Source organism: Streptomyces sp. NPDC018029, assembly GCF_044327655.1.
Taxonomy (GTDB): Bacteria; Actinomycetota; Actinomycetes; order Streptomycetales; family Streptomycetaceae; genus Streptomyces.
Map to the genome: position 1 here is coordinate 115,344 of NZ_JBIRFV010000002.1, position 57,671 is coordinate 173,014.

Below are 57,671 nucleotides of genomic sequence, written 5' to 3' on the forward strand. Positions count from 1 at the left end.
CCTGGAACGACGGCACCGCGGGCCGCGCCCGGTCCACCGGCAGCACCAACTCCTGCGGAACGCCACGTAATGCGTCGCGCCAATACGCCAGTTGGCCGCTCAGCACACTCGCCGGATCCTCCAGCTCCCCCAGCACCTCGCGCTGCCACAGCGCGTAATCCGCGTACTGCACCGGCAACGCCTCCCAGCCCGGCGCCCGCCCCTCACACCGCGCCGCATACGCCACCTCCAAGTCACGTGCCAGCACACCCATCGACCAGCCATCCACCGCCACGTGATGCGCCACCACCGACAACACGTACTCATACGTGTCGACCGTTATCAGACACACCCGCCACGGCAGATCGGTGCGCAGGTCGAAGCCGGTGGCCAGCTGTCCGGCGAGCGTCCGGTCGAGGTCGGCCTCGTCGGCGCGCACCACGACCAGCGGCGGCCGCCCCGCATCGCCGTGCCGCACCTGCTGGTGCGGAACACCGTCGACGTCGGGCAGGACCGTGCGCAGGCTCTCGTGCCGGTCGGCCACATCACCCAGCGCGGCCTCCAGCGCGGCCACGTCCAGCACGCCCGAAATCCGTAGCGCCAACGGCAAGTTGTACGCGGAAGACGCTCCCGGAACCGTCTCGTCAAGCCGGTTCAGGAACCACATCCGCTGCTGCGCGAACGACAACGGCACCACATCCGGCCGCACCCACGGCCGCAACTCCAGCCGCCCCTCCCCCACGCCCGCACGCCCACCTATCAGCCCCGCGAGCCCCGCCACCGTCGGCGCCCCGAACAGCTCCCCGATCCCCACCTCCACATCCAGCACCGCACGCACCCGCGCCACCAGCCGCATCCCCGACAGCGAATCCCCGCCCAGGTCGAAGAAGCCGTCCTCGATCCCGATCCACTCCAGGCCGAGCACCTCGGCGAACAGGCCGCACAGGATCTCCTCGGTCTGCGTGCGCGGCTCGCGCCGGGAGACCCGGGCGGTGAAGTCAGGTGCCGGGAGGGCGGCGCGGTCGAGCTTGCCGTTGGCCGTGATCGGCAGTGCGTCGAGGAGCAGAACGGCTGCCGGGACCATGTACTCGGGCAGCGTCCTCGCCGCGTAGTCCCGTATCTCCCGGGGGTCGAGGCTCCGCCGGGTGGCGGGCACGACGTAGGCGACCAGCCGTTTGTCACCGGGGCGGTCCTCGCGGGCCACCACCGCCACCTGTCCGACCGACGCGTGTCCGGCGAGCGCCGACTCGACCTCGCCCGGCTCCACCCTGAAGCCGCGCACCTTCACCTGCTCGTCCGCGCGCCCCACGAACAGCAGCTCGCCGTCCGCCGTCCACCGGACCAGGTCGCCGGTCCGGTACATCCGCCGTCCGCCGCCGTCGCCGAACGGGCAGGCCACGAAGCGTTCCGCCGTCAGGGCAGGCCGTCGCAGATACCCGCGTGCCAGGCCGGACCCGGCGATGTAGAGCTCGCCCGTGACACCGGGCGGGACCGGCTGCAGCGCCGCGTCCACGACGTACACCTGCCGGTTGGCGAGCGGGCGGCCGATGGGGAGTGTCCGACCCGCCTCTTCCTCGGGCCGCAGCAAGTGTGTCGTCGCGCAGAGGGTGATTTCGGTGGGGCCGTAGAGGTGCCGTACTGCGATGCCGGGACATGCCTGCCGCACCCGTGCCACCGCACCGGCCGGCACCACATCGCCGCCCGTCAGCACCTCCTTCAACCCGGCGAAACACTCCGGGGACTCCTCCGCAAGCACCCGGAACATCCCCGCCGTCACATGCAACACCGACACACCACCGGCAATGGCGCTACGAATACGGCCCGCATCGACCACACCCGGCCCGGCCACCACTACCTGGCCGCCTGCTACGAGCGGCACCCACACCTCGAACAGCGACACATCAAAGGCATGCGGCGCATGCATCAACACCGCATCGCCCGCGCCCACCGACCAGCCCGGATCTGCCACCAGCCCCGCCACACTCCCGTGCGGAACCGCCACACCCTTCGGCACCCCCGACGACCCCGACGTGTACATCACATACGCCACGTCCTCCGCCCCGATGCCGACAGCCGAGCGGCCAACCGGACACCCTGCAATCGCTGCACGCACCCCCGGATCGTCCAGCACCACGAGTTGCGTGCCCGCAGGGATCGCGTCCCGGTGTGCCCCGGTGCACACCACCGCCACCAGTTCCGAGTCCTCCAGCAGAAACGCCACCCGCTCCGCCGGATACTCCACATCCACCGGCACATACGCCGCCCCCGCACGCCACACCGCCAACAGAGCGATCACCAGATCGGTCGAGCGCTCCATCACGACCGCGACACGATCACCACGCCCCACCCCCACACCCGCCAGATACGACGCCAGACGACCCGCCGCCACATCCAACTCCCCGTAGGACAGGGCGTCCGAGCCGCACCGCACCGCCACGGCGTCGGGCGTGCGCTTCGCGTGTGCGGCGAACAGTTCCGGCACCGACGCGTCCGGGGCAGCGGCCGCCGTATCGTTCCAGCGCTCCACGGTCTGCGAGCGCTCGGCGGGCGTCAGGATGTCGATCTCGCTGAGGCGGAGGTCCGGGTCGGAGGCCACCTGCGTGAGAACTCGGCCCAGCCGGTCCGCCAGGGCCCGCGCGGTGCGGTCGTCGAAGAGGTCGGTCGCGTAGAGGAGCTCGCCGCCGAGGCCGGCGGGCGCGCCGCGTTCGTCGCGCCGTTCCGTCAGGGTCACCGCGAGGTCGAAGCGGGCGACCGGGGAGACCATCGACGCGGAGCGCACCTCCGCGCCGCGGAACCGCCACTGCGGCTCGGGCACGTTGTCCAGGGAGAGCATCACCTGGAACAGCGGGTTGCGGGACACCGAACGGGCCGGGTTGACCTCCTCGACCAGGCGCTCGAAGGGGACGTCCTGGTGGGCGTACGCCGCCAGATCCGCGGCCCGGACCCGCTCAAGGAGTTCGGCGAAGGTCGGATCACCGCTCACGTCGGCACGGAGGACGAGGGTGTTGACGAAGAACCCGGCCAGCTCCTCCAGCGCCGCGTCCCCGCGGCCCGCGACCGGCGTGCCCAGCGGGATGTCGTCGCCCGCACCCAAGCGGGACAGGAGGAGCGCCACCGCCGCATGCACCACCATGAACATCGTCGCCCGGCCCTGCCCGGCCACCTCCACCAGCCGACCATGCGTCTCCGCATCGGCCGCCACTGGCACCAGCCGCCCCTGGAACGACGGCACCGCAGGCCGCGCCCGGTCCACCGGCAGCACCAACTCCTGCGGGACGCCCTCCAACGCATCACGCCAATACGCCAGTTGGCCGCTCAGCACGCTCGCCGGGTCGTCCAACTCCCCCAACACCTCGCGCTGCCACAGCGCGTAATCCGCGTACTGCACCGGCAGCGCGTCCCAGCCCGGCGCCCGGCCCTCACACCGCGCCGCATACGCCACCTCCAAGTCACGTGCCAGCACACCCATCGACCAGCCGTCCACCGCCACGTGATGCGCCACCATCGACAACACGTACTCATATGTGTCAACGGTTATCAGGCACACCCGCCACGGCAGATCCGTACGCAGGTCGAAGCCGCGTGCCGCCTGCTGCGCCAGTACCTCGTCGACCTGCTGCTCGGTGCACTCACCGGTCAGCAGGGGCGGCCGGCCCGCGGCGCCGTCCAGGACGCGCTGACGGGGTACGCCGTTCACCTCGGGCAGGACAGTGCGCAGGCTCTCGTGCCGGTCGGCCACATCACCCAACGCGGCCTCCAGCGCGGCCACGTCCAGCACGCCCGAAATCCGCAGCGCCCACGGCAAGTTGTACGCCGATGCCGCGCCCGGAACCGTTTCCTCAAGCCGGTTCAGGAACCACATCCGCTGCTGCGCGAACGACAGCGGCACCACATCCGGCCGCACCCACGGCCGCAACTCGACCCGCTCCCCGACGACGCCCGCACGCCCACCGATCAGCCCCGCGAGCCCCGCCACCGTCGGCGCCCCGAACAGCTCCCCGATCCCCACCTCCACATCCAGCACCGCACGCACCCGCGCCACCAGCCGCATGCCCAGCAGGGAATCCCCGCCCAGGTCGAAGAACGACACGTCGGTGCCGACCCGTCCCAGGCCGAGGACCTCGCCGTACAGGCCGCACAGCACCTCCTCCACGGGCGTCGCCGGTCCACGGACAGCGCCCGCGCCCGCGAAGTCGGGGGACGGGAGGGCGGCGCGGTCGAGCTTGCCGTTGGCCGTGATCGGCAGGGCGCCCAGGACCAGCACGGCGGCCGGGACCATGTACTCCGGCAGGTGGTCCGCCACGTATGCGCGCACCGCTCGGGGGTCAAGGGCACCCCGCTCCCGCTGCCGTTCGTCCGGCACGACGTAGCCGATCAGCCGCTTGTCGCCGGCCGCAGCGCCGTCCGGCCGGGCCACCACGACGGCCTGCCCGACCCCCGCGTACCCGGCGAGCACCGACTCGACCTCACCCGGCTCCACCCGGAAGCCGCGCACCTTCACCTGCTCGTCCGCACGCCCCACGAACAGCAGCTCGCCCTCGCCCGACCACCGGGCCAAGTCACCCGTGCGGTACATGCGCCCCGCGCCGAACGGACACGCCACGAAGCGTTCCGCCGTCAGGCCGGGGCGCCGCAGGTAACCGCGTGCCAGGCCGGACCCCGCCACGTACAACTCCCCCACCACGCCGGGCGGGACCGGCTGCAGCGCCGCGTCCAGGACGTACACCTGCCGGTTGGCGAGCGGGCGGCCGATTGGCAGCGTCGGACGACCGGTGACCCCCGCCGGCAGCACATGCCATGTCGCACACAAGGTGATCTCGGTGGGGCCGTACAGATGCCGTACCGCCACGTCCGGGCACACCTCTCGCACCCGTGCCACCGCACCGGCCGGCACCACATCGCCACCCGTCAGCACTTCCTTCAACCCGGCGAAACACTCCGGGGACTCCTCGGCAAGCACCCGGAACATCCCCGCCGTCACATGCAACACCGACACACCGCTATCGACCGCCGCACGAATCCGACCGGCATCCACGACACCCGGCCCGGCCACCACCACACGGCCACCCGCCACCAGCGGAACCCACACCTCGAACAACGACACATCAAAGGCATGCGGCGCATGCATCAACACCGCATCCCCCGGACCCACCGACCAGCCCGAATCCCCCACCAGCCCCGCCACAGCCCCGTGCGGAACCGCCACACCCTTCGGCACCCCCGACGACCCCGACGTGTACATCACATACGCCACGTCCTCGGCACCCACCGACACCGCCGGACCATCGGCGTGGCACGCCGCGACGTCCGCACGGACCCCCGGGTCGTCCAGCACCACGACCTGCGCCCCCATACCCGCGGGAACCACACCCCGATAGGCCTCCGTGCAGACGACCGCTACCGGCGCCGAGTCCTCCAGCAGGAACGCCACCCGCTCCCCCGGATACTCCACATCCACCGGCACATACGCCGCCCCTGCACGCCACACCCCCAACAGAGCGATCACCAGATCGACCGACCGCTCCATCACCACCGCGACACGATCACCACGCCCCACCCCCACACCCGCCAGATACGACGCCAGACGCCCCGCCGCCACATCCAACTGGCCGTGGCTGATGGTCCGTTCGTCGTCCGTGACCGCCACCGCGTCCGCCGACCAGCCGAGCTGGCGGGCCAGCAGCTTCGGCACCGTGTCCGCCGCTGTCGGGCGCGCGGTGGCGTTCCACGCGGCGAGCGTCACGCCTCGCTCGGGCTCGGCCATCAGCGGCACATGTCCCACTCGCTGTGCCGGGTCGGCCGTGAGCTGTTCCAGGAAGTGCAGGAAGGAGCGGTGGCTGCCGCGGAGCCAGTCGCGGTCGTAGGTGTGGGCGTCGGCCTCGAAGGTGATCTCCATGCCGCGGTCGGCGGACGCGCCGCTCACCAGCACGCCGAACTCCTCGACGCGGCGGCTGGACAGGTCGCGCACGACGGCCCGTCGGCCGCCGAAGGACAGGGTTTCGCCGGCCATCGGCATGACGTTCACGTACGGGCCGAAGTACCAGCGGTCTCCGGTGGGCCAGTTGAGCTCGCGGCGCAGTCGCTCGCCCCGGAAGTCCTGGTGGTCGATGAGGTCGCCGATCTCCCCGGCCGCCGTCCGCGCGAGGTCGAGGAGGTTCGTGTCGGCGGTCACCGGGAGGCGGAGCGGCAGGATGTTCGCCATCGTGCACGGGGTGCGCCGGGCCTGGTCGCTCGTGCGGCCGGCCACCGGGAGGCTCAGGATCGCCTCGCCGGAACCGCTCAGCCTGCCCACGAAGGCGGCGACCGCCGCGACGACGAGGCGGGGCCAGCTCACGTCGGCGCGGGTGGCCGCCGCGCGCAGTGCCGCGACGGCGCGTGGCGGCAGGTGCCCCGTCTCGCGCAGAACTGCTCCGGGCGCGTCGGATGCGGCGCGGGCTTCGGAGTCTTCGGATGCTTCGGGATCGGCCGGGCCCGGCGTTGTCCTGTGGCCGGGGACCACGGTCACATCGGGGCGGTCCCCGAAGCGCTCGTGCCAGTACCGCCGGTCGGCCTCGTGGCGCCCGGAGGCGCGGTGGGCGGACTCCTGCTCCATCAGTTCGCGCAGCGGGGCGTGGTCCGCCGGGGCGAAGGGCTTTCCGTCGAGCAGCGCCGTGTAGACGTCCGCGGCTCGGCGGGCGAGCAGGGAGCAGCCGTAGGCGTCCATCAGGAGGTGGTCGTAGCGCTGGTACCAGATGTGGTGGTCGGGTGCCAGGCGGAAGAGGGCGTGCGAGAAGGGGCGGTCGGCGTGGGCGGTGATCTCCTGGTTCAGTTCCGCCCGCATCCACGCTTCTGCGGCCGCCCTCGGATCCTGCTCGGCGGTGAGGTCGAGGAATTCGGTGGACGCACGGTCCGCCTCTTCGGCGTCTTTCCAGGTGTTGCTCTCGGGATCAGGAAAGATCATCCGTGATCCGCCGGCGCCGTCGTCCTCGAAGCGCGCGTGCAGGATTTCGGTCTCGTGCGTCAACTGCCGGAGCACGCGCTCGAATAAGTTCTCGTCGACGGGCCCGAATATCTCGACGTACTGCCCGACGCTGTACAACCGGCGCGAGCCCGCCACGCGTTGTGCCAGCCATATCCCCTCCTGGGCGTCAAGGAGGGGCAGAGCATGAGCAGCGTTGCCGTTCATCATTCCCCCTGGCCGAGTAATCCCCCTCGGCTTACCAGCTATGTCTGTCAAGGCCGTACGAGCCGTCCAACCGCGCACTTTTCGCACTTGGACAGAGATACGGGTACGCGCTCAGGCATGCCGGACGGGCATGCAAAGGAAAAGGCGCGTGGCCTCGCACGGAGAATTAAATGCTATGACCCAGGGGGGAATGGGCGCGACCGTCCGCGGTGGTCATTCCTGTACGTTCCGCCGGTGCCTGGTGCGGGAGCGGCGGTGCCTGGTGCGGGGGCGGTGGTGCCGGTGTCCGCAGGGGGAAGTCCACTTCGACGACGAGGCCGCCCTGGGGCCGCGCGTGCGCGTTCAGGGTCGCGTCGTGGGCCACCGCGATGGAGCGGACGATGGAGAGGCCGAGACCGTGGTGTCCGTTGTCGGCCGTCCGGCCGAGGCGCTGGAACGGCTCGAAGAGGCGGCTCACTCCGGCGGGCGGGATCTGCGGGCCGGTGTTGGAGACGCGGACGAAGGCGCGCCCGTTCCTGACGCCGGTCACGACCGCCACCCAGCCGTCGGGCGCGTTGTAACCCATGGCGTTGTCCAGGAGGTTGGCGACGAGACGCTCGACGAGCGCGTCGTCGCCCCAGGTGAACGCCGGTTCGATGTGCGTCTCCACGCGCAGCCCCCGCCGGTCGGCCTCCGGCCGGGACGCGAGGACCACATCGTCGGCCAGCTCCGCCAGGTCCAGCGGTTCCCTGCGGTCGAGGCCGCGCTCGCTGCCGGACAGGGTCAGCAGTGACTCCAGGAGGCGGGCCTGCTGTTCGCTGAGGGTCAGCAGCCGCTCGAAGTTGGCGCGGAAGGAGTCGACGGTCGCCTCACGGTCGATCAGGGACTCCTCAAGGAGGGCGTGTTCGACGGTCAGGGGGGTGCGCAGTTCGTGTGCGGCGTTGGCGACGAAACGCTTGTGGGAGTCGAGCGCGGCCTCCAGCCGGCCGAGGAGGCCGTCGACGGTGTCGGCCAGGTCCTTCAGCTCGTCGCCCGGCCCTTCGACGGCGAGGCGCTCGTGCACGTTGTGCGCGGAGATGCGCTGGACGGTGGTGGTGATGGTGCGCAGCGGTCGCAGTACGCGCCCCGCGACCAGCCAGCCGAGGCCTATGGCGATCACCGCCATGATCGCCAGAGCGATGCCGGACTGGGTCAGCAGGTGCTGCATCTCGGCGGCATGCTGACGCATCGCCTGCTGCTGTTGTGCGTGGGCGAAGCTGTCGACGGCTCCCGGGACCTGGTCGCGCCGGTACATGTGGACGCCGGCGTCGCCGGGTGGGCCCGAGCCGCCGCGGCGACTGACGAGCACGGTGCTGTTGGGGCGGTTGACCAGCAGGTAGGTGATCGTGAGCAGGACGGCGCCGGACACGACGAACAGCAGGCCGTACAGCAGGGTGAGCCGCATGCGGACCCGTCGGGGCAGGAGGCGCGAGACGAGTCCGGCTCGGGACAGGGCCGCGCGGGCCGCACTTCGCAGACGCATCGGCATCTCGCTTCGCATCCTCAGGTCATCGTCGGATCCGGTACCCGCCGCGGGGCACGGTCTCGATCACCGGTGGTGAACCGAGCTTCGGCCGCAGCCTGTTGATGGTCGCCTTGACCGTCGTGGTGAACGGGTCGGTCGCCTCGTCCCACACTCGTTCGAGGAGCTCCTCGGCGGACACGACGCGGCCGCGGGCCGCCATCAGGTATTCGAGGACCGCGAACTCCTTGGGGGTGAGCGAGAGCCGCTGCCCGGCGCGGGTCGCGATCCGCTGGGCCGGGTCGAGCCGCAGGTCGCCGTGGACGAGGATCGGCGGCACGGCAGGCTGGGCGCGGCGGGCCACCGCCCGGATGCGGGCGACCAGTTCGGCGTACGCGAAGGGTTTGGGGAGGTAGTCGTCGGCGCCGAGGCTGAGTCCTTCCACCCGGTCCGCGATCGTCCCGGACGCCGTGAGCATCAGGACTCTCGTGCGGGCGGGTTCCGACATCAGGGCGCCGCACACCTCGTCGCCGTGCACGGTGGGCAGGTCGCGGTCGAGTACGACCACGTCGTAGTCGACGACGGATGCGCGCTCCAGGGCGCCCTCGCCGTCGTAGACGACGTCGACCGCCATTCCTTCGCGGCGCAGCACTCTGGCCACGGAATCCGCGAGTTCGGCCTGGTCCTCTACCACCAGCACCCTCACAGCCCCACCCCCCGATGGATCATGGCTGACAGGATCTCCGAGCGGGGGTCACACACTGGTCACAGCCCGCCGCCACGATTCAGCGTACCGGCGGGGCGCCGAGTGCGGGCCGGTGTGACGGAACGGCATCCGCGATGCGGGGTGCCGCATCGCGGATGCCGTGGGAGGGGCAGGGCTCATCTCATCCGTGGCCCGGGGTCATCCGTGGCCCTGGGGCGGTGGGCCGCCGGGACCGCCCGGTCCACCCGGTCCGCCGGGGCCTCCGGGTCCGCCGGGGCCGCCAGGGCCGGCCAGGAAGACTCCCGGGCCGCCGGGGAAGGCTCCGTGTGGGCCGCCCGGCATCGGTCCGCCGGGGCCGCCGGGGCCGCCGGTCAGGACGGGGCCTGGGCCGTGCGGACCGCCGACCGGCTCGGGCACGGGCCCGTCGCCGTTCTTCGAGGGCTGGCGGGAGAACTGTGTGCGGTACAACTCCGCGTACATGCCCTCCAGTTGCATCAGCTCCTCGTGCGTGCCGCGTTCCTGGACGCGGCCCTTGTCGATGACGAGGATCTGGTCGGCGTCCCTGATGGTGGACAGGCGGTGCGCGATCACCAGCGAGGTGCGGCCCTTCAGCGCGGTCTTCAGGGCCCGTTGCAGTGCCGCCTCGGACTCCGAGTCGAGGTGGGCGGTGGCCTCGTCGAGTACGACGATGGGCGGGGCCTTGAGCAGCAGCCGCGCCATGGCCACGCGCTGTTTCTCGCCGCCGGAGAAGCGGTAGCCGCGGTCGCCGACGACGGTGTCGAAGCCGTCGGGCAGCGACTCGATCAGGTCCCAGATCTGCGCGGCCTTGCACGCGTCGATCAGTTCCTGCTCGGTGGCGTCGGGCCGCGCGTAGGTGAGGTTGTCGCGGATGGTCGCGTGGAAGAGGTGCGCGTCCTGCGTGACCATGCCGACGGTGTCGTTCAGCGACTTCAGCGTCACGTCGCGGATGTCGTGGCCGCCGATCCGGATGACGCCCTCGACGGGGTCGTAGAGCCGCGGCACCAGGTGGGTGATGGTCGTCTTGCCCGCGCCCGACGGCCCGACCAGGGCGGTGAGTTTGCCCGCGGGCACGGTGAAGGTGAGGTCGCGCAGGGTCCAGGTGTTCTGCGCGCGCTCCTGCGACGGCAGCGCGATGGACTCCAGCGAGGCGAGGGAGACGTCCGAGGCCTTCGGGTAGCGGAACGACACGTTCTCGAACGTGACCTCCGGTGCCCTGGAGCTCCCGTCGGCGGCGGCCGTGGCCGCGGCGGCCGGCAGGGGCACCGCGTCGGGCTTCTCGGAGATCAGCGGCTTCAGGTCGAGGATCTCGAAGAGCCGGTCGAAGCTGACGAGGGCGGTCAGCACGCTCGTCTGTGCGCTCGACAGCTGGTTGATGGGGCCCATCAGCCGGGTGAGCAGCGTCGCGAGGGCCACCAGCGTGCCGATCTGGAACGTGCCCTCGATGACGAGGGCGCCGCCGATGCCGTAGACGAGGGCGGTGGCGATGGCGCCGACGAGCGTCATCGTCAGGAAGAGCATCTTGCCGTAGACGGAGGTCAGGACCCCCAGGTCGCGGCCCTTGCGCGCCAGCCGGGAGAACATGCCCGTCTCGGTCGCGGGGCGGCCGTACAGCTTGCTCAGCAGGGCGCCGGTCACGTTGAAGCGCTCGTTCATGAACGAGCCGACCTCGGCGTTGACCTGCATGTGCTCCCGCATGATCCGCTGCAGCCTGCGGCCGACGACCCGGCCCGGCAGGATGAAGAGCGGGATCACCACGAGGGAGACCAGGGTGACCACCCAGGAGAGGTAGAACATCGCGCCGAGGACGAGGAGCAGGGTCAGTCCCGCGGACACCACCGTGGACAGCAGTGCCGTGACCGCCTGTTGGGCGCCGACGACGTCGGTGTTGAGGCGGCTGACGAGGGACCCGGTCTGGGCGCGGGTGAAGAACGCCAGCGGCTGTCGCTGCACGTGGTCGAAGATCTTGGTGCGCAGGTCGTAGATGAGCCCTTCACTGACCCGGCCCGAGTAGTAGGCCTCCGCGAAGCCGAAGCCGGTGCTCAGCAGGGCGAGGACGGCGACGATCACCGAGATCCACACGACCACCGACGTGTTGCCTTCAACGATGCCGTCGTCGATGAGGTACTTGAAGAGAAGGGGCGTGGCCACCACATTGCCCGCGTTGAGCACGGTGACGACCAGGAGAACGCCTATGTTGAAGCGATACGGTTTCGTATAGGGGAGGATTCGCTTGGCCGTGCCAGGCTTTATCTTCTGCTTGGTCACCGACTCGTCAGGACCCATCCCCCGCATCAGTACCGGCCCCGGGCCGCCGATCATGGCCACGAAAACCTCCTGTTTTCGTTGTCGTTTCGGTCGGGGAGCGCCTAGCCGGCGGCTTCGGACTTCTCCATCTCGTCGATGAGACTCTTGGGACGCATGTCCGTCCAGTTCTCCTCGATGTAGTCCAGGCAGGCCTTGCGCGTGTCTTCTCCGAACACGGCCTTCCAGCCGGCCGGCACCTCGGCGAAGGCGGGCCAGAGCGAATGCTGGTTCTCGTCGTTCACGAGAACCAGGAAGGTGCCGTTTTCGTCGTCGAACGGGTTCGGCATAACCACTCCGATCAATTTCCGTCGGCTCATTTTCCGTCGGCAGGACGTGTTTCACGCTAGCGGGGTGATTCGGGGCCGACAAGGTTGTCCAGGCGGCCTGCGAAGAATTCGGTGATCGCCGAATTCACCGCCGCGGGCCTCTCCAGATATCCGTAGTGGCCGCAGCCCGGGATCTCCGTGTAGGAGCAGCCGGGAATGCTCCGCGCGACCTCGCGGGACAGGTGCGGGCGGATGACCAGGTCGTCCTGGAACCCGATGACCAGGCACGGCCTGTCGATGCGGCGGTACGCGGCCAGCCGGTCCGGGATGAGCTGGAGCCCGAGCTGGCCGCGCACGCCCGTCGCCGTGGTGTCCACGGCCGACATCTCCAGGACCGCGAGCCAGTCCCGCAGGCGCTCCTCGTCGTTGAGCGTGCGCGGGGAGAGGTTCTGCAGGGCCTGTACGTAGGCCGCGAAGCGGGGCGGGAGTTTGCCTCCGGCGTCGCTGAGTTCCACGTCGGCTGCGGTCATCGCGGCGGTGAGGGCGTCGGTGCGTCCGCTGGTCGCCATCAGGGCGGCCTGGCGTACGAGGTCGGGCCGGGTCAGCAGCAGTTCCTGGACCACGATCGCGCCCAGGGAGTAGCCGACGACCCGGCACGCGCCGTCACCCGCGCCCAGGTGCTCGATGAGTCCGGCGACGTCCGCGACCATGTCGACGAGGGTGAACCCGTCGGGGCACGGGTCGCTCGGCGGGATCCCCCGGTTGTCGAGCGTGATCACCCGGTAGCCCGCGCCGGTGAGGGCGGGCACCTGGTGGGTCCGCCACATCCGGCCGGGGGCACCGGTGCCGGTGACCATGAGGACCGGCTCTCCGGTGCCGTACTCGTCGTAACCGAGGTTGATCCCGTTGATCCGGGCGATCGGCATGGCGGTGTCCCCTCAGCCGTGCGGTGTCGCACCGAAGCGGCCGACCTTGTCGATGACGTCCTGGCCGTAGATGCGGAGGGCCTGTTGGAGGGCGAACTCCGCCAGGTACGCGCGGAACGCGTCCGGCGGCTCCTCCGCGAGGTTGAGCATCCGCCGGTTGGCGAGCACCGCGGGGCCGTCGAGCCGGGCCAGGCTCGCCTCGACGGCGGTGTCCATGTCCTCGGGCTCCACGACCTCGTCGACGAGCAGCCGCGCGTCGGGCTCGGCGGCCCTGATCCTGCGGCCCTCCAGAATCACCTGCCGGGACAGGCGCGGCCCGACGTACCTGCTGAAGCGGAAGTTGGCGACGCCGGGGATGATCCCCTCCTTCGCGGCGGGCAGGCTGAGGTAGGCGTCCGACGCGGCGAGCACGTGGTCGCAGACCAGCAGGAGCTGGGCGCCGCCTCCGATGGCGAAGCCGTCGACGGCCGCTACCCACGGCTTCTCCAGGAGGGGCGAGTGCCACCGGCCGGGGTGGTCGGCGCGCACACCGCGCACGATCTTGTGGAGGTAGCCGAGTTCGCGGCGCAGCAGGAATCCGACGAGCGGGATGTCGCCGGCGCTCAGGCTCTTGAGGTTGATGCCCGCGCTGAAGACGCGCCGGCCGCGGTGGCGGGGGTGCGTCATCTCCCCGCCGCGCAGCAGTCCGACCCGGACCGCCGGGTCGAGCAGGGCGAGGTCGACGGCGGTCTCCATGTCGTCGACCTGGCGGACGTCCTCGGCGTTCAGGCAGTCGTCCCTGCACATGGTCAGCCCCGCCACACCGTCGGCGCGCCGTTCGACGCGCACCGACTCCATCTCCACCACTCCGGTACGGGTGAACTCCTCGAGGAGCCCCAGCGCCCGAGGGGTTGGCCGCAGCATGGCGTCGAGCAGGTGCGGGCCCGCGGACGGGGAGCGGAGCACGGCCCGCAGGAAGATGCCCTGGTCGATCTCGTCCCCCTCCTTGGCGGCCTGCGTCCTGCTCCGCTCGGCCGCGAGCCGGGCTTCGCCGGGCACCAGGCCAGGGAAGGCGACGGCCGCGGCGGCGAGGAGTTCCTCGATGCGCGGGGATTCGGTGCGGTCCGCGGTCAGCCGGTCGTAGACGGCGTCCGCGTGCGTGTCGAGAAAGGCGACCCGCAGTGCGCGCGCCGCGTCCTTGGCGGCGGCGACCTCGGCGCGCTGCTCGGCGGTGCGGGCGGGCGGCTCCGGCAGACCGGCCACCAGCTCGTCGACGCGGGCCACGACGCCGGTCCCCGCGACGAGCTCCGCCCAGGCGTCCCGCACGTCGGCGCGACCGGTCGGGGACGGGTGCACCGGCTGTTCCGGTGGTGACGGCTGCCCCGGGTGCGGCGGTTGGCTCGGGAGTGTGGCCGTCACGAGGTCTCCTCCGCCGCTCCGGCCGCCACGTGCCGCAACGCACGGTCGCAGGCCGCAAGGTGGGCGCCGAGTGCGTCCTCGAAGCCGGTCGTCGCGGCGTCGAACATCAACTGCCGCCGGATCGCGACCTCCTTGCCGGAAAGCCCGCCGGCCAGCTCGGCGACGCCCGCGACCGCGGCCGCCGGATCGTCCGTCAACTCGTCGACGACGCCCAGCGCCAACGCCTCGGCCGCCTCGATCGTCCGGCCGAACAGGACGGCCTTGCGGATCCGGGCGACCCCGGCGAGCCGGACCAGGCGGTAGCCGGCCATCCCGGGCCAGGTGGCCTTGGTGTCGCGCGGGAGGAGCAGCCGCGTGTCCGGGCAGGCGACGCGGACGTCGGCGGCCAGGAACGCTTCGAGCGCGGTCCCGCCGCAGTCGCCGCGCGCCACCGCGACCGTGGCCGCGGGCAACCGCTCCAGGCGGCGCAGCGCCCGCTCCCACTTGGTGACCAGCATGACGTCGAGGCCATCGGCCCAGCCGTCCTTCGGCGCCCCGGTGACGTGCAGGGCGACGACACTGTCTCCCCCGTCCTCGGTGCGGTCGCAGAGGGCGCCGACGGCCTTGACCGCCGAGGCCGACAGGGGTTCGGATCCGTCCAACTCCAGTGCGTACATGGTCCGTTCCGTCCTCACCATCGGATCAGCGCCGTCTCGATCGTGGAGCCCGGCCCCATGGTCATGAGCACTCCGTACTCGCCGGGCCGGGTCACCCCCTCGTCGAGGAGGCGTTCGTACGAGAACAGGAACGAGCCGCTGGACACGTTCCCGTGGTCGCGCAGCACACCGACGGTGTGGCGGACGTCGTGGCGGGTCAGTCCGAGGTTGACGACGACCGCGTCGATGACCTTCTTGCCGCCGGAGTGCACCAGCCAGTGGCGGATGTCGCTCCTGCGCAGCCCGGTGCCCGCCAAAAGCCGGTCGACGACCAGTTCGGCATGCGCGCCCACCACGTAGGGGATCTGCGGGTCGAGGAAGAAGCTGAACCTGCCCTGGACGCGGTCCCAGTCGTAGCGCATGGCGTCGACCGCTTCGGGAATGACGCAGCTCGCGAACTTCAGGACGGCCGGCGCCTCGGGGTCCACGTCCTCCGGGTCCGGGCCCATACGCGTGCCGGTGCCCGGGCCCGTGAGCAGTGCGACGGCCGCCGCGCCGTCGCCGAACAGGCTGTTGACGACCGCCGTCCGCATTGTCGAGTCCACCGTGTACGCGGCCGAGCACGCCTCCACGCAGAGCACGACGGCGAGTTCTCCGGGGTGGGCCGCCGACCAGCCGGCCACCACGCCGAGGGCGTTGAGGCCCGCGTTGCAGCCCATGCCGACGATGTCGGTCCTGCTGCAGTGGCGGTCGATGCCCAACTCGCGTATGAGGAGGGCGCTGATGCCTGGCGTGAGCAGTCCGGTGGAGGTCACGCAGCACAGGTGGCGCAGGTCCGCGAGGTCGGCGCCGGCCTTCTTCAGGCAGGCGCGCAGGGCCTCGCCGCCCATCTCCAGGGCCAGTGCCTTGTGTTTGTCGAGGAGGTCGCCCTGGGACTCGGGGGCGCGGACGCCGTGGGCGTCCTCCGGAGGAAGGGCGAGGTTGCGCCGTTCGATCGCGCTGTTGAGGAACACCGAGCGCACTTTGGGGTCGGTGATCCCGAAGGCGTCGAGCACCTCCGGCTGCGAGTAGGACGCGGCGGTCACGGCCGTGCCCACGCCGACGATGCGGGGGTGGGCGAGGGCCGTGGCGGGTCCCCCCGGTGTCAGGGCGTCGTCGAGGGTGCCGGGCGGTGCGAGGTCCGTGGTCGTCGATGCTGCGATCCCCGTGGTCATCGGAAGGTCCACCCCCACATTCGTGGCTTGCTGCGCAGGTGCCGCATGGTCTCGGTGCCGGTCACTGTCCTGTCCTTCCTTGTGTCAGGTCGTGGCTCGCGCGCTCTCCGCCTCGATGAACCGCACGAGTCGCGCGGTGCCCTCCCGGATCTGGGCGGGCGTCAGATAGCTGGTCGACAGGCGGATGCCGTGCAGGCCTCCGCCGCCGGGATGGAAGTACGTCATCGGCGTCCAGATGACGCCGAAGTCCTGTGCCGAGCGGATCAGCGCGGCGTTGTCCGCGCGGAAGGGCACCCGCAGGGTGAGGAAGAACCCGCCGGTGGGTTCGTTCCACCGCACACCGAGGGCCTCCCGCCGCTCTTGGGGCAGGTGTACGTCGAGTTCCCTGAGCGTGGCCCGCATGGCGTCGCCGTAATACGTGGCCGCCGCCGCGTTCAGCTCCGAGACCCGGCCGCCCGCCGCGAGGAGCGTGCCCGCCACGGCGGCCTGGCTGAGCGATGAGGTGTTGACCGTCACCATGCTCTTGATCTTCGAGAGTTCGTCCGCGAGCAGGCCGGTGTGCCCGGACTCGTCGACGACGGGCTGGTCGGCGACGACGAAGCCGACGCGGGCGCCGGGGAACACGGTCTTGGAGAAGGAGCCCAGGTGGACGACCGTGTGCGCACGGTCCTGGGACTTCAGCGTCGGCAGCGGCGGGCCGGGACTGACCAGGCGGTAGGGGCTGTCCTCCAGGATGAGGATGCCGTGCCGGGCGGCGAGTTCGAGGAGTTCGGCCCGCGTGCGCGGTCCCATCGTGGTGCCCGACGGGTTGGAGTGGTCGGGGACGACGTAGAAGGCGCGGGGGCGGCGCCCGCGGGCCCGCTCGTTCCTGATCGCCGCTTCCAGGTCGGCGCAGGAGACGCCGTCCTCGTGTTCCTCGACGGGGGTGACGGCGATGTCCAGGAGACGGGCCGCTCCGGTGATGCCCACGTAACAGGGGCTGGAGACCAGGAGCACGTCGTCGGGGCCGGTGATCAGGGCGCGCAGGACGAGGAGCATGGCCTCCTGCGCGCCGACGGTCACCACGATCGACTCGGCCGGGACGTCGATGTTCTCGTCGGCGCGCAGCGAGTCGGCGACGATCTCGCGGATCTGGCCCGCGGTGGGCCCGTACTGGTACATGGCGGTGCGCACCTGCTGCGGTGAGAACCCTTGCTCCTCGAGGTGGTTCAGGTACCGGCGGAGGTGGCTGAAGATCTGTTCGGTGTCGAAGAAGCCGTCGTGGGGGCGCCCCGGCGCGAAGGAGATCGCCTCCGGGTAGCGGGTGGTGATCTCGTTGAGGAAGGTCATCGTGTCCAGGACCGGGGCGGACACGCTGGCGTGCAGATCGGCCTTCCGCAGCGGCCGCGCGGCCACGGGCGGTGCCGTGTCCGCGGCGGGCGGCCCGGTGCGGACCAGGCCCGGGCCGATGTCCGCGACGGTGGCGGTGCCGGTGAACGTCATCGCGCCGCCCAGCTCCCGGACGAGGCCGTCCAGCGCCTCCGCCACACCCGCGCGCCCGCCGGCCCGCAGCCCGTCGAGGACGGGACGCCCGGCGAACACCGCGTCGGCACCGGCCGCGAGCGACACGAGGATGTCCGCGCCGCGGCGGATCCCGCCGCTCAGCAGGACCGGGCAGCGGCCCGCCACGGTCTCCGCGATCGTGGGAAGCGCGTCGAGGGAGGTGACCACGATGCCGTCGGCGCCGCTGTCCACGGCGCGGACCGCGTCGGACGCGGTGCGTACGCCCGCGACAAGGAGCGGCAGCGCGGTGGCCGCGCGCAGATCCGCCACGTCGGCCCAGTCGGCGTGCGTGTCGAGCAGGGTGCGGACGTCGTTCGACGGTGTAGGCCCCGTGAGGTTGGCGGGGGCGGCGACCCTCCTGAGGCGGATGTCGTCGTGGCTGCCCAGCGCGAGGAGCACCGCTCCGAATCCGGCGTCCTCGGCCCGCGCGGCGAGCCGGCGGCCGGTGTCGCGGTCCCGGAAGGCGTAGGTGCGCAGCCACGGCGGGACGTCGGTGGCCGAGGAGAGTTCGCTGAAGGTGCGTTCGGCGAAGGCGCCGACCACGGCGGGGAGTTGGGCGGCGCCCGCGGCGCGGACCACGGCGAGCTCGCCGCCGGGGCGGGCCGGGGCGGAGAGCGGCCCGACGACCAGGGGCGCCGCCCAGACGCGGCCGAGGATCTTCACGGTGGTCTCGGGCGGCCCGGGGTTTCCCGGTGCGCCCTGGCGCAGTCCCCTGCGGTCGAACGCCGCTCGGTTCGCGGCGGAGTGTGCGGAGCCGTCGGCCGTCAGGTCCGGCATCGATTTCCCCCAGGCGTCCGGAAGTTGTCGGGAAAGTGTCATCCGTCGCTCAGAGTCACACGGTTCCCGACGGTTCACCACCGCGTCCAACCGGCCGATTCGCACACTTGGACAGGCGCGGACACGCTTCAACACGCCGGGCGGCGGTCACGCGGGGCGACGTCCCGACGGGCCCGCCGGGACGGTCATGTCCCGTACGACAACGGCATCCCATCCCCCGGCGCCGAGCACGGCCACGAGCCGGTCCGCGGTGCGCGGCGGGACGGTGAAGCGTACGGCGAACCCTCCGCCGTCCGCGTCAGCCCCGGCCCGGGCGTCCTCGACCCGGGCGTCGTCGGCTCGGGCTTCCTCGACCCGGGCGTCGTCGGCTCGGGCGTCCTCGACCCGCGCGTCGTCCGCGGCGATGCCGAGGTCCGCCACGGCGGCGAGGAGCCGCGCCAGCTCGCCGGGGCGGTCCGAGACGGCGACCCGTACGCGCGGGTCCTCGGGCGAGGCGCCGGACCGGGCGTCCGGGATCTCCGCGAGGCCGGAGATGCCCCGGTCGAGCAGGTCCACCAGGGTCCGCATGCCGACGTCCCGCTCCCGCCCGCCGGGTGTGGCGAGCGCGTCCAGTGCCGGCACGAGGCGGGAGAGGTCCCTGTGCAGGTCCCTGAGGACGCCGGCGATCGCCGGGGCGTTGGCCTGGAGGATGTCGCCCCAGAGCCGTGAGTCGCCGCCCGCGATCCGGGTGGCGTCGCGCAGGCCCTGCCCGGCGAGTCGGGGCAGGTCGGCCGGGCCCTCGCACAGCCGTGCGGCCATCAGGCTGGCCATGAGGTGGGGTACGTGGGAGGTCACGGCGACGGCGGCGTCGTGTTCCTTGCTGCCCATCACGACCGGGGCGGCACCGCACAGGGCGACCAGTTCCAGGGCCCGGTCGAAGGTCTCGTCCGAGGTGAGCGGGGACGGGGTCAGCACCCAGTTGCGGCCCCGGAACAGGTCGGCGCGGGCGGCGAGCGGGCCCGAGCGCTCCCGGCCCGCCAAGGGGTGGCCGCCGACGTAGCGGTCCGGGTCGGGGGCGTGGCTCAGCGCGGCCCGCTCCGGCTCGGCCTTCACGGACGCCACGTCGGTGTAGCTGTCGGCGAGGCGGCGCTCCTGTGCCTCGGCGAGCACGGCGCCCACTTGGCTGGGGGGCACGGCGAGCACGGCCAGGTCCACCGGTTCGGCCGACGTCCTCGCGAGTCCGGCGCCGAGCGCGGCGGCCGTCCGGGCCGCGGCGGGGTCACGGTCGGACAGGTACACCGTCACGCCCCGCCGGCTCACGGCCAGCGCGACGGAGGTACCGATCAGGCCCGTCCCGATGACGGCCATGGTGCGCATCACAAGTCATCACCCGTCCAAAAGGCCATCGACCATAAACCGAAGGCTGAAGGATAAGGGGCCGCGAGTTTTATGCGCGGCCCCGCGAAGTCGCCTCGCTGGACGGCGAAGTCCGGCGTCCATATCGGCCGTAGCCAGATTCGCGACCGGGCTCGTAGAGTCCCAGGAGCTCATTTCTCTCCGGATCTGGAGACACTCATGAGGGAATTATCGGAATCACCGGAATCAGCAGAATCAGCGGATCCGCTCGCGGATCTCTCCATCGACTATGTGGAGATGTACGTCGAGGACCTGGACGCGGCGGTGGCCCACTGGACCGACCGGTACGCCTTCACCGTGATCGGCACCAGCGCCTCCGCGGAGCACCGCGGCATCACCGTGCGCCAAGGAGAGATCACGCTCGTCCTGACCCAGGCGACCTCCGAGCTGCACCCCGCGTCCGCGTACGTGCTGGCCCACGGCGACGGCGTCGCGGACATCGCGCTCCGCACCGCCGACCCGGAAGCGGCCTTCCACGCGGCGCTCGCGCGCGGCGCCCGGGCCCACCGGCACCCGACGCCGCGGACCGAGGCCGGGCCCGGCACCACCGCGGCGCTCCGCGGCTTCGGTGACCTGGTCCACACGCTCGTCCGGCGCGCCCCCGGGGAAGGACCCGGGCTGCCCGTCGGCCACGTCCCTGTGGAGGCGCCGGGCGGTGAACGGTCCGACGCGGTCGGCCTGCTGGAGCTCGACCACGTCGCGGTGTGCCTGCCCGCGGGCGACCTCGACGCGATGGTCGCCTACTACCGCGACGCCCTCGGCTTCCGGTTCGTCTTCGAGGAGCACATCGTCGTGGGCACGCAGGCCATGGAGTCGAAGGTCGTGCAGAGCCGCTCGGGGACCGTGACCCTGACCCTCATCGAGCCCGACACGTCGGCCGCCACCGGCCAGATCGACGAGTTCCTCAAGGGGCACGGGGGCGCGGGCGTCCAGCACCTGGCGTTCTCCTCGCGGGACGCGGTGGGTTCGGTGCGGGCCCTGTCGGAGCGCGGCGTGACGTTCCTGCGCACCCCGTCGTCGTACTACGACCTGCTGGGCCGGCGCGTCGAGCTGGGCGAGCAGCGGCTGGCCGACCTGCGCTCGACGCACGTGCTCGCCGACGAGGACCACGACGGGCGGCTCTTCCAGATCTTCACGGCGTCGACCCACCCGCGGAAGACCCTGTTCTTCGAGGTCATCGAACGCCAGGGAGCGGCGACCTTCGGCAGCGCGAACATCAAGGCGCTCTACGAAGCGGTGGAGCTGGAGCGGACGAAGCAGCGTGGCTTCGACCAGCGCTGAGGCGAATCCCCCGACGTCGGCCACGGCCCCGACCACGGCCTCGGCCGACGGTCTCCACTGTCTGGCCGACGTGGAACGCGCCGCCGACGTGGTCCTGCCCGCCGCCGTCCGGGACTTCGTGGGCGGGGGCAGTGGCGCGGAGGTGACACTCGACGCCAACCGCGCCGCCCTCGACCGGGTCTTCGTCGTGCCGCGCGTCCTCCGGGACGTGTCGCGGTGCACGACGGAGGCCACCCTGCTCGGGCGGCCGGCCCGGCTGCCGCTCGCGGTCGCGCCGGTCGCCTACCAGCGGCTCGTGCACCCCGAGGGAGAACTGGCCGCCGCCCGGGCGGCGAAGGCGGTCGGGGTGCCGTTCACCGCGAGCACCCTCAGCAGCGTCCCGGTCGAGCGGCTCACCGCGGTCGGCGGTGCCGTCTGGTTCCAGCTGTACTGGCTGCGGGAGCCGGGGCGCTCCCTCGACCTGGTCCGGCGGGCCGAGGACGCCGGCGCGGAGGCGATCGTGCTGACGGTCGACGTGCCGTGGATGGGCCGCAGGCTGCGCGACGTGCGCAACCGGTTCGCGCTGCCGGACCACGTGCGCGCCGCCCACCTCGCGGCGGGGCCCTCCGCGGCCCACCGGCCTCCTTCCGGCGCGGCCTCCGCGCTGGCCGCGCACACCGGGGCGGCGTTCTCGTCGGCGCTGACGTGGTCGTCGGTGGTGGCGCTGCGGGAGCGGACCCGGCTGCCGCTGGTCCTGAAGGGTGTCCTCGCGGCCGAGGACGCGGTGAGGGCCGCCGAGTGCGGGGTCGACGCCGTGGTGGTGTCGAACCACGGTGGCCGCCAGCTGGACGGCGCGGTGCCGAGCGTCGACGCGCTGCCGGACGTGGTGGCGGCGCTGGCCGGCCGGTGCGAGGTCCTGCTGGACAGCGGCATCCGCAGCGGTACGGACGTGCTCAGGGCGCTGGCTCTCGGCGCGTCCGGCGTGCTGGTGGGGCGCCCGCCGCTCTGGGGTCTCGCGGTGGGCGGTGAGGACGGAGCGCGGCGGGTCCTCGAACTCCTGTCGGACGAGTTCCGGGACGCGCTGGGGCTCGCGGGATGCGCGGACGTGACTGCGGCGCGCGCACTGCGGGCGGTCCGCCGGGACTGGTGAATCCGTCGCGGGGTGACCCGTGGAATTCCTGGGGCGCCGCGTGAAGGAACGGCTGCGCAATATCCTCGGAATGCGTTTCCCCGCGCCTTTCCAGAAGGCGCCCGGATCGGCTGCCGAAGCCGCCTTACCACAATTCCGACCCCTATTGCGACACCCCTATTCACCCCTACCGGCTCGCGCGGCCACCCGAGGCCTAGAATTGTGGGGTTTGCCCCCGAGCCGCGTACGGAGTCCCACCATGCACAGCCCCCACGATCCGTTCGTACGCGTCCGGGGTGCCCGGGAGCACAACCTCCAGGGCGTCGACGTGGACATCCCGCGCGACGTCCTCGCGGTCTTCACAGGCGTCTCGGGTTCGGGGAAGTCCTCGCTCGCGTTCGGCACGATCTACGCCGAGGCCCAGCGGCGCTACTTCGAGTCCGTCGCGCCGTACGCCAGGCGGCTGATCCACCAGGTGGGCGCCCCGAAGGTCGGCGAAATCACCGGGCTGCCGCCGGCCGTCTCGCTCCAGCAGCGCCGCTCGGCGCCGACCTCCCGCTCCTCCGTCGGCACGGTCACCACGCTCTCCAACTCCCTGCGGATGCTCTTCTCGCGCGCGGGCCGCTACCCGGAGGGCGCCGAGCGGCTCGACTCGGACGCCTTCTCGCCCAACACCACGGCCGGCGCGTGCCCCGAGTGCCACGGCCTGGGCCGCGTCCACAGGACCACCGAGGAGCTGCTGGTCCCCGACCCCTCGCTGTCCATCCGCGAGGGCGCCATCGCCGCCTGGCCCGGCGCCTGGCAGGGCAAGAACCTGCGGGACGTCCTCGACGCCCTCGGCCACGACGTGGACCGTCCCTGGCGCGAGCTGCCGCAGGAGGACCGCGACTGGATCCTGTTCACGGACGAGCAGCCGGTCGTGACGGTCCACCCGGTGCGGGAGGCCGGCCGGATCCACCGCCCCTACCAGGGCACCTACATGAGCGCCCGGCGCTATGTCCTGAAGACCTTCGCGGACTCCAAGAGCCAGACGCTGCGCGCCAGGGCCGAGCGGTTCCTGGCGAGCGCGCCGTGCCCGGCGTGCGGCGGGAGCAGGCTGCGGCCGGAGGCGATGGCGGTGACGTTCGCGGGCCGTACGATCGCCGAGCTCGCCGCGCTGCCGCTCTCCGAGCTCGCCGACGTCCTCGCGGGCGCGGCCGGCTCGTCGGAGACGGCGCGCGTCCTGACCGATGACCTGCTGGCCCGCATCGCGACCGTCACCGAGCTCGGCCTCGGCTACCTCAGCCCGGACCGCGCCGCGCCCACCCTGTCGGCGGGCGAACTGCAGCGCCTGCGCCTCGCGACCCAGCTGCGCTCGGGGCTCTTCGGTGTGGTGTACGTCCTGGACGAGCCGTCGGCGGGACTCCATCCGGCGGACACGGAGGCCCTGTTGACGGTCCTCGACCGGCTCAAGGAGGCCGGCAACTCCGTCTTCGTCGTCGAGCACCACCTCGATGTCATGCGGCACGCGGACTGGCTCGTCGACGTCGGCCCGCAGGCGGGCGAGCACGGCGGGCGGATCCTGCACAGCGGCCCGGTGGCGGAGCTCGCGGGCGTCCGGGAGTCGGCGACGGCCCGCTTCCTCTTCGACGAGTCACCCGTCCCCGTACGCGAAGTGCGCGCTCCGCAGGGCTGGTTGAAGGTCGGCCCGGTCACCCGGCACAACCTGCGCGAGGTGACGGCGGAGATCCCGCTCGGCGCGTTCACGGCGGTCACCGGCGTGTCGGGCTCGGGCAAGTCCACGCTCGTCGGCGAGATCACCGAGGAACTGCCGGGCGTCGGCAGGCTGGTCCGCGTCGACCAGAAGCCGATCGGGCGCACCCCACGCTCCAACCTCGCCACCTACACCGGTCTCTTCGACGTCGTCCGCAAGGTCTTCGCGGCCACGGAGGCGGCGAAGGAGCGCGGTTACGGCGTGGGCCGGTTCTCCTTCAACGTGGCGGGCGGGCGGTGCGAAACCTGCCAGGGCGAGGGGTTCGTCAGCGTCGAGCTGCTCTTCCTGCCGAGCACGTACGCGCCGTGCCCCGACTGCGCGGGCGCCCGGTACAACCCCGAGACGCTCGAAGTGACGTATCGGGGCAGGAACATCGCGGAGGTCCTCGACCTGACCGTGGAGTCCGCAGCGGAGTTCTTCGCCGACACCCCGCCCGTCGTACGCAGCCTGCGCACGCTCCTCGACGTCGGCCTCGGCTACCTGCGGCTCGGCCAGCCGGCCACGGAACTGTCCGGCGGCGAGGCCCAACGCATCAAGCTGGCGGGCGAGTTGCAGCGCGTCCGGCGGGGCCACACGCTCTACCTCCTGGACGAGCCCACGACGGGCCTGCACCCGGCCGACGCCGAACTCCTCACGCACCGCCTGCACGAGCTGGTCGACGCGGGCAACTCCGTGGTCGTCGTCGAGCACGACATGGCGATGGTGGCGGTCGCGGACCACGTGATCGACCTGGGCCCGGGCGGCGGCGACCGGGGCGGCCGGATCGTGGCGACGGGCACCCCGGCGGAGGTCTCCCGCGCGGAGAACAGTCGCACGGCGCCGTACCTGGCCCGTGCGCTGGGCACGCCGGGCGGATGACCGGCGGCACGGCACCGGCGGCGCGGGCCCGGCCCATCACCCGTTCCGACACGCGTCACCCGTTCCGATAAGCGTCGCGCAGCCGCGACTTCGCCAGCTTGCCCGTGGGTGTGCGCGGCAGGGACGCGGTGAAGTCGACGCTGCGGGGAGCCTTGTAGTGCGCGAGGCGGTCCCGGGCGAAGGCGATGAGTTCGCGCTCCAGCCCGGGTCCGGGCTCGACGCCCGGCTCGACCTGGACGACCGCCTTGACCGCCTCGCCCATCTCCGGGTCGGGCACCCCGACGACCGCGACGTCGGCGACGGCCGGGTGCAGCACGAGGACGTCCTCGGCCTCCTGCGGGTAGACGTTCACACCACCCGAGATGATCATGAAGGCCTTGCGGTCGGTGAGGAAGAGGTAGCCGTCCTCATCGACGTGGCCGATGTCGCCGGTGGTCGTCCAGTTCGGGTGCTCGGGGTGCTGGGCCTCGCGGGTGCGGGTCTCGTCCTTGTGGTAGCGGAAGGACGGTTCGTCGCGCTCGAAGTAGACCGTCCCGGTCTCGCCGGGTGGCAGGACGCGCCCCTCCTCGTCGCAGATCCGCAGGGTTCCGAGGAACCCGTCCCGGCCGACGGATCCGGGCTTGCGCAGCCACTCCTGCGGGGAGATGAAGGTGATGCCGTTGCCCTCCGTCGACGAGTAGTACTCGTACAGGACGGGCCCCCACCACTCCATCATCCGCCGTTTGACCTCGATGGGGCAGGGCGCGGCGGCGTGGATGGCGACCTTCATCGACGACAGGTCGTACCGCTCGCGCACCTCGGCGGGGAGCTTCAGCATGCGCACGAACATGGTCGGCACCCACTGACTGTGCGTCACCCGGTGCCGCTGCACGGCCGCGAGGGCCGCCTCGGCGTCGAAGGACTCCATCAGGACGACGGTGCCGCCGAGTGCGGTCACCACACCGCAGAAGCGCAGGGGTGCCGCGTGGTAGATCGGCGCGGGGCAGAGGTAGACGGTGTCCTCGCCGAAGCCGTACATCGCCTGGAAGACGACGGTGTACGTCGTGGGCCCGTCCCGCACGTCCCCTTCGGGGAGGGCCGGCTCGATGCCCTTCGGCCGTCCTGTGGTGCCGGAGGAGTAGAGCATGTCGGTGCCGAGCGGCTGCCGCTCGGGCGGCACGGCGGAAGCGGCCTCCAGCGCCTTGTCGTACGACCCGTCGTCGAGCCCGAGCACGAGCTGCGGCCCGCCCGCCAACTCCGTTACCCGCGCGCCCAGTTCGGCGAGCAATCCGGCGACGATCAGCGCGCCCGCCCCGCAGTCACGCACGATGTAGGCGGCCTCCTCCGCCGTCAAGTGATGGTTGACGGCGGTGAGATAGAGCCCGGAGCGCATGGCTGCCCAGTAGACCTCCATGGCGCGCGGGTCGTTGTCGCAGAGCAGGGCGAGGTGGTCGCCCCGGCGCAGACCCGCGGCCCGCAGATGGTCCGCGAGCCGCAGGGAGCGTTCTTCGAGTTGTCCATAGGTGAGGGTCCGTGTGCCGTCGGCGCTGACGACGGCCGTCCTCGCGGGGTCGTACGCTCCGGGATACATGGGGCGCAAGGTACGCGCCCCTCAGGGGCGCGGGGAACTGCGCGACCGGCCACATCGGACCCGCGGATCCCACCCGGCCCCACCGCCGGAGCTACCGGCTCACCTTCCGGGTGGCCCGCAGCCACTCCTTGTTCATCGCGGCGATGGACGGCAGCGGAATGCCCTTCGGGCAGGCGGTCGCGCACTCGCCGGTCAGCGTGCAGCCGCCGAACCCCTCCGCGTCCATCTGCGCGACCATGTCGAGGACCCGGGTCTCCCGCTCGGGCGCACCCTGCGGAAGCACGTTGAGGTGGTTGACCTTGGCCGAGGTGAAGAGCATGGCCGACCCGTTGGGGCAGGCCGCGACGCACGCCCCACAGCCGATGCACTCGGCGTGCTCGAAGGCGAAGTCCGCGTCCGGCTTCGGCACCGGGGCCGCGTGCGCCTCGGGCGCGGAGCCGGTCGGGGCGCTGATGTAGCCGCCGGACTGAATGATGCGGTCGAAGGCGGAGCGGTCCACCACCAGGTCCTTGACGACCGGGAACGCGGCGGCGCGCCACGGCTCGATGTCGATCGTGTCGCCGTCCTTGAAGGACCGCATGTGGAGCTGGCAGGTGGTGGTGCGCTCGGGCCCGTGCGCGTCGCCGTTGATGACGAGCGAGCAGGCGCCGCAGATGCCCTCGCGGCAGTCGTGGTCGAAGGCGACGGGGTCCTCGCCCTTGACGATGAGCTCTTCGTTGAGGGTGTCGAGCATCTCCAGGAAGGACATGTCCGAGGAGATGCCGTCCACCTCGTAGGTGGACATCGCGCCGTCGGCGTCGGCGTTCTTCTGGCGCCAGACGCGCAGGGTGAGCTTCATGCGTAGCTCCGCTGAGTGGGGTGGACGTACTCGAAGACGAGGTCTTCTTTGTGAAGGACGGGGGCCTCGCCGGTGGCGGTGAACTCCCAGGCGGCGGCGTAGGAGAACTCCTCGTCGCGGCGGGCGGCCTCGCCGTCGGGCGTCTGGGACTCCTCGCGGAAGTGGCCGCCGCAGGACTCGGCGCGGTGCAGGGCGTCGAGGCACATCAGCTCGGCGAGTTCGAGGTAGTCGACGATGCGGTTGGCCTTCTCCAGGGACTGGTTGAACTCCTCACCGGTGCCGGGCACCTTGATGCGGCGCCAGAACTCCTCACGGATCTGCGGGATGCGCTCCAGGGCCTTGCGCAGCCCCGCCTCCGTACGGGCCATGCCGCAGAACTCCCACATGACTTCGCCCAGTTCGCGGTGGAAGGAGTCGGGGGTGCGGTCGCCGTCGACGGAGAGGAGGAGGTTCAGCCGGTCCTCGGTCTCGGCGAGTACCTCCTGGACCACGGGGTGCTCGTCGCTCACCTCGTCCTTGTGCGGGTTGCGCGCGAGGTAGTCGTTGATGGTGGACGGCAGGACGAAGTAGCCGTCGGCGAGGCCCTGCATGAGGGCGCTCGCGCCGAGCCGGTTGGCGCCGTGGTCGGAGAAGTTGGCCTCGCCCACCGCGAAGAGGCCGGGGACGGTGGTCTGGAGGTCGTAGTCGACCCACAGGCCGCCCATCGTGTAGTGCACGGCGGGGTAGATCCGCATCGGCACCTCGTACGGGTTCTCCGCGGTGATCCGCTCGTACATGTCGAAGAGGTTGCCGTACTTCTCCTCGACCTTCTTCTTGCCCATGCGCCGGATGGCGTCGGCGAAGTCGAGGTAGACGCCCTGCCCGCCGGGCCCGACGCCGCGCCCCTCGTCGCAGACGTTCTTCGCCGCGCGGGAGGCGATGTCGCGGGGCACGAGGTTGCCGAAGGAGGGGTAGATGCGCTCCAGGTAGTAGTCGCGCTCATCCTCGGGGATCTCGTTCGGCGGCCGCTGGTCGCCGCGTGCCTTCGGCACCCAGATGCGGCCGTCGTTGCGCAGCGACTCGCTCATCAGCGTGAGCTTGGACTGGTGGTCGCCGGTGCGCGGGATACAGGTGGGGTGGATCTGGGTGAAGCAGGGGTTGGCGAAATAGGCGCCGCGCCGGTGGGCCCGCCAGACGGCGGTGGCGTTGGAGTTCATGGCGTTCGTCGACAGGTAGAAGACGTTGCCGTAGCCACCGGATGCGAGGACGACGGCGTCGGCGAAGTACGTGTCGATCTTCCCGGTGATCAGGTCGCGGGCGACGATGCCGCGCGCCCGCCCGTCGACGACGATGACGTCGAGCATTTCCGTACGCGGATGCATCTCCACGTTCCCCGCGGCGATCTGCCGGCTGAGCGCCTGGTAGGCGCCGAGGAGCAGCTGCTGCCCCGTCTGGCCGCGGGCGTAGAAGGTGCGGGACACCTGGACGCCGCCGAAGGAGCGGGTGTCGAGGAGCCCGCCGTACTCACGGGCGAACGGCACGCCCTGCGCGACGCACTGGTCGATGATCTCGACGGAGATCTGCGCGAGGCGGTGCACGTTGGACTCGCGGGCGCGGAAGTCGCCGCCCTTGACGGTGTCGTAGAAGAGGCGGTGGATGGAGTCGCCGTCGTTGCGGTAGTTCTTCGCGGCGTTGATGCCGCCCTGTGCGGCGATCGAGTGGGCGCGGCGCGGGGAGTCCTGGTAGCAGAACTGGACGACGTGGTAGCCCTGTTCGGCGAGAGTGGCTCCGGCGGAGCCGCCGGCCAGGCCGGTGCCGACGACGATCACGGTCTGCTTGCGGCGGTTGGCCGGGTTGACCAGCTTCGCCTCGAAGCGGCGGGTGTCCCAGCGCTCGGCGATCGGCCCGCTGGGGGCCTTGGTGTCGACGAGCGGCTCTCCCGTCGTGTACGCGGAGTACTCACTGGAGTGGTTCATGGGTCAGCTCACCAGTCCGGTCATGACGGCGACGGGTACGGAGACGAAGCCCACGGTCAGCACCACGGCGAGGCCGTTGGCCAGGGGCTTCAGGACGCGGTCACGGGTCGCGGTGCCCACGCCCAGGGTCTGTGCGGCGCTCCACAGTCCGTGCCGCACGTGGAAGCCGACGGCGACCACGGCGACGATGTAGATGACGTTGCCGTACCAGGTGGAGAAGGTGTCGATGATGTTCTGGTACGGGTGCAGGTGCTGGTAGTTCCCCGGGTGCACGGTGCCGGTCGTCAGGTCGAGGATGTGCCAGACGATGAAAAGGGCGAGGATGATGCCGCCCCAGCGCATGGTGCGGGTCGCGAAGCTCGCCTCGCGCCTCTTGTGCACGTACTGGGTGGGGCGCGCCCTGATGTCGCGGCGGCTCAGCTGGTACGCGGCGGTGGCGTGCGCGACGACGGCGACGACGAGCACCACGCGGAGCAGCCAGAGCGTCCACTCGTAGTGCATGAAGGGCTCGCCGATCGTGCGGAGCCAGTGCGCGTAGTGGTTGATCTCCGCCGGGCCGAAGAAGATCTTCAGGTTCCCGATCATGTGCAGGAACAGGTAGAGCAGCATGATCAGGCCGCTCACCGCCATCACCGTCTTCTTGCCGATGGTGGAGTCCCACAGCGTGCGGGTCATGGACGGTCGTTTGTCCGTCCGCGTTGCCAGAGCCATGTCGGAGACGCTACGGCCGAAAGTCCTCATCGGTCCAAGAGATGGTTCGGCTCATCTCCATAGCCTCTGCCTATCGACCGCCGTATCCTGCGGATATGCAATTCCAGCAGCTGCACTACTTCGTCGCGGTCGCCGAGACCCGGCACTTCACGCGGGCCGCGGAGGCGGTGCATGTCTCGCAGCCGTCGCTCTCGCAGCAGATCCGGGCGCTGGAGAAGGAGCTGGGCGCGGAGCTCTTCAGCCGGGCCCGGGGCAACATCACCCTCACCGACGCGGGCGAGGCGCTGCTGCCGCTGGCCCGCCGGATCCTCGCCGACGCGGACACCGCCCGGATCGAGGTGCAGGAGCTGGCGCAGCTGCGCCGCGGCCGCATCCGCCTCGGTGCCACGCCGAGCGTGTGCACGGGTCTGCTGCCGGACGTGCTCCGCGCCTTCCACGACCGCCACCCCGGCATCCAGCTCCTCATCGAGGAGGGCGGCTCCCACGATCTCGTACGCGAACTGGCACGCGGCGCCCTCGACCTGGCCCTTGTGGTGCTGCCGCTGCCGTCGCCGTCACCCGCCCTGACGACCGTGGAGCTGCTCCGCGAGGACCTGGTCGTGGTGTCATCGCCGGACTGGCGGGGCCTCGGCGGTGCGGTCCGGATCGCGGATCTGCAGGGCGAGCGCCTCGTGATGTTCCGGCACGGCTACGACCTGCGGGAGCTCACCGTCACCGCCTGCCGCGCCGCGGGGTTCGAGCCCGAGTTCGCGGTGGAGGGCGGCGAGATGGACGCGGTGCTCGGCTTCGTGCGGGCCGGGCTCGGGGTGGCGGTCGTCCCGCGCATGGTCGCGGAGCGCTCCGGACCCGACCTGCGGATGACGCCCCTGGCCAGCCCGAGCCTGCACCGCACGATCGCGCTCGCCCACCGCAGCGACGTGGCACCGCCGCGGGCGGCGCGGGAACTCCAGCGGATGCTGCTGGCCCGCTGAGGGGGCCTTATCGTGCCTCTTTCCGGGGCGTCAGTGTGCCCGTCAGCGGGTCACGGCCCGTCAAGCAGTACGCGCCGCCCGCCGGGTCCCGCATCACGAGCCAGTGCGCGCCACGCGACACGAAGGCCGCCCCGTGGCTCTCGTGCCGGGCGCGCACCGCGTCCGGGTCCGAACAGGCCAGGTCGAGGTGGGCCCCGGTGCGCCCGTCCGGGCCGAGACGCTGCAACAGGAGCCGGACCGGGAGGTCCGGAGGCGACTGCACGACATGGAACTCGGAGCGGCTGCCCGCCACGGACTCCCACCCGGTGAACGCCGCCCAGAAGGCGACTTCCCTCTCGTACGCCTCCGGCGTCACGTCCAGGCACACCTGGTCCAGGCGGCTGGTGGCGCCGCCGGGCACCTCCACCGGCGCCGGTCGGGCCGTCTCCCCCGCCCAGGGCACGACGCAGAACAGCTGCCCGCCCGGCGAGCGCAGGACTTCGAGGCCCTCCTCCGCGTGCACCGGGGCGGCGCCGAGGCCGCGGGCCTCCCGCGCCGTCGCGGCGACGTCGTCCACCGCGAGGTCGAGGTGTGCGCCGGCGGGCCCCGCCACGGCCTGCGCCTTCACGCACGCGTCGGCGGGGGCGCGCGGCAGCAGCGTCGCGAACTCGGCGTCGGCGCCCCGGAGTTCCGACAGGCGCGTGCCGGTGACCGCGGTCCAGAAGGCGCAGGCCCGGGCGAAGCGGTCGCGGGGCCGGTCGATGAAGGCGTACGTCCAGCGGATCACGGGTCAGCCCGTCGCGTCGGCGAGGGCCAGCTCGTGCAGCCGGTCGGGCGGGCCCGGGCGGGCGTAGTACCAGCCCTGCGCCGTGTCGCAGCCGAGCTCCCGCAGCTGGTCCGCCTGCGCGCCCGTCTCGACGCCCTCGACGGTGACCGCGAGGTCGAGGCTGTGCGCGAGCGCGACGATCCCCTCGACGATCTTCAGGTCGACGGGGTCGGCGGGGAAGTGCTGCATGCCCTGGGTGAACGAGCGGTCCAGCTTGAGCACGCTCACCGGCAGACGGCGCAGGTTGGCGAGGTTGGAGTAGCCCGTGCCGAAGTCGTCGAGCGCGATGTCCACGCCCATCTCGGCGAGCCTGCGCAGCGGCTTGAGCAGGTCGTCGTCGGCCCCTATCAGGGCGGACTCGGTGACCTCCAGGCAGAGCGCGCCCGGCTCCAGGCCCTCGCGCTCCAGGATGTCGACCGTGTCGGAGACCAGGCCGGGGTGGGTCAGCTGCATGGGTGAGAGGTTCACGTTGACGCGCAGTGGCCCGGCGGCGGCCGCCCCGTCGAGGGTGCGCGCCTCCCACAGGCGGGCTTGGCGCACGGACTCCGCGAGGACCCAGCGGCCGAGCGGCACGATCAGGCCGGTGTGCTCGGCGAGCGGGATGAAGCGGTCCGGGCCGATGACGCCGTGCTGCGGGTGCAGCCAGCGCACCAGCGCCTCGGCGCCGCGCACGCTGCCGTCGGCGAGGTGCACGAGCGGCTGGTACTCGATGAAGAACTCGCCGCGCTCCAGGGCGGCGGGCAGCGCGGTGGTCAGGCCGTGCCGGGTGATGGCACGCGCGTCGGCCTCGGGGTCGGCGAGTTCGTAGCGGTTGCCGCCCGCGGACTTGGCGCGGTACATCGTGATGTCGGCGCTGCGCAGGACCTCCGCGGCGCCGCGCTCGCCCGCGGGGCCCTCCACGATGCCGATGCTGCCGCGCACGGTCAGCTCGCGGCCGTCGACGCGGATGGGTGCGGCGAGCGCGTTCATGATGCGTCCGGCGAGCTCGTCCACCTCGGTCTCGGTGTCCGGTCCCGTGGTGAGCGCCACGAACTCGTCGCCGCCGAGCCTGGCCACCATCTCGCCGGGAGCGGTCGCGCAGGACTGCAGCCGGTCGGCGACCTCGACGAGCAGCCGGTCGCCTGCCGCGTGCCCGAGGCTGTCGTTGACGGTCTTGAAGCCGTCCAGGTCGAGGTAGCAGAGCCCGAAGCGGGCGTCCGCACCCGCCGCGAGGGCCTTCTCCAGACGCTCGAAGAACAGGGTGCGGTTGGGCAGGCCGGTGAGCGCGTCGTGCGTCGCCTCGTACCGCAGGCGGAGGTTGAGCAGGCGGCGCTCGGTGGTGTCCTCCATCAGCGCCAGCTGGTACTGCGGGGCGCCGTCCGCGTCGCGCAGCAGCGACACGGTCAGGTTCGTCCACAGGACCGTGCCGTCGGGGCGGTAGAAGGCCTTCTCCACGCGGTAGTGCTCGCGCTCGCCGCGCACGAGCTCCTCGTACAGCTTCCAGACGTGCGGCGAGTCGTCGGGGTGGGTCCACTCCCCCACGTTGCGTCCCCGGAGCTGGTGCTCCAGGCCGCCGAACATGCGGATCAGCGCGTCGTTGACCTCGAGGATCCGGCCTTCGAGGTCCGCGATCCCGATGCCGATCGCGGCGCCGTGGAAGACGGCGCGGAAGCGTGCCTCGCTGGCGTGCAGGGCCTCGGCGACGGCGCTGCGCGCGCTCAGGGCGGCGCGGGAGATCGCTTCCTGCTCGGCGAGGGTGCGTTCCCGCAGCGCCTGGGCGAAGCCCGCGGCCATGGCGTGCTGGATGCGCGCGGAGCGGGCCCGCAGCGCTTCCTGGGGTCCTTCGCCGCCGCAGTAGAGGACCAGATAGGCGTCGACGCAGTCGAGGGTGCGGCTGAGGGCCTCGGGGTCGGTGCAGTGCGTGCCGATGAGCGCGGCGCCGACGGCCTGGCTCTTCGCCGCGTCGAAGACCCGCTCCTGGAGCGCGTCGTTCAACCGCCTGGCCAGCGGCACTAGTTGCTGCTCGAACTCGGGACGGGTCAGCGAGGTGGCTGTCACGGGGAAGATCGCACGGCTCCAGATGGTGGCGAACCTGCGGAGTCTGCCCTCGGGTCCGTCCTGCTCGCCGCTCAACGCTTCCGTCCCACGCCCGCGAATCCCGAGAAGGAGTACGGGTCCTCCTCCTCGGGCGCGGTGTCGGGCCGCCAGTGCGGCATCGGCACCAGGCCGGGTTCCACCATGTCGTATCCCTCGAAGAACCGCGCGATCTGGTCGCGCGAGCGCATGATCAGTGGATTGCGGATGTTCTTGTATACACCGACCGTCCGGCCGGCTTGCTCGGGGGGAACGGGGATCCCTTCGTACGAGGCGTGACTGAGGATGACGAGGCTGCCGGGCGCAGTCGCGTCCCGCAGCTCGGCGACCGCCGCGCAAGGATCGTACGCGTCCTCGACGAAGTGCAGGACGGCGACGAGGAGGAGCGCCACCGGGCGGTCCAGGTCGAGGACCGAGGAGAGCTCCGAACTGCCCAGAATGTCCCGGGGCTTGCGCAGGTCGCCGGCGAGGGCCGCGGTCCGCTCGGTGCCTTCGAGCACGCTGCGGCTGTGCGCGACGGCGACCGGGTCGTGGTCCACGTACACGACGCGCGCCTCGGGGCTGGCCTCCTGCGCCACCTCGTGGACGTTGCCGAACGTCGGGATGCCGGAGCCGATGTCGAGGAACTGGGTGACGCCCTCGGCGACGGCGTGGCGCACCGCGCGCCGCATGAAGGCGCGGTTGGCCTGCATGATCTTCGGGAGGCCCGGCATGTGCTCCATGGCCTCGCGGGCCGCCTCCCTGTCCACCTCGAAGTTGTGCGAACCGCCCAGGTAGTAGTCGTAGATGCGGGACACGCTGGGCATCGAGATGTCGATGCCCGGCGGTGCCCAGGCGGGACGCTCCATCAAGACTCCAAGGCGTAGGGGGTGGAACGGGCGATCCGGTGTTCGAGGGTGAGGCTACTGATCGTCCGCCAAGGGAGCGAGTCAAACCGGAAATTGGTCGTCCGTTCTCGGTCACTGCCTTTGGCAAGTGCCTTATCCCACACGAAGGACCGGCCCGCCCCCTCCCTGTGATATGGGAGGGGACGGGCCGGTCTGTCCGATTGCCGCGCGGGCCGCTAGGGAGCGCCCACCGCTTTCCCCGAGGGGCTCGCGGCGTACCAAGTGCCGCCCACGCCTTGGCCGTTGGTGTCCCCGGGCTTCTTGTCGCCGGCGAAGGTGTACAGCGGCCAGCAGTCGATCGTCTGCTGCTTCTTGCCGTCGGGCCGGTCGAAGACGGTAAAGCCTTTCTTGAGGATCCCTCGAGTGGCGCTCTTGTCCACGGGCTCCACGACGGGCCACTTGTCGAGGCAGGCGCCGGTGCAGGCCGACTTCATCGGCCAGGCGGAGTCCTTCGTGAAGCGGTAGACGGTCATGCCGTTCTTGTCGACGACGATCTCGCCGAGCCTCGGGTCCTTGCGGGTGGACAGGCCCGCGGGATCGACGGGGGCGGTGTCGGCCGCCGGTGCGGCCTTCTTGCCGTCGGGGGCGGCCGCGAACCAAGTGCCGCCGACTCCCTGCCCCTTGGCGTCGCCCGGCCGGGTGTCCTTCGCGTACCGGTACATCGGCCAGCCGTCGATGGTGAGCTGCTTGGTGCCGTCGGCGGCGGTGACCTCGCCGAGCAGGGACGCGTCGACTCCCGGCGGGGCCTTGGAGCCGTCGGCCGCGACGACGGGCCACGCCTTCAGACAGGCCGCGTCGCAGTTCGACTTGGGCGGCTGGGCGGTGTCCTTGTCGAAGCGGTAGAGGGTGAAGCCCGCGCTGTCGGTGACGACCTTGCCGAGCTTCTTGCTGTCCCACACGGCGAGTTGGCCCGCGGACTTCGCCTTGGCGCCCGCGCCCTTGTCGGCGGCGCCGGAGTCCTCCCCGTAACCGTCGCCCGCGCCGTAGCCGTCGCTCTTCGCGGGTGCCTCGTTGCCCACGTTCTGCCCGTTCGGAGACTGGTCGCCCTTCTCCTGACCGCACGCCGTCGTCAGCGCCAGCAGGGCCGCGGCTGTCGCTACGAGCGAGGCGTTCCGCCTGGCCCGGGGGGAACCCCCACTTGGATGCAGCATCCTTGACTCCCAGTGTCAGCACAGGTGTTGTGGCGCCCGGTTGCGTCACACATGGCCCTAGGTACGGGCCGGGACGGCCGTCGCGTTCAACCCCGCCGCAAGATTCTTTGTGCGCCGGGGAGCGGCGGAGCCGGGGACGCCCGCGGTCGAACCCCTGTCGGGGGCGGGTCCTTCCTTCGGGTCATTCATGGGCTTCGCGGGCGTGCCGAGGGCGTACGCGGCTCATGCTCCCCGTCGTGCACGGAACTCCACGAGCCTTGTCGCCCCTAGTCGCACGCGTGTTGACGCTCGTCGCGCTGGCGTTGCTGCTCGCCGCGTCGACGGCCGCCGGCTCCGCCTCCGCCGACAACTGCGGGTACGCGTCGATCAATCAGAACGGTGGCGCTTCGGGCGGCGACAACGTGGCCGTCTCGGGCGACGGCGACTGCTGGGCCGGGCCCACACACCCCCCGAAGCCACCGCCGCCGCCACCGCCTCCCCCGCCAGCGCCGCCGCCCCCGCCTCCGAAGCCGCCCGCCCCGGAGCCGCCCCCGCCGCCCGCTCCGGCACCACCGCCCGAGCCCTCCGCGCGGCCCGCGGCACCGCCGCCCCCGCCACCCCCGTCCGCCGCCCCAGCACCCGACCCGAAGCCCGAACCCAAACCCAAGCCCAAGCCCTCCGCCCGCCCTCCGAAGCCGAAGCCCCCCGCGCCCGTGAAATATCCGGAGTACCAGGCCCCGCCCCGCAAGCAGCCGCCCCGCCACGGCCCGTCCCTCGTCTCGCTCACCCTGCTCATCACGGCGCCCGCGGTGCTCGCCGTCGCCGCGCTCCGCCCGCGCTGACCGTCGGAGGTTTCCATGTCGGAATGGCTTGTTCTCACCCTCGCGATGGTGGCCGCTTGCGGTGTTGTGCTCATCGTGACTCTGCTGCGCCACCGCAGGACCGGCGCGGACTACGACGCGTCCGAGACCCCGGACGTCATCGAGTACATGACGATGATGATCGGTGTCGTGTACGCCATCGTCCTCGGTCTGGCCATCGCGGGAGTCTGGGAGGCGCGCGGTGCTGCCCAGGAACACGTACGCCTCGAGGCCCAGGCGCTGCACGAGGTCTCGGAGCGGGCGCGGATCTATCCCGAGGAGGTCCGGGACCGTATCCGCGGCGATGTCCACACTTATGTCAGCCATGTCGTCACCACCGAGTGGGACAGCATGAGGTCCAAGAACGAACTCACCGACCGCGGCGCGGAGCTGCTGGCCCGCATCCGGCACGACGTGACGGACTACGAGCCGAAGTCGGACTTCGAGGCGCAGGCCTATCAGCCGCTGGTCGACTCGGTGGCGGCCGCGGACGACGCCCGCAGTGCCCGCGCGGACAGCGTCGGCGCGACCATGCCCGCGGTGGTCTGGTTCGGCCTGATCACCGGAGGTCTGGTCACCATCGGCATGCTCTTCGCCCTGCAGATCCGCCGTACCCCACGCGAACTGGTCCTCGCCGGACTCTTCTCCGCCCTGTTCGCCTTCCTGCTCTTCCTCATCTGGGACTTCGACGCGCCCTACAGCCGTGGCGTCGCCGCGACGGCGGAACCGTTCCGTGCGCTGTTCCCGGATCTCGGCGGCTGACGGGTCCCGCCCCTCGACGCGGGGAGTCAGGCCTGCCCGTCAGCTCCCCGCGCCCCGGCGGCCGAACCGCAGCTTCCACGGGGTGATCGCCGACTCCGCCTGCACCCGCAGGCTGAGCTTCGACTCGCCGCTGGCCCGCTCCTCGAAGGTGATCGGCACCTCGACGATGCGCAGACCGCGGCGGATGGCCCGGTAGTTCGTCTCGACCTGGAAGGAGTAGCCGTTGCTCCGCACCGACGGCAGGTCGATCGCTGCCAGCGCGGTGGCCCGCCACGCCTTGAAGCCCGCCGTGGCGTCCTTGACGCCGAGCCGCAGGACGGCGTTGACGTAGAAGTTCGCCCAGGCGGACAGCGCCTTGCGGTGCCAGGCCCACTCGGTGGCGAGCGCGCCGCCCGCCACGTACCGCGAACCCAGCACGACGGCCAGGTCGTCGCCGCCCGCGAGCAGGGTGCGCACCATGAGCGGGAGCGCCCGCGCGGGGTGCGAGAGGTCGGCGTCCATCTGGACGACCACGTCGGCGCCGTCGGCGAGGGCGCGGGTCATGCCGGCCACATAGGCACGGCCGAGGCCGTCCTTCTCGGTGCGGTGCAGGACCGTGACCGTTCCGGCCGACTCCGCCGCTATCCCGTCGGCGACGTCGCCGGTGCCGTCGGGCGAATTGTCGTCGACCACGAGAACGTGCAGGTTCGGCAGCTCCAGCTCCTTGAGCAGCCCGACGAGGCGGGGCAGATTCTCCCGTTCGTCGTACGTGGGGACGACCACCACGACCTTCGGGGAGGCCGCGTCAGCAGCCCGGGACGCCTGTTCCACGATCATTCCCCCGTGCGATTCTCCGTGCGGTCGGCACCACAGTACGACAGGGATCTTGAAAGTACGCCAACATCCGGGCGTGGGAGGCCTGTTGGGGCATGGGAACGGCCCGTTCGCGCGTGCCCGGCCGGTGCGCGGGGTGACGCGAACCGACGCGCGTTGGCCGTGAACCGCGCTGCGCCGCGCCTCCGCACGGCGCACTCTGGTGCCATGGCCTGGCAGTCACCGATCGTCGTCCATCCGCCCGCCGCCGACGGCGGACGGCGGGTCACCGTGCGCGGACGGGAGGTCGGTGTCGCACACAGCGACCACGAGCTGACCGAGCTGCTGCGGCACGCGGGGCTCGGCGAGGCCGACATGGCGCTCGACGACCCGCACCTCGTCGAGTGGCGGGGCGGACCGCACGTGTGGAAGAAGTCATGAAGTCGTCGTCGGCGGCGAGGACGTGAACCCGCCGTCCTCGCCGAGGACGTGAAACCGACATCCTCGGCGAGGAGGCGAATCCACCATCCGCCGGGACGTGAAGCCGCCACGCCGCCCCCGTCCCCCGACCGGCCCACACCATTGCCCCGTTCGCGCGACACGGATCGCGCGGACCTGGGCCACTATCTAGCGTTTCGGGCATCGAGGTGCATTTCAGGCATCAGCGGAAGAAGGTCCGCAACTGCTCCTCGTGGACCCGGAGGATTGATCATGCGCGCGATACGCGTCGCTTCGGCCGCCCTGCTCACCGCTTCCGCCCTCACCCTCACCGCCCCGACCGCGTCCGCGTCCGCCCCCAGGGGCGAGGAGAACGTGACCGCGTTCGGCTTCAGCATCACCCCCAAGACGGTCGCCGCCGGCGGGCAGGTCACCCTCAACGTCGACGGCTGCGACGGCGAGACCAAGGTCACCTCCGGCGTCTTCGACGACACGACCATCCCCAAGGGGCAGAAGTCCGCCACCGCCCACGTGTTCTGGGACGCGAAGCCCGGCGCGATGTACGAGGTGACGTTCACCTGCAACGGCAGCAACCCCGGCAGCGACAAGACCGACCTCACCATCGCCACCGGCCGCCCCGACGGCAACACCCGCCCTGACGGCAACACGCACCACAACCCGAACAAGGGCGTCAAGGCCGGCGTCGGCGGCAGCCTGGGCGGACTCGACCTGCACGAGATCGCCCTCGGCGGCGCCCTGATCCTGGGCACCCTGGGTGCCGCGTACTACAAGACGCGCCGCCGCACCGGCGAGGGCAACTCCTGACCCGCCCGCCGCGGCGCTTCGCCCCCGGGCGTCTCCAGGTCCCGGGGGCGAAGGGCGGTCACCTGCCGTGCGAGCAGGGTGTACGCCGGGCACGGGGCGGAAGGGGTCGCGCCGGCCCGGCGGAGACTCAGATCTTGTTCTCGGAGCGGCGGCGCATCCAGAAGACGCCGCCGCCGACGAGCGCCGCCGTGACCAGGGCACCGCCGATGGCCATGTCGGTGCCGGTGGCCCCGGAGTTCGTGCTGCCGCCGAAGCCGCCGCGCACGCCGCCGTGGATGACGGTGAACGCCGCGGGGCGGGTCAGGGTCTTGCCGCCGCAGTGAGCGGTGATGTCGTACGCGCCGGGGTGGGCGTGCGAGTGGACGACCGCGGTGGCGCTCGCCGTGGTGCCGCCCGCGATGCTGTGCAGCTTGGCGTCCGAGAAGGCGTGCGAGGTGATCTTGCTGCCGGGCGACTGGCAGGAGGATCCGTCGACGGTCACCGTCAGGTGGCCGCCTCTCGGGATCACGCTGGGCATCGCCACGATGTTGGTCGGGTCGGCCCACGCGGACGCGGTCGGGGCGGCGAGCCCGAGGGCCCCGACGGCCGCGGCGGCGACCGCGACGGCACGAGTGGTCCGCATACGAGAAGTACGCATGGCAATCCTCCGCGGAAGGCGCCCCGGGGATACCGTCCCCGGTCGATCGGCGAGAGCGCCTCCCAGACTGACCCTCAGATGCCGAGGTCAGGCCCGCATTTCGGCGCTCGGCCGTCCTGGTGAGACGACACGCCGGGGCGCGTCCGCGCAACCCGGCATCACCGCAGGTCACGGACCGTCAGAAATTTCCTGCCCGGGGCGACTCGGATGGCGCACCCGGGACCCGGAGCCACCCGTTCGCTCCCGCCCTTTCGCACGCCGCGTGCCCCGCGCTTAGCGTTTTGGTACGCGCTACGGACGCGGCACGTCTGCCGCGTCGAGAGGGGATAGAGAATGCCTTCGCCCCAGCCGGCCGACGATTTCGAATCCCAGGATCTCCAGGGTTTTCAGGAGGACGAAAAGCAGCGGAAGCGCGCCCCGTGGGGCGTGATGGCGCTTGTCCTGCTGACCGGTCTCGCGCTGATCCGCAACGGCTCGGGGGAATTCGACGTGGGCCCGCCGCAGCCCGCGTCCGCCGCTGCCGCGGACCGCGCTCCCGAGTCGGGCGACGGCGCTCCCGCGCCCCTGACGTTCTCGCCCGCGGAGCGCATCCGCATCAAGGGCATCCAGGTGGACGCGCCGATCATGCAGGTGGGGCTGGACTCCGAGGGCTGGGTTGACGCGCCGCCGCCGGGCGACCCGAATCTCGCCGGCTGGTTCACGGGCGCCGTGTCGCCGGGTGAGACGGGCACCGCCGTGGTGGTCGGCCATGTGGACAACCAGCAGGGCCCCGCCGTCTTCTACGGCCTCGGTTCGCTGAAGAAGGGACAGCGCGTCGAGGTCGAGCGCAGGGACAAGAAGACGGCCACTTTCGAGATCTACGGCGTCGAAGTGTTCGACAAGGACAATTTCCCGGGCGAGCGGGTCTACGGAAACAGCGGAACTCCGGAATTGCGCGTCATCACCTGCGGCGGCGGTTTCTCGAAGCACGCGGGATACGACGGAAATGTCGTGGTGTTCGCCCGCCTGGTCGCCGGGAGCTGACGCGGGACCGGGCCGGGCCGGTGTACCGGTCCGCGGTTCAGACCAGGTGGGGGTGGGGCAGCGTGATGCGGTACCCGGAGTCCAGGAGTTCCGGAAGGTAGCTGCGCAGCGCCTCGACGCTGCCCGAGCGGTCGCCCCCCGCGTCGTGCGAGAGCACCACGACGCCCGGCCCCGCGCCCGCGCGGACGCGTCGCACGATGGTCCGCGCGCCGGGTTCGGTCCAGTCGAGGGTGTCGACCGTCCAGGCCAGCGGCTCCATGCCGAGTTGGGCGCCCAGCTGGAAGGCGTTGCGGTTCCACGCGCCGTAGGGGGCCCGGAACCACTCCGGGGGCGTACCGGTCACGTCCTCGATGACATCGCAGGTGCGCTCGATCTCCTCGCGCATCGTGGCCCTGCCGAGGCGGGGCAGCAGCGGGTGGCTCCAGGTGTGGTTGCCGATCACATGCCCGTCGTCGGCCATCTCGCGCAGCAGGTCCGGGCTCTCTGCGGCCATTTCGCCGCACACGAAGAACATCGCGCGGACGTCGTGCCGGCGCAGGGTCCGCAGGATGCCCGGGGTGTAGCGGGGGTCGGGCCCGTCGTCGAACGTGAGCACCATCGACCGGTCGCGGCCCGGCATGCGCAGGATCGGCGCCTTGCGCACGTGGGACAGGGCCCTCGTGTGGCGCTGCGGGCCGCTTCCCGCGATGGGCCGCAGCCGGTACGCGGAGGGCTTGAGGGCGCGCGCGGCCTGCGGGCCCCCGGCGGGCGCCCGCCCGGTGGCGGTGGGTCCGGGCGTGGCCGGTCCTTCCGTGCCCGCGCAGCCCGCGGCCGTGGCGAGCCCGAGGACCGCGGCGGCGCGGAGCAGCACCCGACGCCCTGGCGACAGCTGATCGTCTTTCATGACTAATCCGTCGCATGGGCGACAGCCCACCCGGAACATCAACACCCGCGGCGGGCCCCGAAAGCACCCGATCAGACGCGGCGGACGAGGGGGAAGGGGAGGGTCTCGCGGATGGTCAGGCCGGTGAGGAACATGACGAGCCGGTCGACGCCGATGCCGAGGCCGCCGGTGGGCGGCATCGCGTACTCCAGGGCGTCGAGGAAGTCCTCGTCGAGCTCCATGGCCTCGGGGTCTCCCCCGGCGGCGCGCAGTGACTGCGCGGTGAGGCGGCGGCGCTGCTCCACGGGGTCGGTCAACTCGGAGTAGGCGGTGCCCAGTTCGGTGCCGAAGGCGACGAGGTCCCAGCGTTCGGCCAGGCGCGGGTCGGTGCGGTGCTGGCGGGTGAGCGGGGAGACGTCGGTCGGGAAGTCCTTGTAGAAGGTGGGCAGCTCCGTCCTCTCCTCGACGAGCCGCTCGTACATTTCGAGGACGACGTCGCCGCGGCCGTCGTCCGCCGTGTACGGGACGGCGGCCCGGTCGCAGAGCCGGTGCAGGGTCTCCGTCGGGGTGTCCGCGTCGATCTCCTCGCCGAGCGCCTCCGAGATCGCGCCGTAGACGGTCCTGACCGGCCAGGGTCCGGAGATGTCGTGCTCGACGCCGTCCTTGTACGCCACGGGTCTGCCGAAGGCGGCGGTCGCGGCGCCCTGGATGAGTTCGCGGGTGAGGTCGAGCATCACGTCGTAGTCGGCGAAGGCCTGGTAGGCCTCCAGCATCGTGAACTCGGGGTTGTGTTTGTAGGAGACGCCTTCGTTGCGGAAGGTGCGGCCCATCTCGAAGACCTTCTCCATGCCGCCGACGCAGAGCCGCTTCAGATACAGCTCGGGGGCGATGCGCAGGTGGAGGTCGAGGTCGTAGGCGTTGATGTGAGTGGTGAAGGGACGGGCGTTGGCGCCGCCGTGGATCTGCTGGAGCATCGGCGTCTCGACCTCCAGGTAGCCGCGGTCGAGGAGGCCCTGGCGCAGGGCCTGGACGGCGGTGGAGCGGGCCCGGACCACGTCGCGTGCGCCGGGGCTCGCGATGAGGTCGAGGTAGCGGCGGCGCACCTTGGCCTCGGGGTCGGTCAGGCCCCGGCGTTTGTCGGGCAGCGGGCGCAGGCACTTGCCGGTGAGCCGCCAGTCGGTGACGAAGACGGTGAGCTCGCCCCGGTCGCTGGTGCCGACCGTGCCGGTGGCGGTGATGTGGTCGCCGATGTCGGTGCCGGTGGTGAAGCGGTGCAGGGTCCCGGGGCCCGAGGCGGCGCGGGTGAAGGCGAGCTGGCGGTCGCCGGACCAGTCGCGCAGGACGGCGAAGACGACGCCGCCGAAGTCGCGTACGAGCATGACGCGACCGGCGACGGTGACCTGATCGCCCGTCATGCCGGGGTGGATGCGGGCGAGTTCGTGGGTGCGTGGGGGCAGGCCGACCGGATAGGGGTCGATGCCCGCGGAGCGCAGCCGGTCGAGTTTGCGGTGGCGGATGCGGATCTGTTCCGGGAGCTTCGACGTGGGGTCGGCGTCGGCGGTGTCGTCCCGGCCCGCGAGGCCGAGTGCGGCGATGGAGGGGAGGCCCTCGGTGGTGGCGGGCCGGTTGACGCCGCGGGGCTTGTGGCCGTTGCCCCACAGCTTGCGCAGGGACGGCACGGAGACGAAGCCCTCGGCGATGCCGGAGGCGAGGCTGATGCGGGCGAGGGCGCCGCTGTCGCCGTAGCAGATGAAGCGCGGGTACCACTCGGGGTGGTACTTGGCGTTCGAGCGGTAGAGCGCTTCGAGCTGCCACCACTTGGAGAAGAACAGGAGCAGTCTGCGCCACAGCCGCAGCACCGGGCCCGCGCCGATCCGGCCGCCCTCCTCGAAGACCGAGCGGAACACCGCGAAGTTCAGGGAGATGCGGCGCACGCCGGACCTGGGCGCCGCCGCGCACAGTTCGGCGACCATGAACTCCATGACGCCGTTGGGTGCGGTGCGGTCGCGGCGCATCAAGTCCAGGGAGATGCCGTCCCTGCCCCACGGGACGAGGGAGAGCAGCGCGAGGAGCCTGCCGTCGGCGTCCAGGGCCTCGACGAGGAGGCAGTCGCCGTCCTCGGGGTCGCCGAGCCGGTCGAGGGCCATGGAGAAGCCGCGCTCGGTCTCGGTGTCCCGCCAGGCGTCGGCCTTGTCGACGATCTCCTCCATCTCCTCGTCGGTGAGCATGGAGTGGCGGCGGATGCGGGCGGTGGCGCCGGTGCGGCGGACGCGGTTCACGGCCTGGCGGGTGACGCGCATGTCGCGGCCGTCCAGGTCGAAGTCGGCGACGTGCAGGATCGCCTCGTCGCCGAGTTGCAGCGCGCCGAGCCCGGCGCGGGCGTACGCGGTCGCGCCGTCCTCGGAGGCGCCCATCACCGCGGGGGCCCAGGCGTACCGCCGGGCCACGTCCAGCCAGGCGGCGATGGCGTGCGGCCAGGCCTCGCGGTCGCCGACGGGGTCGCCGCTGGCCAGGCAGACGCCGGCCTCGACGCGGTAGGTGACGGCGGCCTTGCCGCTGGGTGAGAAGACGACGGCCTTGTCGCGCCGGGTGGCGAAGTAGCCGAGCGAGTCCTGGTCGCCGTAGGCGCCGAGGAGGGCGCGGATGCGGGGTTCCTCGTCGCCGTGCAGGGCCGCTTCCATGCGCTGGGAGCGGAAGAGGGTGGCGGCGGCGTTGAGCAGGGCGAGGGCGCCGAACAGGCCCAGCCAGAAGTAGAGGGTGCGCGACGGGGTGCCGTCGAAGTAGTCGTGGCCGTGGATCAGCCCGCCGCAGACCCGGTTCGCCGCCCAGAGCAGTCGCTCGCCGCGCACCAGCGTGCCGGGGAACAGTTCCACCAGGCCCCAGCCGACCAGGATCGCCAGGCCGAGGCCCGCGACGAGCACCGCGAGGGCCCGCCGCACGGCGCCGCGCCGGGAGTCCGCGGAGAACTCCTTGCGGGCCAGGATCAGCAGGACGAAGGCGGCGCCGCAGACGACGAAGGAGGGCAGGGACTCGGCCCAGTAACCGAGGGCCGCGCCGAGCACGTCGAAGGCGAGGAGCAGACCCAGATAGGTGACGATGAGCCACCAGGTGACCTTCTTGCGGGCGGCGGTGGCGGCGGCGAGCAGGAAGAGGAAGACGGCGTACGCGAGGTTCGCGCTGACCGGGACCGTGACGAGGTCCAGGAAGCGGATGACGGGCATCAGGAGGCGGCGCAGCGGCGCGATGACGGCGAGGACCGCGCAGAAGACACCGAGGGCTCCGAAGAAGGCGGCGAACCCTTCGGGGACGCGGCCGAGGAAGCCGTCTCGGGAGCGTATCCGCCCGCCGGACGCGGGTGCCTCCGTGCTGACCGTCATGGGCACGACTCTAGGAAGAGGTGCGCCGGGGCGCGCGCCGAGAGCGGCGGGACGGGGCACGGCCGCCCGGAACACGGGCGGTACGACTGCCTCCGCTAACCTCTCGGCGTGAGTGCAGACCAGTCCCAGCAGTTCGAACGCGGCACCGACGGGCCCAAGGTGATCGTGGTCGGAGTCGATGGTTCCGATTCATCGCTCCGCGCGGCGGCATATGCCGGCGGCCTGGCCCGGCGGCAGCGGGCGCTGCTCGCCGTCGTGTACATCCAGCCGGTGCTCGCCGCGGGCGCCGCGTTCGGTGTGCCGGTCGCCGAGACCACCGACGAGATCGCCGAGGGACTGATCGCGGAGATCCGGGCCGCGACGGAGCGGGTGAAGGACATATTCGACGTCCGGTGGGAGTTCCACACGTTCCGCGGCGACCCCTACACCGGCCTGGTCACCGCAGCGGACGACCTGAAGGCCGACGCCGTCGTGGTCGGCGCCTCCGAGCAGGCGGGCCACCGCATCGTCGGTTCGGTCGCCGTCCGCCTCGTGAAGGCCGGCCGGTGGCCGGTGACCGTGGTGCCGTGACCCGCGCGCGCACCTGAATGGCCCCCGCCGTGACGCCCCGGCGGACGCCCGGGGTGTGGCGTCTTCCGTCGCGCCCCGGGCTGGGCCATCATGATCCGCCATCAGCCGACTGCCGTCTGCGAAGAGGTGGAGATCATGTCGGGACTCCGGATGGGACAGGGCGTGCTGCGCCGCAAGCCCATCGAGCACATCGACGAGACGGAGACGGGGGCGGGCGGCGGGCTCGCGAAGACCCTCGGACTCTGGCAGCTCACCGCGATCGGTGTCGGCGGCATCATCGGTGCCGGCATCTTCAGCCTCGCCGGCGCCGTGGCGAACGGCACGGCGGGCCCCGCGGTGCTGATCTCCTTCCTGATCGCGGGGGTCGCGAGCGCGGCCGCCGCCTTCTCGTACGCCGAGTTCGCGGGCATGATCCCGAAGGCCGGGTCGGCGTACACCTACGGCTATGTGGTGCTCGGCGAGCTGACCGGCTGGTTCATCGGCTGGGACCTGCTGCTGGAGTACACCGCCATCGTCGCGGTCGTCGCGATCGGCATCTCCGGCTACTTCGGCTTCCTGGTCGAGGAGCTGGGGGCCGAGCTGCCGAGCTGGATGATGGGTGCGCCGGGCACCGGCGACGGGCACAAGGTCGACCTCTTCGCCGCGGTGCTGTGCCTGTTCATCGCGTATCTGCTGACACTCGGCATCAAGAACGCCGCGCGCTTCGAGATGATCGTGGTCGTGCTGAAGGTGATCGTGGTGCTCGTCGTGATCGCCGTCGGCTTCTTCCACATCGAGACCGGCAACTACGAGCCGTTCTTCCCGTACGGGATCAGCGGCGCGTTCACGGGCGCGGCGACCGTCTTCTTCGCGGTCTTCGGTTACGACGCGATGAGTACGGCCGCGGAGGAGTCCAAGGACGCGCAGCGGCACATGCCGAAGGCGATCCTCTACTCCCTCGCCATCTCGATGGTGCTGTACGTGCTCGCCTGCCTGGTCCTGACGGGCATGCAGAGCTACAAGGACGTCGACCCGGAGAGCGGCTTCTCCACGGCGTTCAAGTCGGTGGGGCTCGGCGGTCTCGCGGACGTCATCGCGGTGGGCGCGATCATCGGCATCCTCACGGTGATGTTCACGTTCATGCTGGGCTGCACCCGGGTGTGGTTCAGCATGTCGCGCGACGGCCTCCTTCCCAAGTGGTTCGCCAAGACGCACCCGACCCGGCACGTGCCGACGCGCGTGACCTGGATCGTGGGGATCGCGTCGGCCGCCATCGCCGGGTTCCTGCCGATCGGCGAGGCGGCCGAACTGACCAACATCGGCATCCTGTTGGCGTTCGTCGTGGTGTGCGTCGCGGTGATCGTGCTGCGCTACAAGCGCCCTGATCTGCCGCGCACCTTCCGCTGCCCGGGGATGCCGGTGGTACCCGCGATCGGCGTGATCTTCTCCATCTGGCTGATCACGTTCCTGCAGTGGCAGACCTGGGCGCGGTTCGCCGTGTGGTTCGCGCTCGGCCTCGTCGTGTACTTCGGGTACTCCTACCGGAAGTCGGAGCTGGCGAAGGCGGAGCGCGGCACCGGGGCGTGACGCGGGTCTACTTGCCCATGACGAGGCCGTGCTTGCCCGCGCCGCGGCTCAGGACGACACGGCGGATGCGGTCGCGTACGTCGCGTACGTCGGCGCCGCGGTCCAGCGCCCGGTTGAGGTTGACGACGCGCATGTCGTCCGGGTCGAACCACATCGGCAGGAACTCGGCCTTCGTCACCTGCCAGCGGGCGCCGGGACGCGCGGGCGGAGCGAAGGTGAAGCGGCCGATGGTGCCCTGGTTGCCGCGCGGGTCGTCGTCGCCCTCGTGGTTGACCATCTCGCCGGCGATCTGGTCACCCATGCCGTAGATCACCCAGGTGCCGTTCACCTTCTCGTAGGCCTGCGGGACGTGGGCGTGCGTGCCGAGGATGAGGTCGATGTCCGGGCGCCCGCCCGTCCGCGACGCCGTGAGCTGCTTGCCGAGCCGCAGCTGCTGCCGGTCAGGCTCGTCCTGCCACTCCGTTCCCCAGTGCAGGCTGACGACCACGACATCGGCGCCCGCCTTCCGGGCCCGCCGGGCATCCGCGACGATCTTGGCGCGGTCGATGAGGTCGACCGACCAGGGCTTGCCCTTGGGAAGCGGATAGCCGTTCGTGCCGTAGGTGTACGCGAGCTGCGCGACCTTGGCGTCACCCGCGCGGAGCCACGCCGGCTTCTTGTCCTCGGCGGCCGAGCGGGCCGAACCCACGTGCTTGACGCCCGCCTTGTCGAGCGCGTCGAGGGTGCGGCGCACCCCTGCCGCGCCGTCGTCGAGGGTGTGATTGGAGGCGGTGGAGCACGAGTCGTACCCGGTGGTCTTGAGGGCGCGGGCCACCTGGGGCGGCGACTTGAAGGCGGGGTAGCCGCTGTAGTCGCCGTCCGCTCCGTAGACGGTCTCCATGTGGCAGATCGCCAGATCGGCCTTGCGGATGACGGGCTTGGCACCCGCGAGCATCGGCGCGAAGTCGTAGCCGTCGCCGTCCGCGTCGGCGCGGGCCTTGCGGATGACCGAGGCGTGCGGCAGGACGTCTCCGGAGGCGGCGAGCGTGAAGCCGCGCCGGTCGGCCGCGGCCATCCCGGCCGGGGAGTGGGCCGGGGCCGGGGCCGAGGAGCACGCTGTCGTGCCCGCGGCGCCCGCGATCAGGAGGGCCGCAGCGGCGGCTGTCGCGGGGCGCGGGCGCAGGGCCCGCGGTCCGTTTCTCGAGGTGACGGTGGTTCGTGTGTGCCGTGTGGTCCGTGCGTGCTGCTTCATGCTCGGGCTCCGTCGGTGGGGGCGATATCCAGCCAGACGAATCCACATACGGAATTATCGGATAATCAAGCAGCAAGGCCGCTGTAGTCGCTGAAACGGCGTCAAACGGCACCGCCTGTGACGCGAACAACACACAGCGGCTCACCTGCGGTGAAACCGGGGCCCGGGTCAAGCCTCCGTAAAGCCCCTTGCTCCGCACCCCTTGCGGGTAATCGGCTGTCCTCACCGTGTGCCGGATTGGGGGGCCAGAGCCGGAGCGCGCGCGGACCGGAGGAAGGCGGAACGGATGCGGCACGAGAGCAGAGGGAACGCGGACGGCCCCAAGGAGGCCGGACTGGCTGTCCCCATGGCGTGGTTGTACGCCGAGTACATCGCCGACGAGCTGCTGCGCACCGGCGATCTGATGCCGCCCACGTCCTTCGAGTACCGGGCGGGGCGCGACGCCCTCGCGCTGACGATCTTCCTGTCGGACAGCGAGGGCGAGCTGTCCGGAATCCGCGTGATCTCCCAGTTGGAGACCTGGCTGAGCCTGACCGCTTATGGCCAGCCGTGGCAGGACTGGGTGCGCGAGCGGATGGCGCTCCGCACGGCGGACGCCGTCGCCGCGGGCGGCCCCCGGCCCGACCTGGAGCTCGCCGACCGGGCGTGGCGCTGGCTGCAGGAGACCGAGCTGCTCGCCCCCGACCTGGACGCGGTGCCCGGCCGCGGCGGGCAGGGCGAGGAGGACGGGCCGAAGGTGTGGACGCCCGCGTGGCGGCTCGGGCTGCCGCTGAGCCACCTGGCGATCCATCTGTTCTGAGCGGGCCGTGGCCTTGAATGATTCGGCGGTCCGCTGCGTACCGGAGGAGGAACACCAGCACCCGGCAGCGACACCGAACGGCAAGGATCGCCATGAGGCCCCTGGAGCGGCATCGTGACGCGGGCGCCTACGCGCTCGGCGTACTGGACGAGGCGGACGCCTTCCGCTTCGAGGATCACCTCGTGGGCTGCCCCGCCTGCCTCTTCTCGCTCGACGAACTCCATACGGCAGCCCTCCAGTTGGAGCTGTACGGGCGGGTGACACCGACGCCCGTCGAGCCGTTCGCCGCGCCCTCTCCGGGCCTGCTGGACCGCCTCCTGCGGGAGGCGGGGCGGCTGCACGGCGCGCGGCGCGGGCGGCGGCTGTGCGGCGTCGCCGTCGGGGTCGTGCTGGCCCTCGGCGCCCCCGCCGTGACCGTCGTGACGGCGGACCAGCCGGGTCCGGTGCGGATCAGCGCGCGGGACGCCCGCAGCGGGGTCTCGGCCACGCTGACCGCCCGGGACCGGGCCTGGGGCGCGGAGATCGGGCTCACGGTGCGGGACGCGGCGGCCGGCGGGCGGGTCTGCGAACTGGTCGCCGTCGGCACCGACGGCTCCGAGCAGACCGTCACGACGTGGCGGGTCCCCGCGCCGACCGTGCGCACCGGGGGCGCCGCTGCCCTGCGCACCGGGCAGACGGAGCGGTACGAAGTGCGCACCGCCGACGGGGAGCCGCTCCTGACCCTGCCGCGCCCGTGACCGGCGCCGCTATTTCAGCAGCCGGGACAGCCGCCGGTCCGCGAGCAGCTTCCCGCCCGTCTGGCACGTCGGGCAGTACTGCAGCGAGGAGTCGGCGAAGGAGACCTCCCTGATCGTGTCGCCGCACACCGGGCACGGCTCGCCGGTGCGGCCGTGCACGCGCAGACCGCTCTTCTTCTCCGACTTGAGGCGGCCCGCCGCGACCCCGCGCGAGCGCTCCACCGCCTCGGTCAGCGTAGCCAGCAGCGCCACATGCAGCCCATGGACTTCCTCCTCGGTGAGGCTCGACGTGAGCCGGAACGGTGACATGCGGGCCGCGTGCAGGATCTCGTCGCTGTACGCGTTCCCGATGCCCGCGATCAGGCTCTGGTCCCGCAACGCCCCCTTGATCTGGCGCCGTTCACCCGCCAGGAGGCGGGCGAACCGCTCTTCGTCGAAGTCGGCGGCCAGCGGGTCGGGGCCGAGGCGCGCGATGCCCGGCAGCTCCCCCGGCGCCCGCGTGACGTACACCGCCAGGCGCTTCTGGGTGCCCGCCTCCGTGAGGTCGAAGCCCTCCCCCGTCTCCAGGGCCACGCGCAGCGCCAGCGGGCCCTTGCCGGGGCGCGGCACGCCGTCGGGGAGCCGGTCGTGCCACCGCAGCCAGCCCGCCCGGGCGAGGTGCGTGACGAGGTGCGTGCCGTCGGCGTCGATGTCCAGGAACTTGCCGTGCCGCTCCACGGCGGTGACGGCGCGTCCTTCGAGGGCGGTGAGCGGTGGGTCGTACGTCTTGAGGACGCTGATCGCGGTGGGCAGGACGCGCACGATCTCCCGGCCGACCAGATGGTCCGTCAGGAACTCTCGCAGCGCTTCCACTTCGGGCAGTTCCGGCATCGTTCTCCCTCACCTCCGCGCTCTGCCCGCGGGCACGACGAACTCGCACCACACGCACTTGCCGCTGCCGCGGGCGTCCACGCCCCACACGTCCGCGAGCCGGTCCACCAGGAGCAGGCCGCGGCCGGACACCCCGGACTCGCCGGCGTCGCGGCGGCGCGGCAGAGCGCTGGACGAGTCCTCCACGTCGACGCGCAGCCGCCGGTCGGTGCCGCTCAGGACCCGCACGGTCACGACCGCGGAACCGTCGGTGTGCATCAGGGCGTTGGTGATCATCTCGTCGGCGACCAGCTCGATCTCGTCGGCCCGCTCGCCCGCGCCCCAGGCCCGCACCGCGGCCCGGATCATGTGCCGGGCCTCGGCGAGCGCCTCCGGGTCGCTCGGCGCGACGTGCTGCCGCAGGCGTCCGCCCGAGCGGGGCGCGTCGGCCGGGCGGCGGCGCAGCAGGAGGAGCGCGGCGTCGTCGTCACCGCCGCGGCCGTCGACGATGCCGCAGAGCCGGTCGGCGAGCCGCTGCAGATCGCGGGGGCCGACGGCGGCGAGCTCCGCCAGGGCCCGCATGCCGTCGTCGAGGTCGGCGCCCGGTACTTCCACGAGGCCGTCGGTGCACAGCAGCAAGGTCTGTTCCGCGTCGAGATCGAGGGTCGTGACCGGATAGTCGAGCCGCCCGAACTCGGCGGACAGGCCGAGCGGCAGGCCGCCGTCGACCGGCACCCGCCGGGAGGATCCGTCGGCGAGCAGGACGAGCGGGTCGAGGTGTCCGGCCCGGACCAGCTGCACCACACCGGTCGACAGGTCCGCCTCCGCGTACAGGCAGGTGGCGAAGCGCTCGGTGTCCAGCTCGTGCAGGAAGCCGGAGGCGCGGGCCATGACGGTGGCGGGCGTGTGTCCTTCGGCGGCGTACGCGCGAAGGACGATGCGGAGCTGGCCCATGACGGCGGCCGCGTGGGTGTCGTGGCCCTGCACGTCGCCGATGACGGCGCCGACGCGGCCCCCGGGCAGCGGGATCACGTCGTACCAGTCGCCGCCGATGTCCCGGCCGAGCGCCGCGGAGCGGTACCGGACGGCGATCTCCGCACCCCGCACGCCGGGGATGGTGCGCGGCAGCATGGCCTGCTGGAGGCCCTGGGCGAGGTCCTTCTCCTGCTCGTAGAACATGGCGCGCTGCAGGCTCTGCGCGATGCTGCTGCTGAGCGCCACCAGGACGTTGCGCTCCTCCTCGGTGAAGCCGGTCTTGTCCTGGTAGAGCAGGCCGAGCGCGCCGATGGGGCGGGCCTGCGCGATCAGCGGGAGGTAGGCGGCCGCGGTGATGCCGAGTTCGTCGATGTGCGGCCAGAGCAGCGGGTAGGACTCGGCGAAGTCGTCGGCCGTCTCGATGTAGCGCGGCGCGAGGGTGCGGACGACCTCGCTCATCGGGTACTCCTCGTCGATGCCCGTGAGGCGGGTGCCGGGCACGAAGCTGCCCGCGGGCCCCTCGGCGACGAGGCGGATGCGGCCCGCCTCGACGAGGCCCATGACGAGGTTCGACGCCCCCAGGTGGGCGAGGCCGTGGGTGTCCCGGAGCACGTCGATGACGTCCCGCACGGTGCGGGCGTGCGCGAGGGCCGCCGTGGTGCCCTGGACGAGGCTGGTGGTGCGGCGCCGCTCGGCCTCCTCGTCGGCCCGCTCGCGCAGCGCGGCCGGGCTGTCGCCCAGCTCCCGGGTGGCGTCTCTGACGATGCCCACGATGCGGCGGGGCCGGCCGGTGGCGTCCCGCTGGATGCAGCCCTGCGTGTGGGTCCAGCGCAGCGCGCCGGTGCGGCAGCGGATGCGGAAGTACGCGCCGTACGTGTCGCTGCCGTCCTTCAGGGCGTGCGAGACGATCTGGTCAAGGCGGTGCCCCTCGACGGTCGGGACGCGGAAGGCGAGGGTCTCTGGCCGGTTGTCGTACTCCTCGGGGCGTACATCAAAGACTTCGTGGGCCGTGGCGTCCATGGTCATCAGGCCCGTGTCCAGGTCCCAGTCGAAGCGGCCCATGCGCAGCGCGGCCCCGTACAGCGCGAGGAAACAGCCGGCCGGCTCCCCGGCCGGCTGTCCGCAGCGGCATTGCCCCGCCGGGTCGTGCTCCATGGGCCCACGCTAGGCGGAGGCCCCCGGGCGCGCACGCGGGAGAGGCGGTGCCCCACTGGTGAGCACCGCTCCCCGCTACGTGTCGGGCACCGCCCTTGCTACGTGTGAGCACCGCCCCCGCTACGCCGACTCGGCGACCTTGCTCTGCACCCGCACCGCGACCTCCGTCCACATCTCGGCGCTCTCGCCGGCGAGGTAGGCCACGACGCCCCTGCAGTGCGGCGGCACCTTGTCGATGATCTGGTCCCACTCCTCCCTGCTGATCGTGTGGATGCTGAGCAGCCGCAGCAAGGTGCGGCCGATCTCGCTGAAGCGCAGCGCCGGGTCGGCCTTGAGCCGCTTGACGGCGGTGGCCCGGTCCTGGGCCGCGTCCCGATCGGGCACGGCCGAGGGCCGGGCGACGCGCGGGGCGGTGCCCCGGTCGTCGCGGTTCGTCTGCTTCCCGCGCTGCGGCACGGGGTCCTCGCCCCGCATCATGCGGTTGCGCACGTCGCGCACCGTCTCCGGCGAGATGGCCGCGACCCTGGCCACCTGGCGCAGCGACAGGCCCGGGTTCTGGGCGATCAGCTCACCGGCGAGCCTGCGCCCCTCCGCGCCGTTGATGGGCCGGACCCGGCCGTCGTGGCCGATCCGGCTCTCGTCGCCCTGCCGGCCGCCCGGGGCGCGCCTGCGGAGGTCCGCGACGGTGCCGGGCGCGATGCCGCTGACCGACGCGATCATCCGGTCCGACCACTGCGGGTGGGAGGCGATGATGCGCGCCGCCGCCCGTTTGCGGTCCGCCGTCGTCAGCGGCAGACCGTGCGTGACGTTCGATTCGACGGCGAGCACGAAGGCGTCGTCCTCCGCGCCGTCGAAGTACTTCACCGCGATCTTGCTGCGCCCCTGGAGTTCGGCGGCGCGCAAGCGGTGCAGGCCGTCGATGACCCGCATCGTCGGGCGGTGCACGGTGATCGGCGGCAGCGGCGTCTGTACGACCGCGAGTGACTGAACGTGCTCCGGATCGACTCCGGTCGTCCGTGGTGAGTCCGTCGTCGACAGCGAGCCGATCTCGACTTCGACGACCATGAGCCGGTCGATCTCTGCGTGCTCAGGTGTTGCCAACTCAACTCCCCCTCAAGCTCTGTTGTCCCCCGTGCGCGCGTCCCGGCACACCGCCCGGCCGCGCCCCAGCGCCGAGTCCCCCTGCCGCCGTCGGTCCGCTCCGCCGTGCGTCACGGTCACGTACGCATTTGCCCTTGGTCGAGGGCCCCTGAAGTGAATGCGTCGCGTGCCCCGCGGGTGTGTTCTCCCGGATTGCAGAATTCACCCGCGCTCGCACCCCGGTCCCTTCGGCGGGAATCCGCGCGCCCGGCCGCGGGCAAATTTCCCCCGACCGGGCACTTTCACCCTAACAACGTGCTTTCCGCCCTGGAACCCCTCACTAATAACGCGCCACGGGTTCCGCCACCCCTATTCACCCCTACCGGCCCGCGCGCCGGCGACCGGCCGCGCGAGGGTGCGGCCCATCAGCGGCGTCAGCGTGTCGACGGCGCTCGCCACCGAACCGATCTCCGTCCGGGTCAGGGCCTGGTCGCCGTCGCAGAGGGCCCTCCCCGGCTCGGGGTGCACGTCGATCATCACGCCGTCCGCGCCGACCGCGAGGGCGGCACGGGTCAGCGGCAGGACGAGGTCCTTGCGGCCGCCCGAGTGCGAGGGGTCCACGATCACGGGGAGGTGGGACAGGCGCTGGACCACCGGCACGGCGCTGATGTCCAGCGTGTTGCGGGTGGCGGTCTCGAAGGTGCGGATGCCGCGCTCGCACAGCACGATGTCGAGGTTGCCGCGCTGCGCGATGTACTCGGCGGCCATCAGCCACTCCTCGATCGTGGCCCCGAAGCCGCGCTTGAGGAGCACGGGCCGGCCGGCCGCGCCGACCTCCTGGAGCAGCGCGAAGTTGTGCATGTTGCGGGTGCCGATCTGCAGCATGTCCGCGTAGGGGGCGACCAGTTCGACGCTGGCCGGATCGATGACCTCGGTGACGACCGGAAGGCCCGTCTCCTCCCGTACGTCGGCGAGGATGCGCAGCCCGGTCTCGCCGAGCCCCTGGTACGCGTACGGCGACGTGCGCGGTTTGAAGGCCCCGCCCCGCAGCAGCGCGGCCCCGGCCGTCTGCGCCATCCGTGCGGCGGCCAGGGTCTGCGAGTGGGTCTCCACCGCGCAGGGCCCGGCGATCACGGTCAGGGTGTCGGGGCCGATGGGCACGCCGCCGACGGTCACGACGGAGCGGTCGAGGTGGTGTTCCCTGCTGACCAGCTTGTACGGCACCGAGATGCGCACGACGTCCAGGACCCCGCGCAGGTGGGACAGGTTGAGGGCGCCGAACGCCGCCACGTCTCCCACCAGGCCGACGATCGTCCGGGTGACGCCTCGGCTGACGAAGGCGTCCCCGCCGGCCGTGCGGACAAGTTCGACGACCGCGTCGACGTCTTCCTGCGTGGCCTCCGGGGCCATCACGACAACCAAGGGGTGCCTCCCGTGAACGGTGTCCCGGCGGGGCGGGACTGATCGCGAATACGTGATATTCCCCGACCGGACCGAAATCCGTCCGCGCTCCGGAAAACCGCGGAAAGCGCAGGGAACCGTCGGGGAAATACGTCGGGCGACCACGGTAGAAGCGCCGGGGCCATTTCCTCAATGAAGACCGGCACTCTTGTCCAACTGCGCAATATCGATGACGCTCTCGCCCGGCCCGTGCGACTCACCCGACTTTCCCCACCCGGCGGACTCACCGGACGCACCGATCTCACCGTGCTCACCGGGCCAGAGCGGAAAGGCGACCTCCACCGCGAGCCCGCCGTCCGGCCGTGCCCGGGCGCTGATCACGGCGTCGTGGGCGAGGGCGATGGCGTGCACGATGGAGAGGCCGAGGCCGTGATGGCCGTCGGCCGCCGTGCGGCCGAGGCGCTGGAAGGGTTCGAAGAGCCGTTCCACCTCGTCCGGCGGCACCCGCGTGCCGGTGTTGGCCACGGCGAGGACCGCGTGCCCGCCCCGGCCGCCGGTGGTGATCCGCACCTGCCCGCCCGGCGTGTTGTGACCCACCGCGTTGTCCACGAGGTCGGACACCAGCCGCTGGACCAGGGCCGGGTCGCCCAGCACGGCCGCGGAACCGATGGCGGTCTCCACCCGCAGCCCGAGCCCCTCGATCCGCGGACGCGAGGCGTGCAGGACCCACTCGGTGACGCGGGCGAGGTCCAGCCGCTCCCGGTGCCCGAGGCCCCGCTGACTGCCCGCGAGCGTCAGCAGCGACTCCAGGAGCCGGGCCTGCTGTTCACTGACCTCCAACAGCCGCTCGAAGTGGGCGCGAAACGATTCCGCGGTGGCGTCGCGGTCGATGAGCGCCTCCTCCAGCAGGGCGTGTTCCAGGGTGAGCGGGGTGCGCAGTTCGTGGGCGGCGTTGGCGACGAAGCGCCGGTGGGAGTCGAGCGCCGTCTCCAGGCGGCCGAGGAGCCCGTCCACGGTGTCGGCGAGGTCCTTGATCTCGTCAGCGGGCCCCTGGACGGCCAGCCGCTCGTGGAGGGTGTGCGCCGAGATGCGGCGGATGGCGCCGGTCATCGCGCGCAGCGGGCGCAGCGCACGCCGGGCGACAAGACGGCCGAGCACGGCGGCGACCACCACCATGGCGGCCAGGGCGATCCCGGACTGCACGAGCAACTCCCGCAGTATGTCCGCGTGCTGACGCACCGCCTGTTCGTGCAGCCGGCCGACGACGTCGCCGGTCTTGGCGGCGGTGCGGGCGCCGGGCCCGGCTCCGGGGCCCGCTCCGGTTCCGGTTCCTTCGACGACCACACGGTCCGCCGGGAACCGGGCGACGAGCAGATACGTGATGGCGAGCAGGACCGCCCCCGAGGCGACGAACAGCGCGCCGTACAGCAGCGTGAGGCGTGTGGTGAGCGAGGGCAGGCGCATGGGTCCCTCAAATCCGGTAGCCGCTCCGAGGAATGGTCTCGATGACGGGCGGGGTGCCGAGCTTCGGCCGCAGGCGGTTGATGGTCGCCTTCACCGTGGTGGTGAACGGATCCGTCGCCTCGTCCCACACCCGGTCCAGGAGCTCCTCGGCCGACACGACCCGGCCCCGGGCCGCCAGCAGGTACTCCAGGACCGCGAACTCCTTGGGCGTGAGCGCGAGACGCTCCCCGGCGCGCGACGCGACCCGCTGCGCCGGGTCGAGTCTGAGGTCGCCGCGGACGAGGACCGGGGGCAGCGCCGCCCGCGAGCGGCGGCCGAGCGCCCGGATGCGGGCCACCAGCTCGGCGTAGGCGAACGGCTTGAGGAGGTAGTCGTCCGCGCCGAGGCCGAAGCCCGCCACGCGGTGGGTGGTCGTGCCGGTCGCCGTCAGCATCAACACCCGGGCTTGGGCGGACTGTTCGGCGAGCCGACGGCACACCTCGTCGCCGGGCACGCCGGGCAGGTCCCGGTCGAGCACGAC

At 71.9% G+C, this 57,671-nt stretch carries 43 protein-coding genes (2 of these 43 cut by a window edge); 13 read left to right on the forward strand and 30 right to left on the reverse strand.

Annotated features, from left to right (window positions below):
- The 11 genes from ACH4D5_RS04990 to ACH4D5_RS05040 all read right to left on the reverse strand — a co-directional run.
- A protein-coding gene (locus ACH4D5_RS04990; RefSeq protein ID WP_398298702.1) for an amino acid adenylation domain-containing protein crosses the window boundary here: on the reverse strand, nt 1–7,147 show its 5' portion. It extends 4,157 nt beyond the left edge of the window; 7,147 of the gene's 11,304 nt are visible here — the first part of the coding sequence; the start codon lies at nt 7,145–7,147; its stop codon lies off the left edge, out of view.
- A gap of 163 nt (nt 7,148–7,310) precedes the next feature.
- A complete protein-coding gene (locus ACH4D5_RS04995; RefSeq protein WP_398298704.1) occupies nt 7,311–8,651 on the reverse strand; it encodes a sensor histidine kinase in 1,341 nt (446 codons plus the stop codon).
- Between the two features lie 19 nt (nt 8,652–8,670).
- On the reverse strand, nt 8,671–9,330 hold the full coding sequence (locus tag ACH4D5_RS05000) for a response regulator transcription factor (protein WP_398298706.1): 660 nt from the start codon (nt 9,328–9,330) through the stop codon (nt 8,671–8,673).
- Nucleotides 9,331–9,528: 198 nt separating this feature from the next.
- A complete protein-coding gene (locus ACH4D5_RS05005; RefSeq protein WP_398299944.1) occupies nt 9,529–11,670 on the reverse strand; it encodes an ABC transporter ATP-binding protein in 2,142 nt (713 codons plus the stop codon).
- A 47-nt stretch (nt 11,671–11,717) separates the two neighbouring features.
- Nucleotides 11,718–11,942, reverse strand: a complete 225-nt coding sequence (locus ACH4D5_RS05010; protein WP_398298708.1) for an MbtH family protein — start codon at nt 11,940–11,942, stop codon at nt 11,718–11,720.
- A gap of 56 nt (nt 11,943–11,998) precedes the next feature.
- Nucleotides 11,999–12,847, reverse strand: a complete 849-nt coding sequence (locus tag ACH4D5_RS05015) for an alpha/beta fold hydrolase (RefSeq protein WP_398298710.1) — start codon at nt 12,845–12,847, stop codon at nt 11,999–12,001.
- Between the two features lie 12 nt (nt 12,848–12,859).
- A complete protein-coding gene (gene dpgC / locus ACH4D5_RS05020; protein ID WP_398299946.1) occupies nt 12,860–14,152 on the reverse strand; it encodes a (3,5-dihydroxyphenyl)acetyl-CoA 1,2-dioxygenase DpgC in 1,293 nt (430 codons plus the stop codon).
- An 89-nt stretch (nt 14,153–14,241) separates the two neighbouring features.
- Nucleotides 14,242–14,901, reverse strand: a complete 660-nt coding sequence (gene dpgB / locus ACH4D5_RS05025) for an enoyl-CoA-hydratase DpgB (RefSeq protein ID WP_398298712.1) — start codon at nt 14,899–14,901, stop codon at nt 14,242–14,244.
- Between the two features lie 14 nt (nt 14,902–14,915).
- Complete coding sequence (gene dpgA / locus ACH4D5_RS05030) at nt 14,916–16,094, reverse strand: 3,5-dihydroxyphenylacetyl-CoA synthase DpgA (protein ID WP_398298714.1); 1,179 nt, start codon at nt 16,092–16,094, stop codon at nt 14,916–14,918.
- 84 nt (nt 16,095–16,178) lie between these two features.
- The gene (locus tag ACH4D5_RS05035) at nt 16,179–18,455 is read right to left on the reverse strand and encodes an aminotransferase class I/II-fold pyridoxal phosphate-dependent enzyme (RefSeq protein ID WP_398298716.1); all 2,277 of its coding nucleotides are present in this window, start codon (nt 18,453–18,455) and stop codon (nt 16,179–16,181) included.
- Between the two features lie 105 nt (nt 18,456–18,560).
- Nucleotides 18,561–19,760 carry a prephenate dehydrogenase gene (locus ACH4D5_RS05040; RefSeq protein ID WP_398298718.1) on the reverse strand — a complete coding sequence of 400 codons (1,200 nt, stop codon included), beginning with the start codon at nt 19,758–19,760 and terminating at the stop codon, nt 18,561–18,563.
- 207 nt (nt 19,761–19,967) lie between these two features.
- Between ACH4D5_RS05040 and hppD the strand changes: the two genes are divergently transcribed.
- From hppD to ACH4D5_RS05055, 3 genes are all read left to right on the forward strand, one after another.
- Nucleotides 19,968–21,089: a 4-hydroxyphenylpyruvate dioxygenase gene (gene hppD / locus ACH4D5_RS05045; RefSeq protein WP_398298720.1), complete on the forward strand. Its 1,122-nt coding sequence runs from the start codon at nt 19,968–19,970 to the stop codon at nt 21,087–21,089.
- A gap of 61 nt (nt 21,090–21,150) precedes the next feature.
- A complete protein-coding gene (locus ACH4D5_RS05050) occupies nt 21,151–22,218 on the forward strand; it encodes an alpha-hydroxy acid oxidase (protein WP_398299948.1) in 1,068 nt (355 codons plus the stop codon).
- Nucleotides 22,219–22,456: 238 nt separating this feature from the next.
- Nucleotides 22,457–24,808, forward strand: a complete 2,352-nt coding sequence (locus ACH4D5_RS05055; RefSeq protein WP_398298722.1) for an ATP-binding cassette domain-containing protein — start codon at nt 22,457–22,459, stop codon at nt 24,806–24,808.
- Nucleotides 24,809–24,863: 55 nt separating this feature from the next.
- On the opposite strand, the gene ACH4D5_RS05060 is transcribed toward ACH4D5_RS05055, so the two are convergent.
- From ACH4D5_RS05060 to ACH4D5_RS05075, 4 genes are all read right to left on the reverse strand, one after another.
- Nucleotides 24,864–26,378 carry an acyl-CoA synthetase gene (locus ACH4D5_RS05060; RefSeq protein ID WP_398298724.1) on the reverse strand — a complete coding sequence of 505 codons (1,515 nt, stop codon included), beginning with the start codon at nt 26,376–26,378 and terminating at the stop codon, nt 24,864–24,866.
- 91 nt (nt 26,379–26,469) lie between these two features.
- Complete coding sequence (locus ACH4D5_RS05065; RefSeq protein ID WP_398298725.1) at nt 26,470–27,216, reverse strand: succinate dehydrogenase/fumarate reductase iron-sulfur subunit; 747 nt, start codon at nt 27,214–27,216, stop codon at nt 26,470–26,472.
- The gene (locus ACH4D5_RS05070; RefSeq protein WP_398298727.1) at nt 27,213–29,171 is read right to left on the reverse strand and encodes a fumarate reductase/succinate dehydrogenase flavoprotein subunit; all 1,959 of its coding nucleotides are present in this window, start codon (nt 29,169–29,171) and stop codon (nt 27,213–27,215) included. The genes ACH4D5_RS05065 and ACH4D5_RS05070 overlap by 4 nt, the downstream gene beginning before the upstream one ends.
- A 3-nt stretch (nt 29,172–29,174) precedes the next feature.
- The gene (locus tag ACH4D5_RS05075) at nt 29,175–29,882 is read right to left on the reverse strand and encodes a succinate dehydrogenase (RefSeq protein WP_398298729.1); all 708 of its coding nucleotides are present in this window, start codon (nt 29,880–29,882) and stop codon (nt 29,175–29,177) included.
- Nucleotides 29,883–29,977: 95 nt separating this feature from the next.
- Here ACH4D5_RS05075 and ACH4D5_RS05080 point away from each other — a divergent pair, with 95 nt between their 5' ends.
- Nucleotides 29,978–30,853 (forward strand): LysR family transcriptional regulator, encoded by an 876-nt coding sequence (locus tag ACH4D5_RS05080; protein WP_398298731.1) that lies wholly within the window; start codon nt 29,978–29,980, stop codon nt 30,851–30,853.
- A gap of 7 nt (nt 30,854–30,860) precedes the next feature.
- Here ACH4D5_RS05080 and ACH4D5_RS05085 read toward each other — a convergent pair whose 3' ends face one another.
- The 4 genes from ACH4D5_RS05085 to ACH4D5_RS05100 all read right to left on the reverse strand — a co-directional run bounded on the left by ACH4D5_RS05085 (nt 30,861) and on the right by ACH4D5_RS05100 (nt 35,769).
- On the reverse strand, nt 30,861–31,619 hold the full coding sequence (locus ACH4D5_RS05085) for a VOC family protein (RefSeq protein WP_398298733.1): 759 nt from the start codon (nt 31,617–31,619) through the stop codon (nt 30,861–30,863).
- Between the two features lie 3 nt (nt 31,620–31,622).
- Complete coding sequence (locus ACH4D5_RS05090) at nt 31,623–33,770, reverse strand: putative bifunctional diguanylate cyclase/phosphodiesterase (protein WP_398298735.1); 2,148 nt, start codon at nt 33,768–33,770, stop codon at nt 31,623–31,625.
- Nucleotides 33,767–34,579 carry an SAM-dependent methyltransferase gene (locus tag ACH4D5_RS05095; protein WP_398298737.1) on the reverse strand — a complete coding sequence of 271 codons (813 nt, stop codon included), beginning with the start codon at nt 34,577–34,579 and terminating at the stop codon, nt 33,767–33,769. Before ACH4D5_RS05095 ends, ACH4D5_RS05090 begins: the two co-directional genes overlap by 4 nt.
- A 215-nt stretch (nt 34,580–34,794) precedes the next feature.
- Entirely contained in the window at nt 34,795–35,769 is a 975-nt protein-coding gene (locus ACH4D5_RS05100; protein WP_398298738.1) for an SCO0930 family lipoprotein, read from the reverse strand.
- A gap of 278 nt (nt 35,770–36,047) precedes the next feature.
- Here ACH4D5_RS05100 and ACH4D5_RS05105 point away from each other — a divergent pair, with 278 nt between their 5' ends.
- Nucleotides 36,048–36,590 (forward strand): hypothetical protein, encoded by a 543-nt coding sequence (locus ACH4D5_RS05105; protein ID WP_398298740.1) that lies wholly within the window; start codon nt 36,048–36,050, stop codon nt 36,588–36,590.
- A 15-nt stretch (nt 36,591–36,605) separates the two neighbouring features.
- Entirely contained in the window at nt 36,606–37,370 is a 765-nt protein-coding gene (locus ACH4D5_RS05110; protein ID WP_398298742.1) for a hypothetical protein, read from the forward strand.
- 39 nt (nt 37,371–37,409) lie between these two features.
- Here ACH4D5_RS05110 and ACH4D5_RS05115 read toward each other — a convergent pair whose 3' ends face one another.
- Nucleotides 37,410–38,186, reverse strand: a complete 777-nt coding sequence (locus ACH4D5_RS05115; protein WP_398298744.1) for a polyprenol monophosphomannose synthase — start codon at nt 38,184–38,186, stop codon at nt 37,410–37,412.
- 204 nt (nt 38,187–38,390) lie between these two features.
- Between ACH4D5_RS05115 and ACH4D5_RS05120 the strand changes: the two genes are divergently transcribed.
- Nucleotides 38,391–38,603: a hypothetical protein gene (locus ACH4D5_RS05120; RefSeq protein WP_398298746.1), complete on the forward strand. Its 213-nt coding sequence runs from the start codon at nt 38,391–38,393 to the stop codon at nt 38,601–38,603.
- A gap of 270 nt (nt 38,604–38,873) precedes the next feature.
- On the forward strand, nt 38,874–39,425 hold the full coding sequence (locus ACH4D5_RS05125; RefSeq protein ID WP_398298748.1) for a hypothetical protein: 552 nt from the start codon (nt 38,874–38,876) through the stop codon (nt 39,423–39,425).
- 127 nt (nt 39,426–39,552) lie between these two features.
- Here the strand turns inward: ACH4D5_RS05125 and ACH4D5_RS05130 are convergent, their stop codons facing one another.
- Nucleotides 39,553–40,047: a hypothetical protein gene (locus ACH4D5_RS05130; protein WP_398299949.1), complete on the reverse strand. Its 495-nt coding sequence runs from the start codon at nt 40,045–40,047 to the stop codon at nt 39,553–39,555.
- Nucleotides 40,048–40,395: 348 nt separating this feature from the next.
- Between ACH4D5_RS05130 and ACH4D5_RS05135 the strand changes: the two genes are divergently transcribed.
- Nucleotides 40,396–41,085, forward strand: coding sequence for a class F sortase (locus tag ACH4D5_RS05135; protein ID WP_398298750.1), 690 nt, complete (start codon nt 40,396–40,398; stop codon nt 41,083–41,085).
- A 37-nt stretch (nt 41,086–41,122) separates the two neighbouring features.
- On the opposite strand, the gene ACH4D5_RS05140 is transcribed toward ACH4D5_RS05135, so the two are convergent.
- On the reverse strand, nt 41,123–41,968 hold the full coding sequence (locus ACH4D5_RS05140) for a polysaccharide deacetylase family protein (protein WP_398298752.1): 846 nt from the start codon (nt 41,966–41,968) through the stop codon (nt 41,123–41,125).
- A 71-nt stretch (nt 41,969–42,039) separates the two neighbouring features.
- Entirely contained in the window at nt 42,040–45,324 is a 3,285-nt protein-coding gene (lysX, locus tag ACH4D5_RS05145) for a bifunctional lysylphosphatidylglycerol synthetase/lysine--tRNA ligase LysX (RefSeq protein ID WP_398298754.1), read from the reverse strand.
- A 108-nt stretch (nt 45,325–45,432) separates the two neighbouring features.
- On the opposite strand from lysX, the gene ACH4D5_RS05150 reads away from it, so the two are divergent.
- Both ACH4D5_RS05150 and ACH4D5_RS05155 read left to right on the forward strand, forming a co-directional pair.
- A complete protein-coding gene (locus ACH4D5_RS05150; protein WP_362989340.1) occupies nt 45,433–45,894 on the forward strand; it encodes a universal stress protein in 462 nt (153 codons plus the stop codon).
- A 135-nt stretch (nt 45,895–46,029) separates the two neighbouring features.
- Nucleotides 46,030–47,460, forward strand: a complete 1,431-nt coding sequence (locus ACH4D5_RS05155; RefSeq protein WP_398298756.1) for an amino acid permease — start codon at nt 46,030–46,032, stop codon at nt 47,458–47,460.
- A 7-nt stretch (nt 47,461–47,467) separates the two neighbouring features.
- Here the strand turns inward: ACH4D5_RS05155 and ACH4D5_RS05160 are convergent, their stop codons facing one another.
- Entirely contained in the window at nt 47,468–48,691 is a 1,224-nt protein-coding gene (locus ACH4D5_RS05160; RefSeq protein ID WP_398298758.1) for a CapA family protein, read from the reverse strand.
- A gap of 286 nt (nt 48,692–48,977) precedes the next feature.
- Between ACH4D5_RS05160 and ACH4D5_RS05165 the strand changes: the two genes are divergently transcribed.
- Nucleotides 48,978–49,490 (forward strand): hypothetical protein, encoded by a 513-nt coding sequence (locus ACH4D5_RS05165; protein WP_398298760.1) that lies wholly within the window; start codon nt 48,978–48,980, stop codon nt 49,488–49,490.
- A 92-nt stretch (nt 49,491–49,582) separates the two neighbouring features.
- Entirely contained in the window at nt 49,583–50,227 is a 645-nt protein-coding gene (locus tag ACH4D5_RS05170; protein ID WP_398298762.1) for a zf-HC2 domain-containing protein, read from the forward strand.
- A 9-nt stretch (nt 50,228–50,236) separates the two neighbouring features.
- Here ACH4D5_RS05170 and ACH4D5_RS05175 read toward each other — a convergent pair whose 3' ends face one another.
- The 6 genes from ACH4D5_RS05175 to ACH4D5_RS05200 all read right to left on the reverse strand — a co-directional run.
- Nucleotides 50,237–51,097, reverse strand: coding sequence for an Fpg/Nei family DNA glycosylase (locus ACH4D5_RS05175; RefSeq protein WP_398298764.1), 861 nt, complete (start codon nt 51,095–51,097; stop codon nt 50,237–50,239).
- Nucleotides 51,098–51,106: 9 nt separating this feature from the next.
- Nucleotides 51,107–53,206 carry a SpoIIE family protein phosphatase gene (locus ACH4D5_RS05180; protein ID WP_398298766.1) on the reverse strand — a complete coding sequence of 700 codons (2,100 nt, stop codon included), beginning with the start codon at nt 53,204–53,206 and terminating at the stop codon, nt 51,107–51,109.
- 120 nt (nt 53,207–53,326) lie between these two features.
- On the reverse strand, nt 53,327–54,307 hold the full coding sequence (locus tag ACH4D5_RS05185) for a streptomycin biosynthesis protein (protein ID WP_398298768.1): 981 nt from the start codon (nt 54,305–54,307) through the stop codon (nt 53,327–53,329).
- A gap of 348 nt (nt 54,308–54,655) precedes the next feature.
- The gene (aroF, locus tag ACH4D5_RS05190; protein WP_398299951.1) at nt 54,656–55,699 is read right to left on the reverse strand and encodes a 3-deoxy-7-phosphoheptulonate synthase; all 1,044 of its coding nucleotides are present in this window, start codon (nt 55,697–55,699) and stop codon (nt 54,656–54,658) included.
- A 177-nt stretch (nt 55,700–55,876) separates the two neighbouring features.
- Nucleotides 55,877–57,151: a sensor histidine kinase gene (locus ACH4D5_RS05195; protein ID WP_398298770.1), complete on the reverse strand. Its 1,275-nt coding sequence runs from the start codon at nt 57,149–57,151 to the stop codon at nt 55,877–55,879.
- 7 nt (nt 57,152–57,158) lie between these two features.
- Nucleotides 57,159–57,671, reverse strand: the 3' portion of a protein-coding gene (locus ACH4D5_RS05200; protein WP_398298772.1) for a response regulator transcription factor. It continues 141 nt past the right edge of the window; only the last 513 of its 654 coding nucleotides appear in the window; the start codon falls outside the window, past its right edge — the gene reads right to left on this strand; the stop codon is at nt 57,159–57,161.

Coding starts and splice junctions, on each gene's coding strand:
- ACH4D5_RS05140 (WP_398298752.1), bottom strand. CDS start 41,968: ATGAAAGACGATCAGCTGTCGCCAGGGCGTCGGGTGCTGCTCCGCGCC.
- ACH4D5_RS05035 (WP_398298716.1), bottom strand. CDS start 18,455: ATGACACTTTCCCGACAACTTCCGGACGCCTGGGGGAAATCGATGCCG.
- ACH4D5_RS05060 (WP_398298724.1), bottom strand. CDS start 26,378: ATGTATCCCGGAGCGTACGACCCCGCGAGGACGGCCGTCGTCAGCGCC.
- ACH4D5_RS05070 (WP_398298727.1), bottom strand. CDS start 29,171: ATGAACCACTCCAGTGAGTACTCCGCGTACACGACGGGAGAGCCGCTC.
- ACH4D5_RS05010 (WP_398298708.1), bottom strand. CDS start 11,942: ATGCCGAACCCGTTCGACGACGAAAACGGCACCTTCCTGGTTCTCGTG.
- ACH4D5_RS05180 (WP_398298766.1), bottom strand. CDS start 53,206: ATGGAGCACGACCCGGCGGGGCAATGCCGCTGCGGACAGCCGGCCGGG.
- ACH4D5_RS05075 (WP_398298729.1), bottom strand. CDS start 29,882: ATGGCTCTGGCAACGCGGACGGACAAACGACCGTCCATGACCCGCACG.
- ACH4D5_RS05175 (WP_398298764.1), bottom strand. CDS start 51,097: ATGCCGGAACTGCCCGAAGTGGAAGCGCTGCGAGAGTTCCTGACGGAC.
- ACH4D5_RS05080 (WP_398298731.1), top strand. CDS start 29,978: ATGCAATTCCAGCAGCTGCACTACTTCGTCGCGGTCGCCGAGACCCGG.
- ACH4D5_RS05160 (WP_398298758.1), bottom strand. CDS start 48,691: ATGAAGCAGCACGCACGGACCACACGGCACACACGAACCACCGTCACC.
- ACH4D5_RS05100 (WP_398298738.1), bottom strand. CDS start 35,769: ATGCTGCATCCAAGTGGGGGTTCCCCCCGGGCCAGGCGGAACGCCTCG.
- ACH4D5_RS05015 (WP_398298710.1), bottom strand. CDS start 12,847: ATGCCGATCGCCCGGATCAACGGGATCAACCTCGGTTACGACGAGTAC.
- dpgA (WP_398298714.1), bottom strand. CDS start 16,094: ATGACCACGGGGATCGCAGCATCGACGACCACGGACCTCGCACCGCCC.
- ACH4D5_RS04995 (WP_398298704.1), bottom strand. CDS start 8,651: ATGCCGATGCGTCTGCGAAGTGCGGCCCGCGCGGCCCTGTCCCGAGCC.
- ACH4D5_RS05095 (WP_398298737.1), bottom strand. CDS start 34,579: ATGGAGCGTCCCGCCTGGGCACCGCCGGGCATCGACATCTCGATGCCC.
- lysX (WP_398298754.1), bottom strand. CDS start 45,324: ATGACGGTCAGCACGGAGGCACCCGCGTCCGGCGGGCGGATACGCTCC.
- ACH4D5_RS05040 (WP_398298718.1), bottom strand. CDS start 19,760: ATGGCCGTCATCGGGACGGGCCTGATCGGTACCTCCGTCGCGCTGGCC.
- ACH4D5_RS05135 (WP_398298750.1), top strand. CDS start 40,396: ATGCCTTCGCCCCAGCCGGCCGACGATTTCGAATCCCAGGATCTCCAG.
- hppD (WP_398298720.1), top strand. CDS start 19,968: ATGAGGGAATTATCGGAATCACCGGAATCAGCAGAATCAGCGGATCCG.
- ACH4D5_RS05165 (WP_398298760.1), top strand. CDS start 48,978: ATGCGGCACGAGAGCAGAGGGAACGCGGACGGCCCCAAGGAGGCCGGA.
- ACH4D5_RS05110 (WP_398298742.1), top strand. CDS start 36,606: ATGTCGGAATGGCTTGTTCTCACCCTCGCGATGGTGGCCGCTTGCGGT.
- ACH4D5_RS05005 (WP_398299944.1), bottom strand. CDS start 11,670: ATGATCGGCGGCCCGGGGCCGGTACTGATGCGGGGGATGGGTCCTGAC.
- ACH4D5_RS05055 (WP_398298722.1), top strand. CDS start 22,457: ATGCACAGCCCCCACGATCCGTTCGTACGCGTCCGGGGTGCCCGGGAG.
- ACH4D5_RS05120 (WP_398298746.1), top strand. CDS start 38,391: ATGGCCTGGCAGTCACCGATCGTCGTCCATCCGCCCGCCGCCGACGGC.
- ACH4D5_RS05155 (WP_398298756.1), top strand. CDS start 46,030: ATGTCGGGACTCCGGATGGGACAGGGCGTGCTGCGCCGCAAGCCCATC.
- ACH4D5_RS05195 (WP_398298770.1), bottom strand. CDS start 57,151: ATGCGCCTGCCCTCGCTCACCACACGCCTCACGCTGCTGTACGGCGCG.
- ACH4D5_RS05065 (WP_398298725.1), bottom strand. CDS start 27,216: ATGAAGCTCACCCTGCGCGTCTGGCGCCAGAAGAACGCCGACGCCGAC.
- ACH4D5_RS05130 (WP_398299949.1), bottom strand. CDS start 40,047: ATGCGGACCACTCGTGCCGTCGCGGTCGCCGCCGCGGCCGTCGGGGCC.
- ACH4D5_RS05125 (WP_398298748.1), top strand. CDS start 38,874: ATGCGCGCGATACGCGTCGCTTCGGCCGCCCTGCTCACCGCTTCCGCC.
- ACH4D5_RS05170 (WP_398298762.1), top strand. CDS start 49,583: ATGAGGCCCCTGGAGCGGCATCGTGACGCGGGCGCCTACGCGCTCGGC.
- dpgB (WP_398298712.1), bottom strand. CDS start 14,901: ATGTACGCACTGGAGTTGGACGGATCCGAACCCCTGTCGGCCTCGGCG.
- ACH4D5_RS05115 (WP_398298744.1), bottom strand. CDS start 38,186: ATGATCGTGGAACAGGCGTCCCGGGCTGCTGACGCGGCCTCCCCGAAG.